This window comes from Pseudomonas sp. GV047 (assembly GCF_003058245.1).
In the GTDB taxonomy this organism is placed as follows: domain Bacteria; phylum Pseudomonadota; class Gammaproteobacteria; order Pseudomonadales; family Pseudomonadaceae; genus Aquipseudomonas; species Aquipseudomonas marginalis.
In genome coordinates, this window is sequence record NZ_QCWA01000009.1 from 172237 (window position 1) to 229198 (window position 56962).

Sequence of the window (56962 nt, forward strand, 5' to 3'; positions counted from 1 at the left end):
GCCATTCTAGTGAGGTCCTGGCTGAACGCCAGCGACATACGCGACCCGCACTGTCTTTTTTGCGCACGACGGCATGCGCCATTGAATCCCCTCTGCGCTGCACATAGACTCCGGCCATGCGTTTACGTCATATCGAAGTGATTCAGGCCATCCTGCAGACCGGACACCTCGGCACCGCCGCCGAATGGTTGCAACTTCCCGTGGGCGATGTAGACGCGGCCCTCAAGGAGGCCGAGCAGCAATTGGGCTTCATGCTGTTTGCCAGTGTGCGCGGGCGTTTGCAGGCGACACGGGAAACCCTGGAACTGCAGGCAGAAATGGCCCATGTGTACGAAGCCCTGGAACCGGTGCAACGCCTGGCCAGCCGCTTGAAACACCATCACGCCCCCACCCTGCGCGCCTTGTGCACGCCGCCCCTGGCCAATCAACTGCTGCCCCAGAGCATCGCGCTGCTGCGCCGGCGCTTCCAGGACACGCCGTGCAACCTGTCGAGCCAGCCAACCCGGGAAATCGTGCGCAGCCTGCTGCTGCACGAGGCCGAGGTGGGCCTGAGCCTGCATGACCCGGAACACCCGCAAATCCACAGCACGGTGCTGGCCCAAGGCAAATTGCAATTGCTGGCGCCCCACGGCTGGCTCAAGCCCAAGCAGAAGTACATTGCGCTGCAGGACCTGGCCGGGCAAGCGATGATCGGGCTCGAAGGACACGACCCGCTCAGCCGCCTGCTGGACGCCAAGCTGCAAGCCTTGCGCCCGCTGCCGGTGGTGCAGACGCGGGTGCAGACCTACCAGATGATGCGCAGCATGGTGGAAGCCGGCGAAGGCCTGGCGATTGTCGACCCGTTCACCGCCTTTGGCGCACGCGAGGCGGGCCTGGATACATGCCCGGTGTCGCCGCCGATCCTGGTCAGCCTGTATGCGCTGACACTCAAGGATGGCGTGACCTCGCCTGCGCTGAATGCGTTACTGGAGATCGTCACGCAAAAGGCCCAGGGCCTGCTGGAAAGTTAACGCCGCTCGGCATCGGTCTTGAACAACCGATACCAGAAAATCGCCACTTCACGGGTTTGCGGGTCGATGCCGCGATAGCGCAGGTGGTCGATCCCGCCCATCACGTAGCCGCAACGCTCATACAGTCGGCAGGCGCCCAGGTTGTTGTTCTGGGTCTCCAGCATCATGCCCGGCAGGTTTTTCTTGCGGCTCCAGAACTGCGCCACATCCAGCAGCGCCTTGGCCACCCCGTGCCGACGGGCAGGCAAGGCCACCGCCAGTTCGTCAACGTGGGCAAAGCCGTTCCAATTGGTGCTGACCACGATATGCCCGACCGCACGATCATCCAGGTAGGCCATGAAGATCGCACTGTCCGGCGCATCGCGAAAACTGGCGAATTCTTCCGGGTCGATGCCATAGCACTTGCGGTACGGCACGATGCGCTCCACGGGCCATTGATCGACCCGCCTGCCCATCTCCGGCACGCCATAGGCACTGACCTCAAAGCTGAAATCATTGCCCCACACGTAGGCGTCGAAGCCCTCGTCGGCGACCCGCACACTGAGCCCTGGATACTTCGGGTTCATTACAGCTTGCATAAACATCCTTAACCCTTGATGCAATCGACGGTGTAACAACGACCACTGCCGTCATCTTCGTGTTGTAGCCCGTGAACATCGGCAACAAAACCGGGGAAACTGCTATCGAACGTCCGGGCAAACGCCAGGTAGTCGATGATCGACCGGGTCGACTCGGTAAAGCGCTCGCCTGGCATGATCAACGGAATCCCCGGCGGATAAGGCACCAGCATCACGGCTGCAATGCGTCCTGGCAAGGCATCAATGGACACGGCCTCTACCTCGCCCCTTACCAATTGGTCGTAGGCGTCGGCGGGTTTCATCGCGATTTCCGGCAACACCGTGTACATGCGCTTGAGGTGCCTGGCGGTGGCGTTGCTGCGGTAACAGCCGTGCAATTGATCACACAGGTCGCGCAAACCCAGGCCCTGATAGCGAGCCGGGCCCTGGGCAAACACCGATGGCAAACAACTGGCGAGGCTGACATTCCCGTCGTAACTGCGCTTGAACTCAAGCAACTCGGTGAGCAAGGTACTCCATTTGCCCTTGGTGATGCCCATGGAAAACAACACGAGGAACGAATACAGCCCGGTCTTTTCCACCACCAGCCCACGCTCCCAGAGGAATTTGCTGACCACCGCGGCGGGAATCCCGCGCTCGCTCAAGGCGCCGCCGGCGGTGAGGCCGGGCATCACCAGGGTCACTTTGATCGGGTCCAGCAGCACGTAGTCTTCGGCCACGTCACCAAAGCCGTGCCAGTCATCCTGCGGCAGCAACAGCCAATCCGCGGTGGCGACGCGGTCGATGCCCGCCACCGACGGCGGCTGCCAGATGGAGAACCACCAATCTTCGGCGGCAATGTGTTGGCGCAGGTTAGCCAGGGCGCGGCGAAAACTCAGGGCCTCGTCGAACATTTCCTGCAGCAGCGAGCGCCCGGCCGGGCCCTCCATCATCGCCGAGGCGACGTCCAGGGAGGCGATGATGCTGTACTGCGGCGACGTGGAGATGTGCATCATGAAGGCTTCATTGAAACGGTCGCGGTCCAGTTGGCGCGCGCCGCCGTCCTGCACATGGATCATCGAGGCCTGGCTGAACGCCGCCAGCAGCTTGTGGGTGGAGTGGGTGGTGAACACCAGCGGGCTGTCCGGGGTACGGGAGGTGCCCATGCCGTAACGGCCGGCAAAGAACTCGTGGAACGCCGCGTAGGCATACCAGGCTTCGTCGAAGTGCAGCACCTCGACACTGTTGCCCAATTGCTGCTTGATCAGCTCGGCGTTGTAGCACAGGCCGTCGTAGGTGGAGTTGGTGACCACGGCCAGCTTCACCTTGGGGGGCCGGCCACGGGTCAAGGGGCTGGCGTCGATCTTGGCGCGGATCGATTCCGGGCTGAACTCGCTCAGGGGAATCGGACCGATGATGCCCAGTTCGTTGCGCTCCGGGCACAGGTACAGCGGGATGGCACCGGTCATGATGATCGAATGCAACACCGACTTGTGGCAGTTGCGGTCCACCAGCACCAGGTCATCGCGCCCGACCATGGAGTGCCAGACGATCTTGTTGGCGGTGGACGTGCCGTTGATCACGAAAAAGGTATGGTCGGCGCCGAAGTTGCGCGCGGCACGGGCTTCGGCTTCAGCCAGGGGCCCGGTGTGATCCAGCAGCGAGCCCAGTTCGGGCACCGAGACCGACAAGTCCGAACGCAGGGTGTTCTCCCCGAAGAACTGATGAAACGCCTGCCCCACCGGACTTTTGCGATAGGCCACGCCACCGCCATGGCCGGGGGTGTGCCAGGAATAGTTGGAGTCGGCGGTGTGTTGCACCAGCGCCTTGAAGAATGGCGGCAACAGGCCATCCAGGTAAGTGCGGGCAGCACGGGCCACCTGGCGGGCGAGAAACGGTACGGTGTCTTCGAACAGGTAGAGAATGCCGCGCAGCTGGTTGAGTTCGCTCATGGCATCGGCCGGGGCGTTTTCCAGGGTGACCTGCTCGCCCAGGGCAAAGATCGGCAGGTTCGGCGCCCGCAGGCGCGCCAGGCGGATCAGCTCGACCATGTTTTGCAGCAGGTGGGTATTCTCACCGGCGCCTTCGGCCGCGATCAGCATGCACGCCAGGCCGTGATGGGTCGACGCCACCAGCCGGCCTTCGGCGTAGTCCACGGCGGAAAAGATACTGAAGCCCTCTTGTTCCAACTCCCGGGCGATGCCGCGAACCCGGTCGCCGGCAACGGTGTCGGCCTTGATGTCGCGGTGCACGATAAGCACGGGGAACTTCAGGTCTTTGTACATGAGGGCGTGTAGTCCTGAGGGCTATGCACTCAAGGGTAGAAGCTCGGGGACGATGACGCGAATGAAGATTCTGAAAGCAACGGAGATCAACTGTGGGAGGGGGCTTGCTCCCGATGACGGTATGCCAGCTCATATTTGATTGGCTGATACACCGCTTCGGGGGCAAGCCCCCTCCCACATTTTGATCATACCTACGCAGGGCTATTGTTGTGTTAGCTGGGTCCACAACGCCGGCGCACCCGCCGACTTGGCGATAGCCTCCAACCGCTCCGCATGCTCGGCCAGATCCTGCTCGCTGGCGCGAATGATGGTGGTGGGCTTGCGATCGGCTGGCAGGCGGCGGATTTCCGAAGGGCGGTTGCCGGAGCCTTCCGCCGAGCCACTGCCGTCGGAGGCGTTGCCGGCCAGGGACAGGCTGGTCTGCCCGCCGGTCATGGTCAGGTAAACGTCGGCGAGAATCTCGGAGTCGAGCAAGGCGCCGTGGAGTTCACGGCCGGAGTTGTCGACGCCATAACGCTTGCACAAGGCATCGAGGCTGTTGCGCTGGCCCGGGTGACGCTCACGGGCCATCATCAGGGTGTCGAGGATCGAGCAGTGCTGGGAAATGTCCGCGCGATCCATCTGCCCCATCAGGGCAAATTCGTTATTGATGAAGCCGACGTCGAACGCCGCGTTATGGATGATCAACTGGGCGCCGTTGATGAACTCGAAGAACTCATCGGCCACTTCGGCGAAACGCGGCTTGCCCTTGAGGAACTCGTCGGTGATGCCGTGGACGCCGATGGCGCCTTCGTCACTGTCGCGGTCCGGTTGCAGGTAGACGTGAAAGTGACGACCGGTGAGGCGCCGACCCATGAGTTCGACACAGCCGATTTCAATGATCCGGTGGCCGTCGGTCACCGGCATGCCGGTGGTTTCGGTATCGAGTACAACAGATCGGATCGCCATCAGGGTTCAGCTCTCAACGGTGTGGTGTGCAGTGTGGTGTGAGTCAAGGAGCGCGATGTTAACACGTCGGCCAGCATCAGCTCTGCTTGTAGCCCCGCACTTCGTCCACACCTCTATTGGCAAGCTGGTCGGCGCGCTCGTTCCCCGGATGGCCGATGTGCCCACGCACCCATTTCCAGGTGATGTCATGGCGGTTGCATTGCTCATCGAGCAATTGCCACAGGTCGGCATTCTTGACCGGCTCCTTGGCCGCGGTCTTCCAGCCGCGCTTCTTCCAGTTGACCATCCACTCGTTGATACCTTTCATCACGTATTGCGAGTCGGTGACCAGCAGCACGTTGCAGCGGCGCTTGAGTTCTTCCAGGCCGCGAATGGCGCCCATCAGTTCCATGCGGTTGTTGGTGGTGTTGGCTTCGCCGCCCCACAACTCTTTCTCTACGCCCTTGCACACCAGCAAGGCGCCCCAGCCGCCGGGGCCGGGGTTGCCCTTGCAGGCGCCATCGGTGAAGAGTTCTACGCTATCGGTCATCGGTTACATCCATCAAGACGGGCAGGTCTGAAATCAAAAAAGTTCTACGGTTCGCTTTGCGTGCGGTTGACCTTGGCCATCGGCATCGGCACCAGTTTGCCCATGGGCTGGCGCAGCACCTGGCGCACCGGCCGCAGCCCGACCACGATCTTGCGCGCCACCAATAAATAGAAGCCGCCACCCGACAGTTGCCAGGCGCCCGCGCGACGTTCCCAACCGGCCAGGCGGCCTTGCCACTTGGCCGAGGCAAGCGGCGGACGATAGCACCCGAAGCGGCGTTTCTCCAGCGCGAAGCCCAGCAGGTTCAGCCAGTCCCCGACCCGTGATGGCGAGATGCAGCGCGCCTGGCGCAGGCCATCATGGGCGAACACATGGCGCAGGCCCCAGCTGCTCCAAGGGTTAATGCCGACAATCAGCAAATGGCCGCCAGGGCGCACGCTGCTCGCCGCTTCACGCAGCAGACCGTGGGGCGACAGGCAGAAATCCAGGCCATGCTGCAACACCACCACATCGGCGGCGTGCTCGCTCAATGGCCAGGCCTGTTCTTCGCAGACAATCTCCACCCCCGGCAACGGCGCGCCCAGGCGCACATTGCGTTGCACCTGGGGCGCGGCGGGCGGGGTCTGGGCCGACGGACCGTAATGCACCAGGTAGCCGCCAAAGAAACGACCCAACTCGTCTTCGAGCATGCGCCGCTCTTCATCCAGCAAAAATTGCCCGATGGGCCCGGACAGCCATTCACGGGCTGCGCCGATCAGGGCCAGCCACTCAGGATCGGCCTGGGCGAACGCTTTATCAGTCATTGCATTCTCCAACTCGCCTAGACGTTCTAAGATGCACCAATGTGTTCAGCTTGGCGAATCGAAGAATGATACAGATCAGTGCCCTGCCCGCCTTCACCGATAACTACATCTGGTTGCTGCAGGACCCGCAGACCCAACGTTGTGCCGTGGTCGATCCCGGCGATGCCGCGCCGGTACTGGCCTGGCTCGAGCAAAACCCGACGTGGACCCTCAGCGACATCCTGATTACCCACCATCACCACGACCATGTCGGCGGTGTCGAGCAACTCAAGCGGGTGACCGAAGCCAAGGTGTATGGTCCGGCCAACGAGACGATCCCGGCGCGGGACATCGCGCTGCAGGATAACGACCGCATCAACGTGCTGGGCTGGGACTTCGACGTCTATGCCGTGCCCGGCCACACCCTGGGCCATATCGCCTTCTACCACCAGGGCGTGCTGTTCTGTGGCGACACCCTGTTCGCCGCCGGTTGTGGCCGCCTGTTCGAAGGTACACCGGAACAGATGCACACCTCCCTCGAGCGCCTGGCCGCCCTGCCCGCCGACACCCTGGTGTACTGCACCCACGAATACACACAAAGTAACCTCAAGTTTGCCCAGGCGGTGGAACCGCAGAATGCCGACATCTCCGAACGGGTGGAAAACGTCCGTCAACTGCGGGCCCGCGGCGAGATGACACTGCCTTCCAACCTGGCCCTGGAAAAGCGCACCAACCCCTTCCTGCGTACCTCTGAAACATCCGTTAAACAAAAAGCGGACGAACGGAATGGCCGCGACAACCGCTCTGGGGCCGAGGTATTTGCTAGCTTGAGGGCGTGGAAAGATAAGTTCTAAAGGGACGCAATCTGATACGTAATTTCTGAATGGTTGACCGGAACCAAAGTGCTTTCTAGAATCGCCCGACATTTTTGCCCGGAACTTACTTCCAGCCAATGTCGTCATCTATTCGTAAATCCAACCATTCAGACGCATTGACCCGCCTGGCTCAAGCTGTGGCGGTGGCTGTGTCCGCCACGCTGGCGGGCTGCCAATCGACAAATTTCGCCGCACAATCCACCGTGCAACCCAAGCCCAACCTTGCCGCCAAGATCAAACAGAAACCCGTCATCTGGCTTTCAGAGAAACCTGCTCCAGAAGTGCCCCAGGACGTGTGGGAACGCATGCGCCGGGGCTTTCAATTGCAGGACAACGTGGGTGTCAACCCGCGCATCGAGCAACAGCGCCTGTGGTTCGCCAGCAACCCGTCCTTCCTGGAGAACGCCGGTGAACGCGGCAGCCTCTACATTCATTACATCGTCGAACGCCTTGAAGAACGCAACATGCCCCTGGAGCTGGCGCTGCTGCCGGTGATTGAAAGTGCCTACAACCCGATGGCGTATTCGCGCAGCGATGCCGTCGGCCTGTGGCAGTTCATCCCCTCCACCGGGCGCTACTTCAACCTGCGCCAGACCCGCGCCTACGACGGCCGCCGCGACATCACCGCCTCCACCACCGCCGCCCTGGACTACCTGACCCGTCTGCACGACATGTTCAACGGCGACTGGCTGCTGGCCCTGGCCGCCTATAACGCCGGCGAAGGCACGGTGAGCCGGGCCATCGAGCGCAACGAGAAGCTTGGCCTGCCCACCGACTACTGGAACCTGCCCCTGCCCCAGGAAACCAAGGACTATGTGCCCAAGTTCCTGGCGCTGTCCCAGGTGGTGCTGGCCCCCGAGGCCTATGGCGTCAACCTGAACCCGATTGCCAACACGCCGTACTTCGAAGTGGTCGAAGTCAAGCAAAGCATGGACCTGTCGCGGGTTGCCGCGCTGGCCGAGATCGACGAAGACGAACTGTTCCAGCTCAACCCGGCGCTCAAGCAACGCACCACCCTGGATGGCCCGCAACACCTGCTGGTGCCGAGCTCCAAGGCACAATTGCTCACCAGCACCCTTTCGACGATGAAGCCGGAAGAATTGCTGGCGATGCGCCCGAAAAAGCAGGTGTTCGACGAAGTCGAGACCGCCCGGGTGGCCGGCCGCACCCGCAGCTACAAGGTGCGCAGTGGCGACAACCTCACGCTGATCGCCAAGGCGAACAAGGTCGACGTGCATGACCTGCAGCGCTGGAACAAACTCAACGGCCAGGCCCTCAAGGTCGGCCAGACCCTGGTGATGCAGGACACCCGCAAGCTGGTGGCCAAGGCCGACAGCAAGAAGCCGGTGCAGTACAAGGTCAAGAAAGGCGACTCGCTGTACATCGTCGCCAAGCGCTTCAACGTCGAGATGCAACATCTCAAGCGTTGGAACCCCCGTACTGGCCAGGCGCTGAAGCCGGGGCAGATGCTTGTAGTGTCTGGGCCGCGCTAAGGTTTTAAGAACACTGCAGAACCAATGTGGGAGGGGGCTTGCCCCCGATAGCAGTTTATAAGCCACCAGATTCATTGGCTGATCCACCGATATCGGGGGCAAGCCCCCTCCCACACTGAATCTCCAGTGTTCCCAACTGGCTTTTTCCATCCGGAACAAGCTGTTACTGTACCGATCATAAAGCCCAAGCCGCCTGGATCGGATCCCTGACTTGAAGCGTCCCCTCCTTCTACTAATAAGTCTGGCCTTGAGCTTTGGTGCGAACGCGACAATAACCGAGAGCCACGGTTACACGCAGTTCGGCACGCTCAAGTACCCGGCCAAATTCACCCACTTCGATTGGGTAAACCCTGCAGCGCCGAAAGGCGGGACCTTGCGGGTCATGGCATTTGGCACCTTCGATACCCTCAACCCCTACACGTTCAAGGGTTCAAGCCCGGTTTCCACCCCCAACTTCCTGCAATACGGCGTCAATGAGCTGAACGAGCCGTTGATGGTCGGCACTGGTCAGTACGCGCCTTCCGGCGACGAGCCCACCTCCAGCTACGGGCTGATTGCCCAGTCGGTGGAATACAGCGAGGACCGCAGTTGGGTGGTGTTCAACCTGCGTCCGCAGGCGCGCTTCCACGATGGCAAGCCGATCACGGCCTATGACGTGGCATTTTCCTATCGCACCCTGCTGACCGAAGGCCACCCCCAGTACCGCACCAACCTGCAGGAAGTGGCGCGGGTGGACATCCTCAACCCTCACCGCATCCGCTTTGTGTTCAAGCGTGCCGGCAACCCGTTGCTGATCCTGCGCCTGGGCGAATTGCCGGTATTGCCTCAGCACTATTGGAAAAACCGCGACTTCAAGGCGACCACCTTCGAGCCGCCCCTGGGCAGCGGGCCGTACCGTATCAGCAAGGTCACCCCTGGACGCCAGCTGGTGTTCGAACGGGTCAAGGATTACTGGGGCAAGGACTTGCCGGTCAACCAGGGTTTCTATAACTACGACAAGGTCGAAGTGGAGTTCTACCGTGACAGCGATGTGGCCTTCGAAGCGTTCAAGGCCGGCGAGTTCGACATTTATATCGAGCACCAGGCCAAGAACTGGGCCAATGGCTACAACTTCCCGGCGGTGAACCGTGGCGAAGTGATCAAGGCGCAGATCGCCCACCAGATCCCGACCCAAAGCCAGGGCCTGTTCATGAACACCCGGCGCCCGACCTTCAGCCAGACCAAGGTGCGCGAAGCCCTGGGGTTGATGTTCGACTTCGAGTGGACCAACCGCACCCTGTTCAGCAGCGCCTACAAACGCACGCTCAGCTATTACCCCAACAGCGAATTCGCCGCTGCCGGGGTTCCAACCGGCCATGAATGGCTGATGCTCTCCCCCTACCGCGACCAGCTGCCGCCCAACCTGTTTACCCAAGCCTTCAGCCTGCCCCAGACCGACGGGCGCGGCATCCCCCGCGAAACCCTGCGCCGCGCCCTGGCGCTGCTGGGCGAAGCCGGCTGGAAGCTGTCGGGCCAACGCCTGCTCAACAAGGACGGGCAACCGCTGCGCTTCGAGATCCTGCTGGTCAACCCGAACCTGGAGCGCATCCTGCAGCCCTATGTCGAGAACCTGATCAGCATCGGCATCGACGCACGCCTGCGCACCGTCGACCGCGCCCAGTACAAGCAACGCCTGGATCAATTCGATTTCGACATGATCCTGATCACCCTCAACCAGACCTTGAGCCCCGGCCTCGAACAGTGGCAGTACTTCCACTCCAGCCAGGCTGCAATCAAGGGCAGCAAAAACTATGCGGGCATCGCCAACCCCGTTGTCGATCACCTGCTGGAACAACTGCTGGCGGCGCAGACCCGCGAAGAACAACTGGCCGCCGGCCGCGCCCTGGACCGGGTGCTGCTGTGGCAGCACTACAGCATTCCCAACTGGTACCTCAACTATCATCGCCTGGCGTACCGCAACCGGTTCGCCTTTGTCACCACGCCGCCCTACAGCCTGGGCCTGAGCGCGTGGTGGCTGAAAGCTTCGGAGAAAGCCCAATGATGTATTTGCGCAATGTACTGCTCGGCAGCCTGTTGCTGTGCACCACGGCCCACGCCGCGCCGCAACACGCGCTGACGCTGTACAACGAGCCGCCGAAATACCCCGCCGACTTCAAGCACTTCGACTACGTCAATCCGGATGCGCCCAAGGGCGGCACCTTCCGCGAGTCGAGCATGGGCGGCTTCGACAGCCTCAACCCGTTTATCAGCAAGGGCGTGCCGGCCGACAACATCAGCCTGATCTACGACACCCTGGCCATGCAGAGCCTGGACGAACCGATCACCGAATACGGCCTGGTCGCCGGCAAGATCGAAAAAGCCCCGGACAACAGCTGGGTGCGTTTCTACCTGCGGCCCGAAGCGCGCTTCCACGACGGCCACCCGATCCACGCCGAAGACGTGGTGTTCACCTTCCAGGAACTGATGAAGGAAGGCTCGCCGATCTACCGCACCTACTACGCCGATGTCGATGAAGTGGTCGCCGAAGACCCATTGCGGGTGCTGTTCAAGTTCAAGCGCACCAACAACCGCGAACTGCCGCTGATCCTCGGGCAACTGCCGGTACTGCCCAAGCATTGGTGGGCCACGCGGGACTTTGCCAAGGGCAACCTGGAGGTGCCCCTGGGCAGCGGGCCGTACAAGGTGGCCGAGGTCAAGGCCGGGCGCATGATCCGCTACGAGCGGGTCAAGGACTACTGGGCCAAGGACCTGCCGATCACCAAGGGTTTCTACAATTTCGACAACCGCATCACCGACTACTACCGCGACAGTACCGTGTCCCTGGAAGCGTTGAAGGCCGGGCAGTTCGACTACTGGCTGGAATTCAGCGCCAAGAACTGGGCCAACGCCTACAACATTCCGGCCGTGACCGAGGGCCGGCTGATCAAGGAAGAAATCCCCAACGGCAATCCTACCGGCATGCAAGGTTTTGTGTTCAATACGCGCAAGCCGATGTTCCAGGATGTGCGCGTGCGCAAGGCCATCAGCCTGTTGCTGGACTTCGAGTGGAGCAACAAACAGCTGTTCAACGGCGCCTACACCCGCACCCGCAGCTACTTCGAAAACTCCGAAATGGCCGCCACCGGCCTGCCCGGCCCGGATGAGCTGAAAATCCTCGAACCCCTGCGCGACAAGATCCCCGCCGAAGTCTTCACCCAGGCCTTCGAGCCGGCCAAAACCGACGGCAGCGGCATGATCCGCACCCAGCAACGCGAGGCCTACCAACTGCTGCAGGAGGCCGGCTGGCGCATCGTCGACGACAAGATGGTCGACACCACGGGCAAACCGGTGACCATCGAGTTCCTGCTGGCCCAGACCGAGTTCGAGCGCATCCTGCTGCCGTTCAAGCGCAACCTGGCGGACCTGGGCATCGACCTGGTGATCCGCCGGGTGGACGTTTCGCAGTTCGTCAACCGTGTGCGCTCGCGGGACTTCGACATGATGGTGGGCAGCTTCCCGCAATCCACCTCGCCGGGTAACGAACAACGGGAATTCTGGAAGTCTTCCAGTGCCGACAAACCCGGCAGCCGCAACTACATGGGCCTCAAGGACCCGGCGGTCGACCAGTTGGTGGAAGAACTGATCGACGCCGACTCGCGCAACAGCCTGATCGCCCATGCCAAGGCCCTGGACCGTGTGCTGCAGTTCGGTTACTACGTGATCCCCAATTGGCACATCAAGACCTTCCGCGTGGCGTATTGGGACCACCTCGGCCATCCGAAAACCCCGCCACGCTATGACGTGGGCACCGCCACCTGGTGGGCAAAACCCAACGTAAAACCTGCCGTCACCCTGGAAACGGCTACCGACACGAGCGCCGATGCGGCGAGCGGAGGCGATTAAATGCTGGCCTATATTGTTCGCCGCCTGTTGCTGATCATCCCGACGTTGTTCGGGATCCTGCTGATCAACTTCATTATTATCCAGGCCGCCCCCGGGGGGCCGGTGGAACAGATGATCGCCAAGCTCGAAGGCTTTGAAGGCGCCACCAGCCGCATTGCCGGCGGCGGTGCCGAAGTCTCGGTGGCCGGTTCCAGCAGCTACCGTGGCGCCCAGGGCCTGGACCCGGCGCTGATCAAGGAAATCGAAAAGATGTACGGCTTCGACAAGTCGGCGCCGGAACGCTTGTGGATCATGGTCAAGAACTACGCCCGGCTGGATTTCGGCGACAGCTTCTTCCGTGACGCCAAGGTCATCGACCTGATCAAGGAAAAGATGCCGGTATCGATCTCCCTGGGGTTATGGAGCACGCTGATCATGTACCTGGTGTCGATCCCCCTGGGGATCGCCAAGGCCACGCGACACGGCAGCCACTTCGATGTGTGGACCAGCTCGGCAATCATCGTCGGTTATGCGATCCCGGCGTTCCTGTTTGCGATCCTGCTGATCGTGGTGTTTGCCGGCGGCAGCTATTTCGACTGGTTCCCCTTGCGCGGGCTGACGTCCAACAACTTCGATGAGTTGAGCTGGGGCGGCAAGGTGCTCGACTATTTCTGGCACCTGGCGCTGCCGATCACCGCGCTGGTGATCGGCAACTTCGCGACCATGACCCTGCTGACCAAGAACAGCTTTCTCGACGAGATCAACAAGCAATACGTGATCACCGCCAAGGCCAAGGGCCTGACCAACCACCGCGTGCTCTACGGCCATGTGTTCCGTAACGCGATGCTGCTGGTGATCGCCGGCTTCCCGTCGGCGTTCATCGGGATTTTCTTCACCGGCTCGTTGCTGGTGGAAGTGATCTTCTCCCTCGACGGCCTGGGCCTGATGAGCTTTGAAGCGGCGATCAACCGCGACTATCCGGTGGTGTTCGGCACGCTGTTTATCTTCACCCTGCTGGGGCTGGTGGTGAAACTGATCGGCGACCTCACCTACACCCTGGTCGATCCGCGTATCGACTTCGCCAGCCGGGAGCATTGAGATGAATCTATCCCCCCTCAATCGCCGCCGGTTCGAGCGGTTCAAGGCCAACAAGCGTGGCTGGTGGTCGCTGTGGCTGTTCCTGATCCTGTTCGGGCTGAGCCTGGGCGCCGAGCTGATCGCCAACGATAAGCCCCTGGCGGTGCACTACGACGGCGACTGGTATTTCCCGGCGCTCAAGCGCTACCCGGAAACCACCTTCGGTGGTGAATTCCCCCTGGAAGCCAACTACAAGAGCCCGTATATCCAGGAACTGCTCAAGGCCAAGGACGCCTGGACCCTGTGGGCGCCGATCCCATTCAGCTACCAGAGCATCAACTACGACCTGAAGGTACCGGCCCCCGCGCCGCCTTCGCGCGTCAACCTGCTGGGTACCGATGACCAGGGCCGCGATGTGCTCGCGCGGGTGATCTATGGCTTCCGTGTGTCGGTGCTGTTTGCCCTCACCCTGACCGTGCTCAGTTCGATCATCGGCGTGATCGCCGGCGCCTTGCAGGGTTTCTATGGCGGCTGGGTCGACCTGGCCGGGCAGCGTTTCCTGGAAATCTGGTCCGGCTTGCCGGTGCTCTACCTGCTGATCATCCTCGCCAGCTTCGTGCAGCCGAACTTCTGGTGGCTGCTGGGGATCATGCTGCTGTTTTCCTGGATGAGCCTGGTGGACGTGGTGCGCGCCGAGTTCCTGCGCGGGCGTAACCTCGAATACGTGCGTGCGGCGCGGGCACTGGGGATGCAGAACGGCGCGATCATGTTCCGCCATATCCTGCCCAATGCCATGGTCTCGACCATGACCTTCATGCCATTTATCCTCACCGGCGCCATCGGCACCCTGACCGCCCTGGACTTCCTCGGCTTTGGCCTCCCGGCCGGTTCGCCGTCCCTGGGCGAACTGGTGGCCCAGGGCAAATCCAACCTGCAGGCACCGTGGCTGGGCATGAGCGCGTTTGCCGTGCTGGCGATCATGTTGAGTTTGCTGGTGTTTATCGGCGAGTCCGCTCGCGATGCCTTCGACCCGAGGAAATGAGATGAATCAGGACAATCTGATCGAAATCCGCGACCTCTCCGTCGAGTTCGTCACGGGCGCGCATCACCACCGTGTGGTCAACAACGTCAGCTTCGATATCAAGCGCGGCGAAACCCTGGCCCTGGTTGGCGAAAGCGGCTCCGGCAAATCGGTGACCGCCCACTCGATCCTGCGCCTGCTGCCCTACCCGCTGGCCCGGCATCCGTCCGGCACCATCACCTATTCCGGCCAGGACCTGCTGACCCTGAAGGAAAAGACCCTGCGGCATATTCGCGGCAACCGCATCGCGATGATCTTCCAGGAGCCGATGACGTCGTTGAATCCGCTGCACTGCATCGAGAAGCAGATCAACGAAGTGCTCGGCCTGCACAAGGGTCTGACCGGCAAGGTCGCGACCCGGCGCACCCTGGAACTGCTGGAACTGGTGGGCATCCCCGAGCCGCACAAACGGCTCAAGGCCCTGCCCCACGAACTGTCGGGCGGCCAGCGCCAGCGGGTGATGATCGCCATGGCCCTGGCCAATGAGCCAGAGTTGTTGATCGCGGATGAACCGACCACGGCCCTCGACGTCACCGTGCAGTTGAAGATCCTGGAGTTGCTCAAGGAGTTGCAGGCGCGTTTGGGCATGGCCTTGCTGTTGATCAGCCATGACTTGAACCTGGTGCGGCGCATTGCTCACCGCGTCTGCGTGATGCAGCAAGGCTGCATCGTCGAGCAGGCCGAGTGCGAGACGCTGTTCCAGTCGCCCCGACACCCTTACACCCAGGAACTGCTGGCGGCCGAGCCCAGCGGTGGCCCGGCCAGCAACGACGTCGGCCCGCCGTTGCTGGAAGTCGATGACCTGAAAGTCTGGTTCCCGATCAAGAAGGGCTTCTTGCGCAACACCGTCGATTACGTCAAGGCGGTGGACGGGATCAACTTCAGCCTGCCCCAGGGCCAGACCCTGGGCATCGTCGGCGAAAGCGGCTCGGGCAAATCCACCCTGGGCCTGGCGATCCTGCGCTTGATTGCCAGCAAGGGCGGGATTCGTTTCGAAGGCCAGCAGCTGGACACACTGACCCAGCAACAGGTACGCCCGTTGCGCCGGGAAATGCAGGTGGTGTTCCAGGACCCGTTCGGCAGCCTGAGCCCTCGCATGTGCGTCAGCGAGATCGTCGGCGAAGGCCTGCGCATCCACAGGATGGGCACGCCGGCCGAGCAGGAAGCGGCGATTATCGCGGCGCTCAAGGAGGTGGGCCTGGACCCTGAGTCCCGTCATCGCTACCCCCATGAGTTCTCCGGCGGCCAACGCCAACGCATCGCCATCGCCCGCGCACTGGTGCTCAAGCCGCGCCTGATCCTGCTGGACGAACCGACCTCGGCGCTGGATCGCACCGTGCAACGGCAAGTGGTGGAATTGCTGCGCAGCCTGCAGGCCAAGTACAACCTGACCTACCTGTTTATCAGCCATGACCTGGCGGTGGTGAAGGCGCTGAGTCACCAACTGATGGTGGTCAAGCAGGGGCAGGTGGTGGAGCAAGGCGATGCGCGAGCGATTTTCGCTGATCCGCAGCATGGGTATACGCGTCAACTGCTGGAAGCGGCCTTTCTGGTGCCCTGCCCGGAGCGCCTCTGAGCGATGAACACGCCCACCTCCTGCGTGGGCGTGCCTCGCCATTGGATCACCGTGGCCGCCTACTCGACCTACAGCAACTCAGGATGACGCAGGCTATCAAGCGCAGGTAAAAACCCCCGACCATGAAGTTCCGCTCAAGAGCGTTTTCTTGGGCAACCTTGAAACGGAACTTCATTCATGTACGAATTTGCCCCGCTGATTGCCGCTGCGGCGACCGAGCCACTGCCTGCCAGCCCCGTCTTGTTTGCCACCCAGGATGATCTGAAGCTGATCAACAGCCTGGTTGCACTGCTGTCACCCGCCGTACCGCACAATTGGACGCTGCTGGGGCCTCCCGCGTTGATCGCGGTCGACCGCAATTCCAGGCTTGGCCAATGGATGGTGCTGTTCGGCAAAGCTATCAACCAGAGCGTGTTCCTGGCATGGGCCGACGCGCAGCACCTGGAGTATCGAAGCATCAAGGTCATGGGATGCTCCCTGCACGCCAATGTCATTCACGAGGACCAAATGACACCCAGGGCCTTTCATCTTCATGACGACCCAGGCTGGCTGGAAGTGTCCGCGCCGATCCTGGGCATCTCCGAGATCATTGATCCCAACCAGCTGGGCGTGCCCTATATCGACTTGCCAAACGGGCACAGTACGTTTGAATTGCCACTCGAGTTGACGCTGGCGTTCTACGGCTACACGTTGCCCAAAAACCAGATCCAGGCGCGGATGATTGTCGATGAGCTGCAGGCCTACCATGCCTTTCCAACGATGGGTGACAATGGCCGCGCGCAGTCGGCGACACGCCATGAAATGCACGCCCAGCACCTGGATTTGCTGCAACTGGCCGATAACCTCGAGCAATGCATGGCCAGCGCGGCAGCCACGGATGAACCCCATGACAGCTACCTCGCTTACCGCCAGCGCCTCACGCTGAGGTCTGACTCTTTCGTAGCGCACACCTTGAAAGAAGCCGCGCAATTACTGCAGAGCGTGATCAATTCGATCGAGTTCACGCAGACGTTCCCGACTGCGCTGGGTCCCGATGAATACTTTATTTATTCCGGCGAGGATCATTCCCTGCGGGCCTCATCCGCGCAGATCCAGGGGACCAGTATCAGCCTGCGTACACACCTGGGCGGTGCGCCAGTGGCGGGTCGGCTGATTCGCCTGGCGCAATATGCGTCGTTGCTGGGAGAACAGGTGGCCTCCAATAACAGCCTGAGCCTGGCGCAGCTCATGCACTTCTACGCCATCGAGGTCCCCCTCCAGGCCAGCGAGGTGCACGCCCTGATCGCGCGCCTGCGCCAGTCATCCGTGCCTGGGCAGCCGTACTGCAGTGAAGCGGCCCAGGATGCGCAATGGCTCAAGCGCAAACAAAACAGCCTGAGCGCCCTGAATAACTTCAATCGGCTGCAGACAGAGCTGGAGCGAGTCAGCGCTGGCAAACAACCCGATGAAAAGGTTGAGCTCGACGATACGGTCGAGCTGGACACTGACTCGATGTTCTACCAGTTGCTGGAGGAGAGCGCCGAAAAACTGCTGATGATGATCAAGCACAGATCATTTGTCGCCATTTGCGTGAAACGCGGTATCGACGACGAAAAGGCGCTGGTACTGCTGACTGAAGAGGGGTACGTGGGCGCGGACGACAGGGACGGCAGGCGCAGAAACCTCACGGACGATATCGTCTCCAGTCCAGCGCTCAAGCGCTGTCTCACGCCCTTGCAGGAGCTGGCCAAACAATTGGGTGGCGAGCTGCGCAGTGATATGAAGGCCACCCTCAAGCAGTTGATGAAGTTCCTGCGCATGCCCGAAGTGAAGACAGCGGAGCAGGCCCGGCAGGCGGCGCACTACCTGAGGGCCGTCAGGGCTGCGACACCACGGCTGGGCAACTACTGGCAGGGCCTGGGCCAGCCGCAGCCGTCATTGCTGACCTTATCCAGCACACAACGCCGACAGGTATACGAAGCGCAGCAGGCATTTGCACAGGCGCAGGGAGCGCCCCTGTTCAAGTGGCTCGGCGAACCTTGTTGGGCGGGCAAGAGTGCCCCCAGGATCCGTGCCGAAGCGGACATGCTGCTGAACCAGATGGTGCAGAGCCCGCGCAGCCAGCTATTGGTCGAGCGCCTGGACACCCTCGTCATCTGGTCCGATGCAGCACTGCATGGCACAACGCCGCAACAGCGCCGGCAGACGCTGCTGCTCAGCGCGCTGATCCTGAGCCTGGACGAACAGGCCGGCACACAACGCAACCTGGTCGGCGGGCTGGCCATCGACACCGATTACTACTGGGGTGACAACTGCGCACTGGTGCGCAGCAATCTGGAAGCCCTCCTGCGCCAGACCCTTCTGGAGGGTGCACCATTGGCCGCGCATTTGCTGCTCAGTGGCAGCGCGCCACAATTGCTCGTGCGCAACATCCCCGAAACCTTGCCTTACCTGTGTAACCAGAACTGGGTCGTGTTCAAGCAGTTCGTCGATTTCATCGAGCTGAAAACCCCTGGCGCCAGCCGGTACATGACACTTGAGAACATCATGACCCTGGTCCATAACCCTGCCACGACGCTCAACCGGGAATTCTGGGCGCTGCCTCCTACGGTCGATCCCGTCCTCGACTGGGCGCGTGCCAATGGCGTGGTGGATGCGACGGACACGGACCTGCCCTTTAAAGGCGAGCTCGCCGTGCGCACCTATGAGAAACAGAAGCGCACACTCAACGATGCCTTCGGATCGCTGCACACCCCCTATCCGGATCAGAAGGAGGCGGCATTGAGGTACCTGCGTGAGGTCTATCCGGATAACGCTCACCTGGACAAAACCGTGTTCATGCCGGCGCCCTTCCTTCCGCCCGGTATTCGCTATCCGCAAGTCAGCACCCAGGATATTTCCTTTTCCCTGGCCGAACTGTATCTGGCCGGTGAGTTAAAGCACATGGAACGCTGGAGGGCGATTCAGCCACAGGTACGTGTCAACAGGTTTTCGCCGCCCTTGAGAACGCTCAAGGACCACAACGCTGATGAAAACTTCCACGCCGCGCTCGAATCCATCCGTGAGAGTTATATCGTGTACATTGCCTACCTGCTGGCCTGCCTGCCGCTGCCCAGGCGTGTCAGCCTGGAGCAGGGAAACATCGCACTGTACCTGCTGCGCAAACCGTCCCCCGCTGGCCGGGACACGATGATCACCGCACATTTTGGATGCCTGTTGCGTGTTCGCTACCAGCGGGATCGCTACCTGCTGCAACTGCTGCCCAGGCAGATGCTGGTCACGCAGCTGGCCAACCCGCCATCCGGCTTGCTGAATGACCCGGTCGCCCCAGGCCCTGTTCAGTTGCAGATCGATTGGAGTGCTTATCTCACCGGTTCCGAACCCGTGGCGGGCGCCAGTTCGCAGGTCCTGCTCCATCCCCTGGACACCACCCTCATAACGGATACCCAGGGTGACCCCGCCCCCATACCGAAGTCCTGGCAATCGGCACGACTCGAAGCGATTGCCAGGATGGTCGTTGACCAGTGCCTGCTCAGTAACCACCGGGATCTGAGTGAGTCCACGCAGAACCTCAACAATGTGGAAAAGGTCCTGCTGATCAACAAACGCCGAAACGAGCGTTTGCACAATCTGAAACCCTATTAAGTCATCGGCTACCCAAACGCCAGGGTCTGTGCAACGATCCGTTTCTGATCTTGACTGCCCTGGAGTCGCGCCCATGACACCGCCCGCCCCTTTCCCCGCCGCACCGCGCTTCTGGCGCGACGAGCGCCTGCCGTTCATCGAAGCGCGCACCATCGCCGACGGGCGCAAGGTCACTTACACCCGTCACGCCCATGAGCATTTCTCCATCGGCGCGATCACCACCGGGCGCAGCTATTACCATTACGGCGCCGATACATTCCAGATCAGCGCCGGCACCGTGGTGTTGATGAACCCCGGCGATGTGCATGCCTGCAACCCTATCCACGACCAGCCCTGGTCCTATCACATGCTCTACCTCGATACGCCCTGGCTGACCGAATTACAGTACCAACTGGGCTTCAGCACCGACCAGGGTTATCGCGCTTTCAATACGCCGTATACCCGTGACCCGCTGCTGTACAGCGGCTTGCTGGCGTTGTACCGGATGCTGGTGAACGAGCAGGCCGAATTGCTGCAAAAGCAGAGCGCACTGGTGAGCTACTTCACTGAAGTCCAGCAGCGCCTGAACCCTTCACCCACACCGGTGCGCGAGGTCAACCACAAGCTGGAGCGAGCCGCCGAGTACATCCGTGCGCACTGCACCGAGGCGTTGAAACTCGAAGACATCTGCCTGGCGGCCGAACTGTCGCCGTCCTACCTGATCCGCGCCTTCAAGCAGTACTACGGGCTGACGCCCCACGCGTTCCTGGTCAACCAGCGCATCCAGTTTGCCCGCACCCAGCTGCGCAAGGGCGAGTTGATCGCCGACGTAGCGCTCGCTGCGGGCTTTGCCGACCAGGCGCACTTCCAGCGCACCTTCAAGCAACATTTCGCCGCCACCCCCGGGCAATACCGCGAGGTGCTCAAGCCATCAGCAAATAACCCACACTGGCCACCAGCAACGCGGCCATCGAGCGGTTGAACAGGCGCACGCCGTGGGGATTGTCCAGGTAACGGCGTAGAAAGGTCCCGGCATAGGCCCAGCACGCCACCGACAGGTAGCAGATCACCAGGTAGAGACTGGCAAACAGCCAGACTTGCCGCCCATCGCCGTCGGCCACAAACAGGCCCATACCCGCCACACAGGCCAGCCAGGCCTTGGGGTTGAGCCATTGCATGATCGCGCCGTAGAGCATGGATGGCGCCGTCGCGCTGCCCTCCGCGTCGAGCTGGCCGTCGTCCACCGCCAGTTTCCAGGCCATGTACAGCAGGAACGCCACCCCGCCCCACTGGATCAACTGGGTCAGGATGGGCCAGCGCACCAGCACCTCGTGCAAACCCAGGCCGATCAGCACCAGCAGCAAGGTAAAGCCAACGGCGGCACCGAACACATGCTTCTGGCTGGCGACAAAACCGAAGCGCGCGCCTGAACTCAGGGCGACCACGTTGACCGGTCCCGGCGTGATGGACGTGGCCAGGGCGAAGGCGGCCATGGAAATGATCAAGCTCATTGCGGTTCCCTTTTCATGATGAGGCGTAAACAGGGTTCCACGGTATAAGGCCGGGTCAAATCGGTATTGAACAAAATCACCCTGGGGCGTGGACCACACAGTCTTCGACGCCACACACCCGCCCATCCTCAGCCAGGATCTGGACCTAGTGCAGTGGCTTGGGCAAAGGTGTGTGGATGCCGGCGTTCAACGCTGCGTGGGGATGCGAATTTCGCCATCCCGGCATTGGGTTTTCACACTGCGCGGGCAACCGGCGAAGGCCAGGTCCTTGGTCAGGCACACACGCACCTCCGACAGCACCTTGCCTTTGCAGATCACCGCCAGCCCATGGTTGCCCATGCGCGGGTTGCTTTCGCGAAACAGCGCCTCGATCTCGCGGGCCGGTAACGACGGCGGCGTGTTGAACGGTTGCAGTTGCGCAGGGATGGCAACCACGCCCAGCGCCGCATCGGTTTTCTCCAGGTATGCCAAGGGATCCAGCCCGCTGCAGGTGCCGTGCTTGGCCCATTCGTGGGTGAGCAGCGAGCGCGTCGGGAACAGCGCCGCGCCTTTGTCCATCTCTTCGCGGCTCAAGCGCGATTGCGGCGCGCAGGTCGCCGGCCACCCTCCCCGCGCGTATTGCGGCCACAAGCCGTGCAGCACAAAGCCGTAGCCCTTGCCCGAACACTGCTCGTTGTCCGGGTGCGTCAGGCAGAAGGTCGGCGACCATGACAGCGACAACACATAAAAATCAAATTCCCCAGGCGTCCCTTGGCTACGCGGGGCCGCCATCGCCGTTGTGGCAAGTGCCAGCCACAGGATCATCCAGTATTTCATTGAGCTATTCCTTGGAAAATCATCCCGGCAGATTGGGATTTCGTTGCAGGACCTTGTCCAGGATCCGATCGGTCTTCAACGCCTCGATGGCCAGCGACGGATGCTCGGCTTCGCCGCGAATATGCGCGTTCATGGCCACTACGTGGTGCCATTGGATATGCGGGTGGCATGGCACTTCCAGCACCTCGTTGGTCTCGCCCTCCAGGTGCAGCGGCTGGTCTTCGAAGACCGAGAACTGGATGCGCCCACGGCTGCCGATCAACTCGACCCGGTCCTCACGGCGGTCGGCGACGAAGTTCCAGCAGCCCATGCCCAACGCGCCCGAACTGAAGGTCCAGCAGGCCGTCACGGCGTCCTCGGCGGCATAGTGCCCGGCCTGTCGTGCCGTAAAGCCCGCGACCTCGACAATATCCCCGGCCAGGTACTGGAACAGGTCGAAACCGTGGCTGGCCAGATCGGCAAAGTAGCCACCACCGGCAATGCTCGGGTCGGTGCGCCAGTTGGCGGCGCTGGCGTCCTCGGCGGCCGGCGGTTTGCACAGGGTCCAGGTCAGCTGGCGTAACGTGCCGATGCGCCCGTCCTGCAGCCACGCGCGCACTTGCTGGAAGCGTGGCAGCGAGCGCCGGTAGTAGGAAACAAACAGGTGCAGCCCGGCGCGCTCGAAAGTGCGCTGCATCAGCGCGCCCTGTTCGGCGTTCAGCGCCATCGGCTTCTCGACGCAGCAATGCTTGCCGGCCGCCGCCACCATCAGGCTGTATTCCAGATGGCTGTCGGGCGGCGTGGCGATGTACACCGCGTCCACTTCGGGGTCGTTGATCAGTGCCTGGGCGTCGGTGTAGTAACGGGCAATCCCATGGCGCGATGCATAATCGCGCACCGCCTCCTCGCGCCGCCCCATCACGGCCACCAGCGCCGAACCTGGCGCTTTGTAGAAAGCGGGTCCACTCTTCAATTCAGTGACACTGCCACACCCGATCATGCCCCAACGTACGCTGCTCATCTGTTTTCCTCGTCCGTTTTCATCAATCGGGCAGTATCCACATCCCCACCGCGGCGCGCCATAACCACTTAGCATGACAATTGCATTACACTTTTATGACACTCATCCCGCTGCGGGGGCACAGACGATGAAAATACGCGCAACGGTCATTTGCGAACACGAGGGGCATATCCTCTTCGTGCGCAAGGCCAGGTCAAAATGGGCCTTGCCGGGCGGCAAGGTGGAACGGGACGAGCGCCCGGTCGGTGCGGCCGAACGGGAGCTGGAAGAAGAAACCGGATTGAACGTGGACGGGCTGCTGTACTTGCAGGAGCTGAAGGCCCGCGACACCGTGCACCATGTATTTGAAGCCTCGGTGGTGAATATCGCGGATGCGCGGCCGCTGAACGAGATCGTCGACTGCCAGTGGCACGCCTATGGCGCCGTGGACCAACTGGACACCACCGACGCCACGCGGCACATCGTCAAAGCCTTTCTCCGGCGTCTGTAATACAGCGCCCAACCTGCTATCCAGCCCCCTTCGTTAGACCAGGCCATTTGCTCTCTGCCGTTCGACAAAGGATCTGTCGAGCGGCAGCCGCTGTGTATGTCAAAGGCACCCACATGGCCTGGTGAAGGGCGGCAGGCGGAGGTATCAGTGGCGAGGGCGCTTCCCCTCACCGCTGGGGGCTAAGACTCAAAAACCGATCTGGGACGGGCCATTTCCTGCCACCGGTTCTTCTCCCGGGCGTTTCACCCGCGTTTGCTCTGCCATGTCCTCCGGTTGTACGCCGCCGAAATTGGTGATCGCATCCAAAGAGTTGGGTTGAGCAGCAGTCTGCGCGGGACCTACGATGTTAGAGCTATCGATCATCGTTCTTTACCTTCTTGCTCTACCCAACGGAATGTCGGGTTTCTCTGAGCTCTACCTTCGTGGCACTTTGAGATTTCCAGTTCCATCAGCCTGCTCACGACCGAGGTTCTTTGCCTGCCAACTTTGCTTGGGCCTTTGCCTGCCCGCGCCTGTACAAGGCCTCCACCAGCTGCTGCCGTTCATCCTGGGGCAAGGTATTGGCGAACTGCGCCAGGGTACCGTCCACCAACGCCCGCAGCGCCATATCGGCCTCCCGTGCCTTGGCCAGTTCCGCTAGCAACGCCTCACGATCCAGGCGCGGCGCTTCCAATTGCTTGATCACCCCCAGCCGCGCCTCACGCCCGGCCATGATCAGCGGCTGGCTGTCGTCGCGATTGCGGCGCAGCAGTTGGCGCAGTTCCCTGCGCCGCTCCGGCGGCAACTTGACCATCGCCTGGCGCAGGCCGTGCTGGTTGACCACCACTTCGGCAGGCCGGGCGTTGGCCATCCAATGGTAAAGACCGCCGCCCACCCCACCGATCAAAAATACGTTGAGCAGGATCGAGACAAACAACCACGGCTTCAGGGATCTGGTGGTCATTGTTCGGTTTCCTCGGCATTGACGCTGAAGACGACTTCCGCGTCGCCCTGATCAAAGACACTGGGCAGCACGTCGGAGGACAACATCGGCAGCGGCACGCTCATGGACGCCACCAGCATCCCAGTGACGATGCCGGCAATGCCCGCACCGACAAGGCCGGCGGGCGATAACCAGTTGGCATAGCGTGACCAGAATGAGCGTGGGGCGGATTGGCGTATCTGCCGGACCAACGCCGGGGCGGGGAAGGCCAGTTGATGGCTGTCCAACTGGCTGTCAAGCCAACGCGCCTGCTGCAAGGCTACACGGGCATGTACGTTGCCGTTGTCGAGCAACGCCTGGGCCGTTGCCCGTTCTGCCGCGGGCCAGCGACGCAGGTCCGCCCCATAGACGTCGGCCAGGTACACAAAGCGTTCGGGTGTCATGATTTTCCCCTTCCTGGGCGGGCAAGCCCGGGTGTATCGGCAAGTTGGCTGCGCAACTGGCGTCGGGCCCGCGACAGCAGGCTCTCCAGTGCCTCGACGCTGATATTCATCAGGGCCGCGGCGTCGATGTTCGACAGCTCCTGGTAGTACTGCAACACGATGGCTTCGCGCTGGCGTTCGGGCAAGGCCGCCAACGCGGCGGCCATGCGTGTACTGCGGTCCTGGGTCTCCAGCTGCTCTTCAGGCGATGGCGAGCTGTCTGCCACCTCCACCGCCGCCTCATCGCTCAGCGGGCGCTCCTTGCGTCGCCGCAAGCGGTCGTGGCACAGGTTCAGCGCGACCCGATGCAACCAGGTGTCGAAACGCGCCTCGCCACTGCGCCAGTGGGCGGCCTGGCGCCAGATGCGCAGGAAACTTTCCTGGGCCACGTCCTTGGCCTCGTCGGCGTCCCCCAGGATCCGACTGGCGAGCGCCAGCAAACGCGGGAGCTTGCGCATCACCATCTCGTTGACGGCGGCAGGTTCGTTATTGCCGATACGCGCCAGCAGCTCAACGTCCGGATCAGTGTCTTTCAATCGGGCAGTTCTCAGGGCCAAGGGTCAGGGTTCAGCGGATCCAATGCCCTTCGCGCCAGTACCAGTTCGGGCCATGGGCTTCCCAATGGCCAGGCTCCCAGCGCCCATGACGCATCACGGGCTGCCAGTGGCCCGGCACCCAGCCGTAACCGCGCCCTTCCCAACGCCAGTGGCCAGGGTCCCAGGCATAGCCGGGGCGCTCGGCCGGGATCATTTCCACACGTTGAGGCGGCGGCGCCTGCTGGAGGATGATGTCGGTCTGGGCAAACGTCGGGGTGCTGACAAACGCGGCGAGGGCCAGCGGAGCAAGCAAGGCAAAACGCAATGTGGCCTGGGGTCTCATGGCAACTCCTCCATGCAACCCGCGAAAGTGCAGGTTGCTGATGGGTTGAACGGCGCGTGCGCAAAAATCCGTCGCGGGCTGCGCAGATTTTTTCAGCAGGGTGCGAGACCAGTATTGCTCAGGGGTTGGCGGGGCTTGATGAAATGTCTGAAAGGATTGCGACGGATTTTCGCCGGTCGCCGCGTTGAAGGATTAACCCCGGCCAACCCAAGAGGAAACACCATGTACCGTCGACTTACCCTGCTGGTTGCCGCTGTGCTGATCGTCAGCCTCAGCGGCTGCGTGATCGTGCCGGAACACCGTCATTGCTGCTGGCGTTACTACGGCGCAGTGGACGCGCCCAGCCATGCTGTCATCGGCTAGCTGGCCGCCGCCATGCCCGTCACACGACCTCTCGTCTGCTGCCTCGGCAAGCGCTTGACTCCCACCGTCGATCACACGACGCTCTGGGCACTTAGCCATCATTCGAGCCGTCCACCATGAGCATTGCCCCTCCGAGCCAGCCCGACAGCGACGTATACCGGACACTGCTGGAATCGACCAAGGCCATCCCGTGGCGTATCGACTGGCAGAGCATGACCTTCAGCTATATCGGCCCGCAGATCGAAACGCTGTTGGGCTGGACCCCGCAAAGCTGGGTCAGCGTCGACGACTGGGTCTCGCGCATGCACCCCGATGACCGCGAATACGTGGTGAATTTCTGCGTGTCGCAATCCCGTGCCGGGGTAGACCATGAAGCGGATTACCGGGCCCTGACGGTGAACGGCGACTATGTATGGATCCGCGACGTGGTGCACGTGGTGCGCAAGGACGGTGAAGTCGAGGCGCTGATCGGCTTTATGTTCGATATCAGCGAACGCAAGAAGACCGAAGAACACCTGGTGCGCCTGCAAAAGCAACTCGAGGAATATTCCTACCAGGATGGCCTGACCGGCATCGCCAACCGACGCATGTTCGACACCGTGCTCGAGCGCGAATGGGCCAGCGCCCAGCGCAGCCAGTTGCCGCTGTCGTTGATCATCCTGGATATCGATTTTTTCAAGCAGTACAACGACCACTATGGCCACATCAAGGGCGACGAGTGCCTGCGCCAGGTCGCGCATACCCTGTCACTGGCCGCCAACCGGCCGCGGGACTTCATCGCCCGTATCGGCGGTGAGGAGTTTGTGTGGTTGCTGCCGGAAACCGACGCGGCATCGGCGAAACAGGTGGCACAGCGCTGCCTGCACCTGATCTGCCAGCAACAGATCGAACATGGCTTTTCAGCGGTGTCGAACCTGCTGACCCTGAGCCTGGGCGTAGGTACGCGCATCGTCAAACCCGACAGCCCGATGCTGGGTTTTGTCGAAGATGTCGACAAGTTGCTCTACCGGGCCAAACGCAATGGGCGGATGCGTGCGGAGTATGCAGAAGGTGAAGTTTGACCCCGGGGGTTAAATCCCAGGCAAAAAAAATCCCAAGTAGCTGATGGAAACTTGGGATTTAAAATGCATAAACCGTGGGAGGTGAACGCCCGGCTATAGTAACCAGTGTAAAAAGCTGTAACAAGAAAATTTTATATCCTTTCGTCGGATTAAAAGCATTGTAAGTCCTTCAATAACCACATGTTTTTTAAGGTAGAGAGACATATAAGTGCCACTTTTTGGTGCAACTACTGTCGATATTTCCACTTATAAAAAAGGGTTATTAGTTAAGGCGGCGTAACACTCTTCGACCCGCTCTCCTCCAATTGCTGGCAGGTATCGCGAAGTTCGAGACCCGCGGAGGTGGCCACACTGGCGACCCGCTCAACCTGCCGGCAAAGTGCCAAACGCTCGGCCGCTTCTTCGCGCTGGCGATCCTCCTTGGCGTTGAGTTGCATGAAATAGCCCCCGAGCAACATCGCGGCACACAGCACGCCAAGCGCAAAATAGCGCAGGCTGTTGGCTGAAGGGGGGGTTGCCGGGGTCACGGGCTTACCCTGCCCGGCTCTGTTTTGACAGCAAACCTGGAGCGCCTCGGGCAGCCCCGTCCCGGGACCGGCATCGCGGCGCGAATAAGCGTGTGCATACCTGTCTCCTCTACCAAGGGAGCAATTGTATGCAAATAGAAACATCGGTTTGTCGTGGTTTTGTAAAGCCTGCACTCGATTACTTGCGTGCCACTTTGTAACGCACGCAATCCTGGTAGAAACTCTGGCGAATCGCTTCGGGCTTGAGCCGTGAACGACTGTCATAGGTCTGTTCGGTGATGCCCATGGCCATCATGCGCATCCAGGATTTACTGAACTTGATGGTCTGGATCTTCTGCCGCGCGGCGTACAGCGACACCCCCGACAGCTTGAGCTCCTGGGCCCTGGCGGCCGTGCCGGCGCCCCAACTGCACATGTACTTGTCACCCTCGCGCAGCTCCCGTGCCTGCACGGCAGCCGCGCCGCCGGCCAGGGAGCAGGCGATCAGCATGATTCCAACAGTGCGCATTTGCTTCCTCACCTAACCACCTGAAAATAAAAGCGATTCTGGCGAGAATTTTGTTACAAAGGGGCCATTAAATTGCCTTATCGTCGTGCCATCACCATTGGTAGGTCGCACTCGCCTGGACCGTGCGCTGCGAGCCGTACCAGCACCACGAGTAGGAATAGCACGACGCGACGTACTCTTTGTTCGCCAGGTTGGTGGCGTTCAGGGCCAGGCGCAGGTTGTCCTTGAGGTTGGCGATGTTCGGAATGTCGTAGTGCACCGCCGCATCGAACAGGGTGTAGCCCGGCACCTTCAGGGTGTTGGCGGTATCGCCCCAGGACGAACCGACATACCGCGCACCCGCGCCGGCGCCGAAGCCCTTGAGGTTGCCATCATGGAAGGTGTAGTCGGCCCACGCCGACGCCGTGTGGCGCGGTACCGCATAGGTGGTGGTGCCCTCGGCGTTGATGGCCGGGCCTACGCCGATATCGCTGATGGGGGCGTAACGCACGGTGTTATTGGACTTGCTGATGCGGTTATCCAGGTAGGCATAGGCCGCCGTGATGTCCAGGTTGTCATTAAGGCTGGCCTTGCCTTCCAGTTCAAAACCACGGGATTGCACTTCGCCGTCCTGGCTCTGGCAGCGACCGCTGCCGCACAGGTGGGTGGGGTCCGGGTCGGTGGTGAGGACGTTGGTCTGGCGCAGGTCGAAGATCGCCGCTGTGATAAAGCTGGTGCTGCCCGGCGGCTGGTACTTGATACCGATTTCATACTGCTTGCCTTCGGTCGGTTTGAATACCGATCCGCCGTAACCGGTGCCCGACTGCGGGTTGAACGACTCCGCATAGCTGGCATAGGGCGCCAGGCCGTTATCGAAGAGATAGACCAGGCCAATACGCCCGGTAAAGGCCTTGCTGTCCAGGGAGGACTGGCTCTTGGCCCCGGTGCGCAAGGTCCTGGTGGTGCTGTCGGTGCTGGCCCAGTCATAACGACCGCCGAGCAACAACACCCATTTGTCCCACTTCATCTGCTCTTGCAGATAGACGCCGGTCTGTTCGCTGCGCGACGTACCGTCGGTGGTGTACGCCGGTACCGGCACGGCCGCGCCATAGACCGGGTTGAAAATATCCAGGGTCGGCCCGGCGGTATACGTCCCTGAGCCCAACAGGGTGTCGGTGCTGGTGTTCTGGTAGTCGAGCCCCATCAGCAGGGTGTGTTGCAGTGGGCCCGTGTCGAATTTGGCCTGCACCTGGTTATCGAGGGTGTAGGCATCCATGTCGACGTCACTGGCAATGGTGGAACGTCGAATGGTGCGGTAATCCGCCATCAGGTAGTTGCTGTAGAGGCTGCGATAACGCCCTTCGCTGCGCAGGTAACGCGCGTTCTGGCGCACCGTCCACACATCGTTGACGTGATGCTCGAAGGCCCAGCCAATGGAGTAGTACTCGCGATCGCTTTTCTCGAAGTTCTTTTCGCCGTCGTAGAAGTCCACGTCGATGCTGCGCCCGGTCGGGCTGTGCAATACCGAGCCCCAGGCCGGCACCGAACCGTAGGACGCGCCCTTGGGGTCCTTCTGGAAATGCCCGAGCAAGGTCAGCGAGGTGTCTTCGTCCGGCCGCCAGGTAAACGCGCTGGACAACGATTGGCGACGGGTTTCGGTGTGTTCGACCTGGCCATCGGCATCGTCGAACAGCCCCGCCACGCGGTAGGAATACACGCCTTGATCGTCAATCGGCCCGCTCAAATCGAAGGTGGTGCGCTTTTTGTTAAAGGTGCCGTATTCGACGCCCACTTCATGGAACGGCGTATCCAGCGGGCGCTTGCTGACCATATTGATCACCCCGCTCGGCGTGCCCTGCCCGTACAGCACCGACGCCGGGCCGCGCAGCACTTCGACGCGCTCCAGGTCGAAGGCATCCTTTTGCGGCAAGGCATCACGGCTCGACGGCATGCGCAGGCCGTCGAGGTAAGTGGCCGGGGCAAACCCACGGATGGTCAATTGGTCGAGACGCGACGCCGTGGCACCGCGGGTTTCCGGGATGACCGCGGCGCTGTAGCGCAGGATCTGGTTGAGGCTCTCGGCGTTCTGCGCACGCATCTGGTCTTTGGTGACGATGGAAATCGACTGCGGGGTTTCGATCAGCGCGGTATCGGTCTTGGTGCCCGACAAGCTGCGCGTAGCCACATAACCGGACACCGGCCCGGTAGGGCTTTCGGCCTGGTACGCGCCGCTGATGGTGGTGGCCTGCAGCTGCATGGCACCGCCGTTATCCGGGATGGCTTCCAGGCGGTAGCGGTCGGCCGAGAGCTTCAGCGCCTGCAGGCCGCTGCCGGCGAGCAACTGGGTCAGCGCCACGTCGGTGGCGTACTGCCCGCTCAAGTCGTTGCTGCGTTTGCCGCGTGCCAGGCTCGCATCAAACGCCAATACCAGGCCCGCCTGCTCGGCCAGGCTGTTGAGCGCCTGGCTCAAGTCACCGGCCGGAATCTGGAAGCTGCGTACAGCGCTGCGGCTTTCTTCGGCGAAGGCGGATTGGACGTTCAGCAACGGCACGGCGGCGAAAGCCAACGCCACTGACAGGGCCAGTGGGTGCAAGGGGCGAGCAAGGCGCGACATGGGAAATCCTGGGTAATAGAGGTTCTATTAACCATGACGGCCAGGTCGGGAAATCGGGCAAGGATGAGAGCAGTTTTTATTTGAGCGGCGTAGATCGGTGTGTTGTGTTTCCCTCATTAACCCCACGCCACCACCAACAACCCCACCCCCAACGCCAGGCACAACGGCGAATAGAACCACGTATCCCACCGCGCAAACCGTGACCCGCCGACTTTCTTGAAAAAACCCACCAACTCCGAATCCCCAATCGCGCGGGCAAACATCAGCAGGGCAATCGCGCTGATTCCCCATTGCAGCGCCGCATGGGAGACCGCCGAAAAGTACAGCCCGGCCCGCAGGCACACCAGCAGCGCAATGCCGACCAAGCCCATCGCCACCAGAAAGGTACCCAGCGCCGAGGGCCTGAATGCAAGGCGAGGCCCGCTGGCGAATTCGCCGGGCAGTTGGGGGATGGCGGCGAGGCTGCCGAGTTTGCCGCCGGCAGCCCAGTACAGGTGCACCATGCTGATGCAGGTAAAAATGCCGACGATCCAGCGTGCGATGACAAAGCTCATGGCGGGCGCTCCCAGAAAAGGTGCGAGACAGGATAGTCGCCCTGGGATTTTTTGCAGGCATTTCGTCGGCGGCTGATGGTAAAGTGCCGCCCCATGAAACTCGCCCGCGCCGACCGCTCGCTCATTGCCTGGATGCTCTATTGCTGCGTCCTGTTCAATGTGTTCGCCTGCAGTATCGGTCACGGGCAGATGGTGGGGATGCAGCTCAATGGCATCGGCGGGCAGTTCTGCACCGTCGACCCGCGTACCCAGGCGCCCAAGCCGTCCAACTCCAGCGATGAGAACCTGCCGACGCTGGCCAAGGCGTTCGGTTGCCCGCTGTGCTCAACCGGCGGCATGGGCCCGGCGCTCAGTTCGAGCCTGAATGTGGCGGTGTTGCCACAACCCCATGCGCCACCGCCGGCCGTCGTACTGGCCGCTGATATCCCTGCCCGCTTCACCTGGCCCACGGCTAACCCGCGCGCGCCGCCCGCCTTCGCCTGATCCCTTTGCTTTCCCATCTGCACTGACCACCGGTTCCACACGGAATGACGGACGGCCGTGCGTTGTTTTCAAGCCAAGTTTTTCAGGATTCAACCATGAAACATCTACCCCTGTTGGCGGGCCTGTTCGGCTGCCTGCCTGTCTGCGCCTGGGCCCTCGAACTGGCTCCGACCACCATTGATGGCGAATCAACTGCCGAACCCGGCCTCACCCTGGATCAATCCAGCGGCGTGGCGTCGCGGCTGGGACTGAGCGTGCGGGAAACCCCAGCGTCGGTTGCCATCGCCAATCGCAACGACATCGAACGCCATGGCGCCAAGACGTTCCGCGATGCCGCCAACACCCTGCCCGGCGTCAACGCCAGCGCGCCGCCGGGTTTTGGCGGTTTTGTCTCTTACCGTGGGTTTACCAGCAGCCAGATCACCCAGATGTTCAACGGTATCAATGTCGCCACCGGCCTGGCCCGCCCCGTGGATGCCTGGATCTATGACCGCGTGGAACTGGTGGGCGGCCCCTCCTCCCTGATCAACGGCGCCGGCTCCGTCGGCGGCTCGCTCAACTATGTGACGAAGCTGGCCACCCGTGAGGAGCAGGCCGCCGAAGGTCAGCTCACCTATGGCAGCTACGACACCACCGGCATGGCATTCGGCGTCAATCACGCGCTGACCGAGCCCGGCGCCGAAGTGCAGCATTACGCGCGCCTGGATGTGAGCCGCAACACCAACCACAGCTACATCGACCGCGACCAGCGTGAGGCCTGGAGCCTGGCGTTTTCCCTGCTCAGCGACCTCACCCCCGACCTGTCCCATACCCTGGCCCTGGAATACCAGGATGAACAGGAAGACAGCCCTTACTGGGGCACGCCGGTGCTCAACCCCAAGGCCGGCGAGCTGAAGATCGACAAACACAACCGTTTCAATAACTACAACGTCGCCGACGGCCGTTACGAGCAGCGCACGATCTGGGCGCGCTCGATCATCGACTACCGGATCAACGACAGCACGACGCTGAAAAATACGCTCTACCACCTCGACAGCCAGCGTGATTACCGCAACCTCGAAACCTACCAATACAACGCCGGCAACAGTGCGGTAAACCGCTCGACCGCCTACCAGGTGCGCCACCAGGGCGAACAGCACGGCAGCCAGTTCGAACTGCGCCATGACGACCGTCTGTTCGGCCTGTCGACCACCTGGTCCGGCGGTTTTGAGTACAAGGTCAACAGCACCACCAACACGCCGCTGAATGTGCCGGGTAACAGCACCGTGGACCCGAACGGCTTCAACCCCGGGCACTTCTACGACATCCCGCGTACCCGGGAGAATTTTGGCAAGGACAAGACCAATGAGGTCACCACCAAGGCGCTGTTCGTGGAAAACCGCCTGGGCCTTACCGAAAAACTCTCGCTGCTGAGCGGCCTGCGTTACGACGCCATCGACCTGGATGTGACCAACCACCGCGCGATCACGGCCACCAACCCACGGCACTTCAAGCGCCATTGGGAACCGGTGACCGGTCGCGTCGGCCTGACTTACCAGTTCATCCCATCGGCCAATGTCTACCTGCAATACAGCACCGCCGCCGAACAACCGAGTACAACCACCCAGGTGTTCGATGTGTCGACCGGCAAACAATGGGAGGTGGGCAGCAAGTTCGACTACCTGGACGGCCGTGGCTCGGCCACCGTTGCTGTCTATAAGATCGAACGCAAGGACTTTGCCGTAACCGACCCGCAGGACCCGACCACGAGCATCCCGGTCGGCGCGCAGTCATCGAAGGGCATCGAGCTGGCCAGTTCATTGCGCATCACGCCCAGGCTGCTGGCGGAAGGCAACGTCGCCTGGGTGGATGCCGAATACGATGAGTTCAACGAGAAAATAGCCAGTGGCGCGGTGGTGTCGCGCAAGGGTAATACACCGACCAACGTGCCCAGGCGCGTCGGCAACCTGTGGTTGACCTATGACTTTGCCGAGGATTGGCAAGGCGGCGTGGATGCGCGCTACGTCGCCGAGGTGTATGCGGACAATGCCAACACCCAGACGGTACCGGCCTACACGCTGTTCGGGACGTTCCTGCGCTACCAGGTGGATTCACACACCTCGGTGACCGGCCGGGTGCGCAACCTGACCAATGAGGTGTATGCCGAGTTTGCCCATGTGTCCCCGGCGTATTACCTGGGGGCGCCACGGACATTCGAGCTGGCGGTGCAAACCAGATTCTGAAGCGACACTGCAAACAACATGTGGGAGGGGGCAAGCCCTCTCCCACATTATTTTTGATCTTCGCTCGGCAATAAGCGCGTGCTTACTTCAAGCTGGCTTCGACCTTCTGCGCCACATCCTCGGTCAACCAGGCCTTCCACACCTCCGGATGCTCCTTGAGGAATGCCTGGGCCACCTCCCGAGGCGCGGTGTGATTCTCGCTCATGGTCGCGAGGGCTTGGTTCAGCGGCCCAATCGGCAACTCGACCTTCTCGAAAAACCCGGCAATCTGCGGATGCTCCTTCTGGAACGGCGTGGACACGCCAATACTCAGCTTGGATGCCAACGACCGAGTGGGCTTCGGGTCGGGGTTATCCGCATCCGTCAGGGTCTTCCAGGCCTCGGCATCGAACGGTGGCTCCTCCAGCTGGATCAGCTTGTAGCGCCCCATCAACGGCGTCGGTGACCAGTAGTAGAACAACACCGGTTTGCCGCGACGGATGGACGAGGCAATTTCGGCATCCAGGGCAGCTCCCGAACCGCTGCGAAAGTTCACGTAGCTGTCATCCAGGCCATAGGCCTTGAGCTTCTGTTTGTTGACCACTTCCGAGGTCCAGCCGATGGGACTGTTGAGGAAGCGCCCCTTGCCGGGAGACTCCGGGTCCTTGAACACGTCCTTGTAGCGCGCAAGGTCTTTCACGCTCTTGAGGTCCGGTGCCAGGGGCTTGATACCTTTGGACGGATCACCCTTGACCACGTATTCCGGCACCCACCACCCCTCGGTGGCCCCCTTGACCGTATCCCCCAGGCCCACCACTTTGCCTTCGGCCTCGGCCTTGACCCATACCGGGCTGCGGCCGGCCCACTCTTCACCGATGACCTGGATGTCGTTCTTGGCCAGGGCGGTTTCCAGGGTGATGGTGGTACCGGGCAAGGTGTCGGTGGGCAAGTCGTAGCCCTTCTCGACGATGACCCGCAGTATTTCGGTGATCAGGCTGCCGCTTTCCCAGTTCAGGTCGGCAAAGTGCACCGGCGCTGGCGCGGCCGAAACGGGCAGCGAAGCCACTGCCAGACCCAGGGTCGTCAGCGATGCAGCCAACAGCGTTCTCAATCCTTTCATGCCCTTGCACCTCGCGATGTCGCAGCAAACAACGAACGGCTTTGCTGTCTATGCGCGAAGCCTCTGAATAGTTAAGTCAACTCAACTGTAGTAGAGGTTCCGGGAGATAGGAGATGTTCGCAGTATTTACCGATTATTCACTGGCCTTGAACGTCACCAGCTCACCCTTGCGCCATTTGGCGGCCTTGCCGGTCACGGCCTTGAGGGTCTTGGTCAGGCCTTCCTGCAGTTGTTCATGGGCCGCAAACACCAGCATCACACTGTGGCCTTCCTTGAAGACGATGCCCTGGCCTTCGGGCGAGGACACAAAGGCATAGTCGCCCAAGCCATACACCGTCAACTTGATGTCGCGGAACTTGAGTTCGAACTTGCCACCTTCGCGACTGGGCAATACCGCAGCACGGAAGTGGTCGCCCACCTTGAGTTCCAGACGGGGTTTGTCATCCACAACCATTGCCGCTTCGGTATCGATTTCGGCGATGTAGATGCCTTCCGGCGTCTGCTCAGTGATGTAAACAAAACGGGATTGAAACTGCTTGACCAACTTTGCGCGCAAATCACCCAGCACGAACAACGCGTGCATATCCAGATTACTGACTGCCAAGGAAACGCCCCCACATCGAAAAGAGCACTGTCCGCCGGAGCGGGCAGCACAAAGAAACGGCCATCTCGGCACGATCACACAACACATTCATGGAAAACTGAAGAAGACCCCGTTGCTGCGCCCAAAGCCCCGGACAGGCATGCACGATGGGCCTTGCGCAGGAACATCAGGCATCGCAGGAGATCACAGGTTCAATAACCAGAGAATACCGGTCGACCCGCTTCAGAGAATAACACTATTAAAAACGCAGTTTCCGACAGCTCATACAAACAAAAACACCTCGGCGTGGAACCAGACGCCGACTGCCGACGACAATACTAAAACAGCAACACGGGTCAAAACCACCTGTAACGCCGCTGGTGGGTCAACAAGATCGATCGACAGGAGCTGACCATGCAACGACGCCAATACGACGCTATGTCTTCCCGCACTCGTTCATCATGTCAGGACGAACAGCAATACTACTGCTTACGCAGTCCCAACGGGTACCCCGATTCCGTTCTTTACCAGGTTGTACCCGCCGGAAGAAACTTCTTCCATATCCGCGAAGTCACCAGTGGCAGGATCAGAGGCTTTCGCAGCGACCACATCGAGGCCTGTGAACTGGCCAAGCGGCTGGAGGCCTCACTGCACGGCGGAATCGTTTCGTCACCCGGATGACTTTACTGCGCCGCCGCCCTTCAACAACTGCCATACTGGCCTGTCCATTGGAATTTGCTCCCTCACGGGCCAGGTTTCATCAGTGCTGTTGGTTACCTCGAAGGGAAGGCGATACGTGACGGAATTTGATATTGGCGAATTTTTCATCCATGGCGACGCAAGGGAAGTCGACGGGGAGTTTCAAGCAGTGATCGTGATGCGCGCCAAGCCGCCGTTGACCACCGTCACCACGCATCAGGTCGAAAAAGACCGGTGGTTCAAGACCTTCGATACCGCCGCCAGCGCCGGAAAAGAATCCGCCCAGGCACTCAAGGCTGCAGTGGATTCAGGGGCACTGACCTCCTGACAATCCGATCGAACTCTACCGCGCCACAAGCCTCCCATGCATAACGATCCCGAAACCCGCACGGAGACTGACATGGACGCGCCAATACCGACACTCGAAACGTTATTTGAACAACTGGGCCTGGACTCAACCCCCGAAGCCATCGACGCCTTCATTGTCGCGCACCCGCTGAGTGACGACGTCAAGTTGATCGACGCGCCGTTCTGGACGCCGCAACAGGCACAGTTCCTCAAGGAAGAACTGCGTGAAGACGCCGATTGGGCCATGGCGGTGGATGAGCTGAACCAGCGCCTGCATCAACCGCAGTAATCCACACAATACCGGCTGCCTGGGCGCAATAGCGCTTGCCAGGCAGCTGGTATTTCCCCGTCTCACAGACGACCACAATCCCTAGCGCGCAGCCTTCGCCCCCTCCGGCTTATACCCCAGGCGCAAGCCCCCCCAATGCCGCCCCCGGACCATGATCGGCACCGACAAGTCGTGCATCAACTCGCCGGTATCGCGGGTGTAGGTCTGCAATAGCACCGCTTGCTGGTGGCTGCCGCAGCGGATCCCGGTGCGGTCTTCGAACTTGCGCTTGGTGCGGTTCTGCACCGCGTCGACCTGGGCATCGCCGGTCAGTGCCTGGGAGAACGCCTTGTTGTGCGTCGGCACATAGCCCTGGGGCGTGCAGGCAATGGCAAATACCAAGCCTTCATGGCGTGGCAGCAGTGCTTCCTGGATGGCCGGCAGCACCTGGTCGGTGTAGCCATCGAACCGGCTGTGGTACTTGCTCGGGCTGGTGTTGGGGATCAAGGTGTAGCTGCGGTCGAACAAGTCATCCAGGCTGATGCGGTTCTGCTGTACATCGGCTTCGAATTGCGCGGCAATCCGGCTCGCGCCTTCGCGCGCCAGGTCGTAGATGCGTTGGTGATAGTCATCGAGCCCGACTTCCGCCAGGCGCTCGCTGATCGTTTCGGCCTGCCCTTCCATCTGCACAGCGGCCTCGGCCAACTGGCGGGTCTGCTGGTCGCTCACGATAAGATCGCTGCGCATTTGCTCCACGGCGTGGAACAGGCTGTCGAGTTGGGCGCGGTTGTTGTCGGTGCCCTGGGCGATTTCATTGACCTGGCCTTCCACACCCGCCGCCAGGCCGGCAATGTTCTCCAGGTGCTCGCCGGCGTGCTCCACCTGCTCGACCCCGGTGTGCAAGTCTGCCGAGAGCTGGCGAATCTGCTCAACCACCTGGGCAGTGCGTTGCTGGATATCCGCCACCATCACCCCGACTTCATCGGTGGCCGTGGCCGTGCGGCCCGCCAGCCCACGTACTTCATCCGCCACCACGGCGAACCCGCGACCGTGCTCACCGGCCCGCGCCGCTTCAATCGCGGCGTTGAGCGCCAACAGGTTGGTCTGGCTGGCGATGGACTGAATCACCAGGGTCACCCGCTGGATTTCTTCACTGCGTTGGCTCAGGGCTTCAATCAACTCTCGACTGGCATTGGCGCGCTGGCTGAGCTGATGCATACGAATGATCGACTGGGCCAGCACTTCACGGCCTTCAGTGCTGCGCTGATGGGCCTGGCTGGCCGCCAGCAGGGCCTCGCGACTGAGTTGAGAGGTGACCTTTTCGGTGCTGATCATCACTTCGGCACTGCTGACGATCTGCTTGGCCGCGCCCAATTGCGATTGCACTCGAGCCGCCAGTTGCTTGACCGAATAGGCGACGCCGGCAGCGGACAGTGCGTTGTGGCTGGTGGTATAGGACAGATCGCGGGTCAGCTCGCCAATGGCATCGGCAGTGACGGGCGGTGTCGTGCGGGAGGTGCGGTTCATAAGGCCTGGCAGCCAGATCACCAGCAAGGCAATGGGCAGGCAGAGGTAGATCGGCAGGCTGGCAAACGCCAGGCCCAGCAGTACCAGCACCAGGACGGCGCTCTGCAGGAGCGGCATCAACCAGCCGGGCAACCCGCGCACCACCGGTTGCGGTGGCACTGCTGTGCCCATCAGAGCTCCGTCTCCAGCCATTGTCGTTACCCCACTGTTTGTCATTTTTGTCCCTGCATTAAACGCCACTATCCAGCCATTATCCATGGGCCTTTAGTGGGGTAGCCTGCAGCAGATCAATAGACGGGGCGTAACGGGTCTTTCTCCGGGGAACCGCCCAGGCGATCCCCCAGCTTCAGCGCATCAGGCCTGGCGCTGGTGCTTGTCGATCTGCTCGTGGCGCTCTTGCGCTTCGATGCAGTACTTGGTGGTCGGGCTGATCAGCAGGCGCTTGAGGCCGATAGGCTCGCCGCTGTCATCGCACCAGCCGAAGGAATCTTCCTTGATGCGTTCCAGTGCACGCTCAAGCTGCGGCAGCATGCGCTGGTCGCGGTCGATGGCGTTGACCAGCCAGGTGCGCTCTTCTTCAACGGAAGCGGCGTCGGCAGGGTCGGCCGGGGTGTCCAGGCTTTCAATGGCGATGCGGTTCTGCTCAATGCGCTCGTGGTGTTCCACCTTCATGTCCTGCAGCAACTTCTCGAAAAAAGCGTGCTGTTCGGCATTCATGTAGTCATCCGCCGGCATGGCCAGCAACTTTTCCTTTGTCATTGATTTCTCTATAAAAAATACGTGCATTAAGGCGAATAAGGGAGCGTTCCGGTCGACCTCTGCAGGTCTCGGAAAGGCGCCATCCATTCCAAGCGCCACCCGGCACTCAATTTACGAGGGGCGGCAGTCTAAGGCCGACTTGAGGGCACAGCAACTGAAATGACAGGCATTTTTACCGATATAACCCCCAAAGGCACCAGGACGGGCTTGGCGAATGGTTATCGGAGTGCGTTTATAGCAGGAAAGTTCGTACAGCAGCTATAAGCCGCAGGCTGCAAGCGACAAGCTGTAGAGCTCATCGGACTTGCAGCTTGCAGCTTGAAGCTCAGCGCTTGAGCTTGCGCTTGTTGCGGTACTGGTCGATCACCACCGCCACCACAATGATCAGGCCCTTGATGATGTCCTGGATATACGCATCCACCCCGACAAAGGTAAACCCGCTGGCCATCACCCCAAGGATCAGTGCGCCGATCACGGTACCGGTGATACGCCCTACCCCGCCCGCCAGGCTGGTGCCGCCGATCACCGCGGCGGCAATCGCATCCAGCTCATAGGACATGCCCATGCCCGCCTGGCCGGTGGCGGCGCGTGCCGAAGCCACCACACCCGCCAGGCCTGCCAGGAGACCGGCAATGCTGTAGACGATGATCAGGTGCCGCTTGACGTTGATCCCCGAGGTCCGCGCCGCCTGCATATTGCCGCCGATGGCGTAGGTGTACTTGCCGTACTTGGTGTAGCGCAGGGCGATATGGAAGATCACCGCCACCACCAGGAAAATGATCACCGGCATCGCGCCATGACCGATGGCCGTGTACGAATCCGAGAGCATGCTCACCGGCTGGCCTTCGGTGTAGTAACGCGCCAGGCCACGAGCCGAGACCATCATGCCCAGGGTCGCGATAAACGGCGGGATACCGGTGACGGCGATGATGCTGCCGTTGATCGCCCCCGCCAGCAGCCCCACACCCAACCCCATCGCCACCGGAATCCACACCGGCAAGTCTGTCAGCGAAGGGAACACCGCCCGGGAAAAGTCGGAGGTTTGCGCCAAACTGGCGGCAATCATCGCCGACAGCGCCAGTACCGACCCCGAAGACAGGTCGATCCCCGTGGTGATGATCACCTGGGTCACCCCGATCGCCAGCAAGCCGATGATGGACACTTGCAGGATCATCAGCACCAGGCGCTGGGAGTTCATCAGGAAGCTCTGGTCCCGCACGATCCAGCCAAACAGCTCAAACACCAGGCCGATGCCGATCAGCACCAGGAAGATGCTCAGCTCGGTGGGCAAGCGCCGACGGTGCTTGACCGGGGCCGTGGCAGGCTTGTTGTCCGTTATTGCGTTCATAGCCAATCACCTTCTTATTCTATGGCGCGGGCCAACCGCAGGCCCGCGCAGCTGTTCGTCAGTGGACCGCGGTCATACCGGAGGCCAGCTGCATGACTTTTTCCTGGGTCGCATCGGCGCGGTCCAAGGTACCCATCAGTTCGCCTTCGTGCATCACCATCACCCGGTCGCTCATGCCCAGCACTTCAGGCAGCTCGGAGGAAATCATGATCACCGCCATGCCTTCGCTGGCGAGGAAGGCGATCAGGCGATAGATCTCGGCCTTGGCCCCCACGTCGATGCCCCGGGTCGGTTCATCGAGGATCAGCAAGCGTGGGTTGGTCATCAACCAGCGCGCCAGCAAGGCTTTCTGCTGGTTGCCGCCGGACAGGGTGTCGATGCACTGCTCCAGGGACGGCGTCTTCACCCGCAGTTTCTTGCACATGTCCTCGCACAGGGCGCGCAGGGCTTTCTGCTGGATAAACCCGTTGCCCGAATAATGCGGCAGCACGGCCATTTCCATGTTTTCCAGCACCGACAGGCAGGGGAACAGGCCACTGAGCTTGCGGTCCTCGGTCAACAGCGCAAAGCCTTTTTCGATGGCCATGTGCGGGTCGCTGATGCGCACCGCCTCGCCATCCAGGGTGATCTGCCCACCGCTGCTGGGGGTGATGCCGAAAATGGTTTCCGCCACATTGGTGCGCCCCGAGCCCATCAGCCCGGCGATGCCGAGGATCTCACCGGCATGCAGGTCGAACGACACGCCCTGGAACACCCCGTCCAGGCGCAGGTCGCGCACCGACAGCAGCAGCTCGCCAATGGGCGTCTCGCGCACCGGGAACAACTGGCTCAGCTCGCGACCTACCATCATCGAGATCAGGCTGTCGCTGTTCATGCTGTCGGCGCGTTGCAGGCCGATGAACTGGCCGTCGCGGAACACCGCCACTTCATCGGCAATGGCGAACACTTCGTTCATTTTGTGCGTGATGTAGACAATGCCTTTGCCCTGGGCCTTGAGGTCGGCAATGATCGAAAACAGGTGGGCCACTTCCTTCTCGGTAATGGCCGATGTCGGTTCATCCATGATCAGGATGTCGGAGTCGTAGGACACAGCCTTGGCAATCTCGACCATCTGCCGCTCGGCGATGCTCAGGTTGCCCACGTGCTCCTCGGGGTCCAGGTTGATGCGCAGGCGCGCCAGCAACTCGGCGGTGCAGCGATGCATTTCGCGGTGGTTGACCATGTGCAGGCTGTTGAGCTGCTCGCGGCCGATCCAGATATTCTCGGCGATGCTCATGTGCGGCATCAGGTTGAGTTCCTGGTGGATCATCGCGATCCCGGCTTTCTGCGCCGCCAGCGGCGTGTCAAACACGATGGGCTTGCCGCGCAGGCGGATTTCACCGGCGTCGGGCTGGTAGATGCCGGCGATGATCTTCATCAAGGTCGACTTGCCCGCACCGTTCTCGCCCATCAGCGCCAGCACCGTACCGGGGCGTACACGCAGTTGTACGTCGGCCAGGGCCACGACGCCGGGAAAGCCTTTGCTGATGTTGACGATTTCCAACAGGTAGGGTTCGTCCAGCGGCAACGGCTGGATCCCGGGAGGCTGCGAGACAGTGGCTTGAGCGAGCATAAGACGGTACTCCATCAGCAGGGCGGGCACGACCGCCCTGCCGGTTCATTGTTGTTATGTCAGGGCTACTTGAACGTGGCGACGTTTTCCGGGGTGATCAGCTGGAACGGGATGATCACGTTCTGCTCGACCGGTTCCTTCCTGGCCATCTTGCGCGCCGCTTCCACCGAACCCACTGCCTGACCCTTGGCGTCCTGGAACGCGGAGGCGGCCATGTCACCCTTGGTGATCGCATTCAAGCCATCCGGCGTACCGTCGACACCCGCGATCAGCACACTGCCCTTTTCCTTGCCGGCCGATTTCAGCGCCATGGACGCGCCGATGGCCATCTCATCGTTGTTGGCCAGCACCGCATTGAACTCGCGGCCCTGGGTCAGCCAATCGTTGACCAGGGTCATGCCCTTGTCCCGCAGCCAGATACCGGTCTGTTCCTGTTCGATCTTGATGTCCGGGTACTTGGCCAACACTTCCTTCACGCCCTTGGTGCGGTTGGTGGTGGAGTTGTTCGCCAGGTCGCCCAGCAGGATCACGATCTTGCCCTTGCCGCCGAGCTTCTCAGCGATGTATTGCATTTGCAGCTTGCCGGCCTCGACGTCATCGGAGGTCACGGCCACCACGTCCTTGGGCAAGTCCTTCTGGTCGGGACGGCGGTTGACGAACACCAGCGGGATGCCGGCCTTGGTCGCGGCATTGATGATGTTCTTGGTAGAGGCCGTGTCGACCGGGTTGACGATAATGGCGTCGACTTTCTGGCTGATGAAGTTCTCCACCTGGCTCAGCTGCTTGACCACATCGGCACGGGCGTCTTCGAACTGCAGCTGCACGCCGTCACCCTTGGGATAGGACTTGGCCTGCTTGTCCATGTCTTCGCGCAGGTAAGTGAGGAAGGTGTCATCGAAGGCGGACATGCTCACGCCGACCTTGATGTCGGCGGCACTGGCAACACCGCTGGCCAGCAGCATGGATAAAGCCAGCGCGGTAAAACGGATCGGGGTCTTCATGAACGGTCTGTCTCCACTTTCTTGTTGGTTTTTTGGACGTTGCGTTTATCAGAGCTCGGCAGGCACGCGTACGACCGGTGCGCCTGGAATGCAGCAGACCAGCGCGCCCTGGTTTTCGACGCACAGCACATTAAGGAAGGAGAAGTAGAACGGCCGGGCGCGGGGCAGGCCGCGGGGCGTGTGGGCAGGGCGTAAAACTCGCAGTACAGCGTTGAAGATTTTCATCTGACGGTACCTGGTTGTTTTTGATCTTGTTTTTGTTGAGTCGTGCGAATCGAGTCCGAACGTACTTTATGCAACCTGGAAAAGACTTTATTGGAAAATAATTTCCATATCAACCTGTTTTAGAATTTTATTCTATTTTTGTTGAAACCACCTGCTGGCGCTCGGCGCTGAGGCGTGCGGCGTCCAATATACGCGTGGTTTCCAGCGCATCATAAGCGTCCACGGGCAACGGGCCCTGCCCGTTTACCGCCGCTTGCAACTGGCGATAGAACTGGGTCCAGCAGCCCTTCTCCGACGGCACTCGCTCACGTTCCGGCCCCTGTTCGAACCAGCCCCAGCGGCGATGTTCTTCTGCGCCCCAGTGTTCGCCTTCGGTTTTCGGCGACTTGCCGGCCATCAGCGCCTCTTCCTGGCCATCCAGCCCGTCCACGGTGTAGCAACCCGAGGTGCCACTGACGCGAAAACGCGGGGCCTGGCTGTTCTGCAGGGCATTGCCCCACAAATGGGAAACCACCCCGTTAGCGTGGGTCAGGGAGACGAAGAAGCCGTGGTCGACAGTGGGGTATTCAGGGGTGAACTGTAACTGCGCAAAGACCCGGTCCACCGGACCGAACAGTTGCAGCGCCTGGTCCACCAGATGGCTGCCCAGATCGCGCAACCAGCCGCCGCCGCTGGCATTGCCCACGGCCTGCGGGCTGTAGCGCTCGACGCGGGATTCAAAACGGGTGATCTCGCCCAGGGCACCGGCGTCGATCAATTTGCGCAGGGTCAGGTAGTCCGAGTCCCAGCGCCGGTTCTGGTAGACGCTGAGCAACACCTCATGGCGCTCGGCAGCCGTGATCAGCGCCTGGGCCTGTTCGGCGTTGGCGGCAAAGGGTTTGTCGCTGACCACCGCCACGCCGTGCTCGATGGCTTCCAGCACCAGCGCCGGACGGCCCTTGAGGGTGGTGGAAATCACCAGGGCATCGACGCCGGCTTCGACGATCTGGCCGATGCTGTCAAAGGCCTGGACGCCGGGGTGGTCGGTTGCCAGTTGCTGGCGACGTTCGGGTGAGCGGGTGACGACACCGACAAACGTTGCGCCGGGCAAGGTCGCAATCAGCGGCGCATGAAAGAAGCGCCCTCCGTGGCCATAGCCGACAAGTCCGATTCTCATGATCAACTCCTGAATTGAATTGGAAACCAATCAACTGTGGGAGGGGGCAAGCCCCCTCCCACATTTTTGACAGAGTTCCTTCAGTGATTTAGCCGTAGAAGTGTGGGCGATCCGGCAGGCTGACCTTGACGATCTGCTCACTGCCCTGGGCCTCGATGCACGCATCCGCCGCCACCGCCGCCGCAAAGCCATCCCACGCCGACGGCCCACCGACCTGACCGGCGCGCACGCTATCGATGAAGGCCTGCAACTCCACGTCATAGGCCCCGATAAAACGGTCCTTCCAATCCATCAGGATCGCGTTCGACAGCTTGGCCCCACTGCGCAACTGCACCTGGGACGGCTCCGGCAGTTTGGCGATGCCGGTCTCCCCCACCACTTCGCACTGGATGTCGTAGCCGTACTGGCAGTTCACAAACACTTCCACATCGATACGGGTGCCCTTGGCGGTTTCCAGCAGCACGATCTGCGGGTCGCGCAGATGGGCCAGGGCCTTGCTGGTCTTGCGCGGGAACACCACCTGCACCGACACGTAGTCGTCGTTGAGCAGCCAGCGCAGGACATCCAGCTCGTGAATCAGGGTGTCGGTAATCGCCATGTCGGTCTTGTAGTTCTCGCCCACCGTCGGGTTGCGGTGCGCGCAGTGCAGCATCAACGGCTCGCCGATCTGGCCGCTGTCGATCACCGCCTTGAGGGCGCGATAACCTTCGTCATAGGGGCGCATAAAGCCCACTTGCACCAGGCGCTTGCCGTAGGCCACTTCGGCGTCGACGATCCTGCGGCAGCCTTCAGCCGTCACCGCCAGGGGCTTCTCACAGAACACTGGTTTGCCGGCGGCGATGGCGGCGAGCACGAATTCCTCGTGGCTCGGGCCCCAGGACGTGACCAGGATCGCCTCGACCTGCGGCGAGTTGATCAGCCCATGGCCATCCGCGTACACCTCGGCGTCCAGCTTCAACTCCGCGACCACCTTGGCGGCCTGCTCAAGGTTGATGTCGGTCACCGCCACCACCTGGCTGTTGAGCAGGGTCTGGCTGCAACGACGAATATGATCGCGGCCGATGGCGCCGGTACCGATTACACCAAGCTTCAAAGACATACAAACGCTCCTCTTGTTATTAGTACTGCCGGGCCTTGGCCAGGTGTTCATTGAGTTTTTTCGCCGCCGCGTTGGTGCGCTCGCTGGTGGACACCTGCGCCACCCCCACCCGCCACCACGACAGGTAGCCGTGGACCATGGTCTTGGGCAACACCTTGATGTCGATCAGGGTCGAGATGCTTTGCGTGCGCGCATCGGCCAGGGCCGCTTCCAGCTGCTCCACCGTGCTGACCTTGTAGGTCTTGCAGCCATAGGCCGCCGCACTCATGGCGAAATCCACCGGCACCAGGCCGCCGTCGAGCTTGCCGCTCTCGGGGTTGCGGTAGCGGAACTCGGTGCCGAAGCTGTCCATGCCGTTGCCGATCTGCAGGTTGTTGATGCAACCGAAGGCCATGTTGTCGAGCAGCACCACGTTGATCTTGCGGCGTTCCTGGATCGAGGTGGCCAGCTCCGAGTGCAGCATCATGTAGGAGCCATCGCCGACCAGGGCATAGACCTCCTTGGTCGGTTCGGCGAGCTTCACGCCGAGGGCGGCGTTGATCTCATAGCCCATGCACGAATAACCGTACTCGACGTGGTAGGTGTTGACGCCCTTGCTGCGCCAGGCACGCTGCAGGTCGCCGGGCAGGCTGCCGGCCGCGGCGACAATGATCGCGTCGTCGGCCAGGGTCTGGTTGAGGACGCCGAGCACCCGGCTCTGGGTCAGGCACGAGCCGGTCAGTTCGATAAATTCACGCAGCACGGCGCGGTCCAGGTGGTCGTCGACTTCCGGTACGAAATCATCGCCGTGGTACTCGACCTGATGCACACGGTCCACTTCGGCGTCCAGCTGCGCCTTGGCGTCGGCGATCTGCTCGCCCCAGCCGGAACGGTAATCACCAAGGGCATCGGCCAGCGCTTCGAGGGCGACCTTGGCGTCGGCCAGCACCTGCACGCCGTCGAGTTTCAAGGCGTCGCAGGGGCTGATATTGAGGTTGAGAAACTTCACCTCGGCATGCTTGAACAGCGACTTCGACGAGGTGGTGAAGTCGGTGTAACGGGTGCCGATGCCGATGATCAGGTCGGCCTCGGGCGCCAACAGGTTGGCGGCCAGGCAGCCGGTTTCGCCGATGCCGCCCACGTTCAGTGGATGGCTGGAGACCACCGCGCTCTTGCCCGCCTGGGTTTCGGCGAAAGGAATATCAAAGCGCTCGGCAAAGGCTTGCAAGGCAGCATTCGCACCAGAGTACTTCACGCCGCCACCGCAGATGATCAGCGGCTTGCGCTTGCCCCGGAAAGCCGCCACCCCATCGCTGGTCATCGCGGCGGTGGCCGGGCGGCGGTCGATACGGTGCACGCGTTTTTGCAGGAAGTAATCGGGGTAGTCCCAGGCCTCGGCCTGCACGTCCTGGGGCAGCGCCAGGGTCACCGCGCCGGTTTCGGCGGGGTCGGTGAGCACGCGCATGGCATGAATCGCCGCCGTCATCAGTTGCTCGGGGCGGTTGATGCGGTCCCAGTATTTGCTCACGGAGCGGAAGGCATCGTTGGTGCTGATGCTGAGGTCGTGGAACTGCTCGATCTGTTGCAGCACCGGGTCAGGCTGGCGGCTGGCGTAGACATCGCCGGGCAGCAACAGCAACGGGATACGGTTGGCGGTGGCGGTCGCCGCAGCGGTGAGCATATTCGCCGCACCTGGGCCAACGGAGGCGGTGCAGGCGTAGATCTTGCGACGCAGGTGCTGCTTGGCAAAACCGATGGCGGCATGGGCCATGCCCTGCTCGTTACGACCCTGATGCACCACCAGGTCGCCGCTGTCCTGCTCCAGGGCCTGGCCCAAGCCCAGCACGTTGCCGTGGCCGAAAATGGTGAACACGCCGGCGACGAACTTGCTCTGCACGCCATCGACTTCGATGTACTGGTTGTCCAAAAACTTTACCAGGGCCTGGGCCATGGTCAGTCGGGTGGTGGTCATGTCGCGCCCCTTATCGTTTCTGCAGGTGGGCGATGCTTGCCCCCAAGGCCTGCTGGATATCCGCCAGCTCGTGCACGCTTGTCGCAAACGGTTCGAACGACAGGTAGCCGCTGTAACCGCTGCTGAGCAAGGTGTCGATCTGCGCGGTATTGCCGAGGATATCGCCCTCGCCCACCAGCACGCGGTGGCCGTCGCGGATCGAATTGAGCGGCGCCTGGGCGTCTTCCACGCCGGAGATATGCACCAGCCCGGTCAGCTCCGGGAAGAACTCATGCTCGCTGGCCAGGTGGTGGTGGAAGGTGTCGTGCACCAGGCGGAATACATCCAGGCCGCCGATGGACTGGATCGCATCCACCGCCACGCGCTTGCGGCGCATGGCACATTCTTCAAAGCCCAGGGGCTCGATAAACCCGAGAATCCCGTACTCGCGCAGGATCGGCGCCAGCTGGCTCAACGCGGTGCGCAAACCGGCGGCGCGCTGGGCTTCGTTGCGGGTGTCGCCGGGTTCATTGAACGGGCACATCACCAAGCCTTGCGCACCACATTCGCGGGCATAGGTGGCGAGCGCTATCGCCTGGGCGCGGCGCTCGTCATTCCACACATCAAAGGGGTACAGCGCGTTGATCGACAGCACCGTGATGCCCTGGGCCGCGCACAATTCGCGCACGCGGCCGGCAGGAGTGCCGTATTCGATCTGGCGATCCTTGAGGTCGTTGCGAATCTCGATGGCATCGCATTTCAAGGCCACGGCCAGCTGGATGAAATCCGGCAGGGACAGGTTGGGCGCGACCATACGGTTGAGGGCAAAGCGTAGAGGCGACTTCATTGTTGTTCTCCGTCCAACACCGTTCAAAGGTCCAGCAGCCAACTGTGCTGCGGGTCGTTGTGGAAATGCCAGGCGCGTTTGGGGCCGGCCATCACGTTCAGGTAGTAAGACTCGTAGCCATACGGCACGCTGACCGGGTGATAGCCCTTGGGCACCACCACCAGGTCGCTGTTTTCCACGGCCATGGCCTGGTCGATGCTGCGGTCGTCGGTGTACACCCGCTGGAACACAAAGCCCTGGGGCGGGTTGATCTGGTGATAGTAGGTCTCTTCGAGAAAGCTCTGGTGCGGCAGGTCGTCGGTGTCGTGCTTGTGCGGCGGGTAGCTCGACGAATGCCCGGACGGCGTGCGCACCTCCACCACCAGCAGCGAATGGGCCGGGTCGGTATCCGGCAGGATGTCGCACACGTAACGGGTATTGGCGCCTTTGCCGCGGACGCTGCGCTTGCACTGTTCGGGGCGGATCAGGCGTGGCTCGAAACCCGGCGCACCCGGTGCGGCGCACACGGCAATCTGCACGTCGCTCAACGCGGTGACCTGGGCATCGGTACCCGGCGGCAGATAGGCGGCGAACGGCGATTTGTCCTCGAACACCGACTGGCGATCACCGAGGTTCTGCCAGTTGAAGCCCTCGCCTTCGATAGTCACCCGGCCGCTGAGCAGCACCAGGCACAGCTCTTTATCGCCGGCGGTGACCGGCAGGGTTTCACCCAGGCTCAAACGGTAGGCGGCAAAGCCTACGTATTCCAGGCGGCCCTCTTCCAGGGCGACCATGGTCTGCCCACGTTTATTGCTTTTTACCAGCAAGCTCATGGTTGGGTCCTCTCATCGAGAAGCGCACGCAATGTGTCATAGCCCTTTTTCGCATAGACGTAGCTGGGCGCCACGGCCGGGTCCTGCTCGGCTTCCACCACCAGCCAGCCCGCGTATTTCGCGGCCAGCAGCACATCGAGCAACTCGGCAAAATCGATATCGCCGTCACCGGGCACGGTGAAGGTGCCGTTGACGATGCAATCGGGGAAGCTCCACATCTGGTTGCGCGCCAGTTGCACCACGGCTTTGCGCACGTCCTTGAAATGCACGTGGCAGACGCGGTCGATATGCTTGCGCAACACCTCGATGGGTTCGCCGCCGCCCATGTAGCAGTGGCCCGAATCGAACAGCAGGCCGACTTCCGGCCCGGTACGGCCCATCAACTGATCGATGTCTTCAGGCGATTCGACGTACGCCCCCATATGGTGGTGGTAGGCCAGGCGCACGCCCTGGGACAGGGTAAAACGCGCCAGCTCGGTAAGTTTGTCGGCGTAGTCCTGCCAGGCCTGTTCACTGTGGAACCGAGGACGTTCGATCAGGCGAATGCGCGAGCCCTGGATCGAATCGGCCACCTCGCCGTACACCAGCACCTTGGCGCCGTTTTGTTTCAGCAGTTCGACGTGACCGGCGATGGCCTCGATTTCTTCGGCCACCGAGCGACGGGCCAGGCGACTGGAGTACCAGCCGGAGACCAGCGCCAGGTCATAGGGGCGCAGGACGTCGCCGACGCCCTTGGCGTCCTTGGGGAATTTGCCGTTGAGCTCGAAACCTTCGTAGCCGATTTCCTTGCCTTCGCTCAGGGCGGTGCTCAGCGGGGTTTCACCGCCGAGGGCCGGAAGGTCGTCGTTGCTCCAGGAGATCGGGTTGATGCCAATTCGGATTGCGGGCATGGCTGCACCTTTATTATTTTCAGGTATCACTGAGATCTGCTTTCTGCTTTCTGTGGGAGTGGGCTTGCCCCCGATAGCGAAGTGTCAGGCAACACTGTTGTAACTGCACCACCGCCATCGGGGGCGAGTCGAATCGTCGCACCGCCCCTCCCACATTAGATTGCATTGCACATTTAGGACTGGGTTCAGCCTCGGGCACTGCGCCAGGCGTTGATCAACTGCTCAAAGGTCGCCTGGACCTGCTGGATCAACGTCTCGTCATCGATCTCCCCCGCCATCCACAAACGGCTCGGTTCCTGGAAGATCGTGCGGCCCACGGCAAACCCACGGCAGGTGCTGCTCTGGCTGGCTTGCTGGAAGCCGGCGGCCAGGCATTCGGCCGAGGCATTCAGGCCCAGCAACACCACGCCACGGCAGTACGGGTCGCGTTCCTGGATCAGTTCGTCGAGCTTTTTCCAGTCCTCGGCCGACTGTGCCTCGATCTTCCACCACGCCGGGTAGATGCCCAGGTTGTACAGGCGCTTGAGGCTGCGGTAGAGCACGTCCGGGTAAGTGGACGGATGATCCTTGGGCGGGATGACCTCCAGCAGCAGTTCATGGCCGCTGGTCACCGACGCCTCGTACACCGCCTTGAGCTGCGCTTCCTGTTCCAGGCGCAACAGGGGCTCGTCGTCGGGGTGGTATTGCACCAGGCACTTGATGATCTGTTCCTGGGGCCAGGCAATCAGGTTGCTGCCGATCGAGCGGCCATGTTCGAACGCCAGGGGCCGCGAGTTCTGCACTTCCACCGGACGCGCGATCCACCAGCCGCGCCCGCTGGCGGCATTGAGCGCGTCCTGGCCGAAGCGCTGGTCGGCCAACAGGCCCACATCGGCCTCGACGCCCTGCTCGGCGAGCTTTTTCTCCACGCGTTCGATGGCCTGGATAAACAGCTGCTTGATCTCGCTGATGCGGGTCAGGTCCTGGCCGCCGCGTTGCGCCAGGTCCACCAGTTGCCAGCGGTGATCGAAGGCAAAGATGAACAGCTGCTTCCAGGCCTTGCGCGGCACGGTGACGCGGTGCAGGCGTTGCAGGGTCGCGTCCTGGTCAGGCCGGGTGATCGGCACCGGGCTGTTGAACAGGTAATCCAGTTCGGCCGGGGTCGGCATGGCCGGCGCACAGGCGTGGCGCGAGACCACGAGACCGCCGCAGGCATTGGCCAACTGGCTGCAACGCTCATCGCTGGCGTCATTGATCCAACCGCTGAGGAAGCCCGACATAAAGGCATCGCCGGCGCCCAGCACGTTAAGCACTTCAACCCGCACGCCAGGGTAGATGGCGCCCTCTTCCAGGCGCGCCGGAATCGCGCCGTGGATCACCGTGCAGCCTTGCGGGCCGAGCTTGACCACCAGGGTCGCCGGGGTCAGGTCACGCACGGTGCGCAGGGCGGTGAGCAGATCTTCGCTGCCGCCGGCGATCAGGAATTCTTCTTCGGTGCCGACGATCAGGTCGAAACGCGGCAGGATTTTCTGCACATGCTGGCTGACGTTCTGGTCGGCGACAAACCGGGTTTCACCGTCAGCCTTACCCGCCAGGCCCCACAACACGGGGCGGTAGTCGATATCCAGCACGCGCTTGACGTTGTGCTTGGCCGCATAGTCCAGGGCCTGGATGCTGGCCTTGTACACGCCGTCGGTGGAGAAATGCGTGCCGGTGATCAGCAAGGCCTTGCTCGAGGCGATAAAGGCTTCGTTGACGTCTTCGGCGCGCAGGGCCATGTCGGCGCAGTTTTCGCGGTAGAACACCAGCGGGAAGGTTTCGCGGTCCTTGAGGCCCAGCAGCACCATGGCGGTGAGGCGTTCCGGGTCGACCTTGATGCCGCTGACATCGCAGCCTTCGCGGGCCAGGGATTCCACCAGGAAACGGCCCATATGGTCGTCCCCCACCCGGCTCAACATCGCCGACTTGAGCCCCAGCCGGGCAGTGCCGAACGCGATATTGGCGGAGGAACCGCCGAGGTATTTGGCGAAGCTGGACACGTCCTCAAGCCGCGCACCTACTTGCTGTGCGTAGAGGTCGACGCCCAGGCGCCCGAGGCAAATCAGATCCAATTGACGCCCACTGGCAAAACGAGTCTGGCCCATGCTGGCTCCTGTTATTTTTATCAGCCTGCGTTGTGCCGCCGTGGCGACGGCAAACGCTCTTGGTGGGAGCAGACTAGAACGTCCGGCGGCAGCAATCAATATTTATTCCATAATTATTTTTAGTGGAATATTTTTTCCAATACGTCAGCATAGGCGCACGCCAGCCGCCGTGCATCGTTTCAGCAGGCCACGCGGGCCGTGATGCCGGGGTATTTTTTTGCGCCTACCCTGTAGACTTGCGCCACCCATCAGCGCATCAGAAGAACACGCCAGAAGGATTGCCCATGTCCCGCACCGATCCCGAGACCACCCTGGAAGACACCATCGCCAGCCCTCCGATCAACGCCGAACGCCTGTTGCAGCTGATCACCGACGAATACGAAAGCCTGCCGCGCCAGCTCAAGCGCATCGCCAGCTACATGAGCCAGCAGAGCGACCGGATCATGGTCGACCGCATCAGCGACATCGCCCGCGAATGCGAAGTGCACCCTTCGGCGATCGTGCGGTTTTCCCAGCGTTTCGGCTTCAGTGGGTTCAGTGAGATGCAGGCGCTGTTTCGCGAGGCCTACACCCACAAGACCACACCGGTGCAGAACTACCAGCAGCGCATCCGCAGCATGATCGCCAACAAGTCGCAGAAAGCCAGCGGCGGCGACCTGGCCCGCGAGTGCGTCAATGCAACCCTGTCGGGTATCGAGCGCCTGGGGCTGGAGCTGGATGACGTGGCTTTCGACAAGGCCGTGGACCTGGTGGTCAACGCCGACAACATCTACGTGGTCGGCGTGCGCCGTTCATTCGCGGTGGCCGATTACCTGGTCTACAACCTGCAGCACACCAACAAGCGTATCCACCTGATCTCCGGCCTGGGCGGCAGCTATCGCGAGCAGATGCGCAGCGTGCGTGCCAATGACCTGGTGATCGCCATCAGCTTCACGCCCTACGGCAAAGAGACCCAGCACTGCCTGCGGATCGCCCAGCACCATCAGGCCAAGACCCTGATCATCACCGACAGCAACCTGTCGCCCCTGGCCAAGCGGGCCAACGCGGTGCTGCTGGTGAATGAAGGCTCGTCGTTTGCCTTCCGTTCGTTGAGCGCCACCTTGTGCCTGTGCCAGGCGTTGTTTATTGCCGTGGCGTACCGGCTGGAGTTGAAGGTGGATGAGATTCACGAGCAGGTCGGGTTTGATGACTGACCGGCAGTAATTGGGCTAGCGCACGCCCATGAAAGCGGATCTGCGCCAGGGTCAACGCGGTGTAGCCGATGATGACCGCCGGCGGCAGGATCGCCTCGACGCAGAACGTGCCCAAGGGCTGTAACGTCAACCCGACGGCAGCAGCACGGGAACAGAACTCGCCCTCCTCGACACCGCTCGGCAACCACAATACAAAGTGCAGGCCAGCCTGTTGCCCACTGATCGTACAGTGCGCTCCAAGGCAGTCGAGCAACACATCGCGCCGCGCCTGATAGGCCTGGCGCGAAGCCCGCAAGTGACGCACGAAAGCGCCGCTGCCGAGAAACTCCAGCAACCCCGACTGATCGCTGGCGCCCACCGACTGCCCGGTGAGTTGCAGGGTGCGCAGCAAGGCCGCGCGCAGTGCCTTGGGCACCACCATGAAGCCGACGCGCAAACCGGGGAACAGGTTTTTGTTGAAGCTGCCGCAGTAGATCACGCGGTCATGGGCGTCCAGGGATTTGAGCGCCGCCAGCGGTGCGCTGTGGTAGTTGTATTCGCTGTCGTAGTCGTCTTCCACCACCCAGGCTTCGGCGCGGGCAGCCCAGTCCAGCAGCGCCAGGCGTCGCGACACCGACAGGGTCATGCCCAGCGGTGCCTGGTGGGCCGGGGTGACGTAGGCCAGGCGCGCCGTGTCGGGGAGTTGCGCGGTATCCAGCCCTTCGGCCGTAACCGCAATCGCCCGGACCTCTGCCCCCGCCAGCCCGAACAGGCGGCGCGCGGGTGGATAGCCGGGGTCTTCGACGCAGGCGGTGTCACCGGGCTTGAGCAGCGTGCGCGCGATCAGGTCAAGGGCGTGGCGAATGCCGCTGGTGACGATCACTTCATCCGCCTCGCAGTGCATGCCGCGATAGCTGCGCAGGTAGTCGGCGATCTGTGCGCGCAGTTCCGGCAGCCCGGCGGGATGGCCCGCTTCCAGCGCCCCCGGCCCTGCCGATAGCAGTCCCCGGGAAATACAGCGGGCCCAGGCCTTCAGATCAAACAGGCTGGCGTCCGGGCGCCGAGCGACAAAAGGCACATGGCTCTGCACCCCGGACTCGGGGCGATCAACCGCCACTTCGCGACGCGGCATGGCACGCGGTGCAGGTGCCGCAATGAATTGCTCGGGGATCACCGCACACACCCGCGTACCGGAGCCGGCCACGCGCTGCACATAGCCCTCGCCGTGCAGGCGGTCGAATGCCGCCTCCAGGGTGCCACGGGATAACTGCCAGCGTTCGGCGAGGCTGCGGGTGGATGGCAAGCGACTGCCCGCCGGCAGCTGTCGGTTCAGGATCGCTGCACGCAGGGCCTCGTAGGCCCCTTGCTGCTTTCCCCTGTCCAAGCTGTCGGGGCGCGGCAGGTCCAGGGCGGAAGGGGTTTTTCCTCGGCTCATAGTGGTCCAATCATTTTTGCCACAAGCGGCCCTGAGGATTAAACCACAAAGCCGCTAGAGTCCGGGCTCTACTCCTTGCACAGAAGCCTCCCATGACGCAACGCGCCCTCTCCCCGTGGTTCTGGCTGATACTGCTGACCGTGCTGATCGGCCTGCCACGTATCACCCTGGACATGCACCTGCCTGCCCTGCCCGCCATGGCCGACTACTTCCAGACCAGCGACAGCCAGTTGCAACTGACCCTCACGCTGTACACCTTCGGTTCAGCGATCTCCCTGCTGATCAGCGGCCCGTTGACCGACCGTTTCGGCCGCCGTCCCGTATTGCTGGCGGGACTGTTTCTGTACGTGCTGGCTACCGTGGCCTGCGCCCTGGCCGACAGCATCGGTGTGCTGATCATCGCCCGCCTGTTCCAGGCCCTGGGCGGATGCTGCACCACGGTGATCGGTCGGGTGATCGTGCGCGATTATTTCGACCGCGATGAACAGGCACGCCTGCTCGGCCTGATTTCCATGGCCATGGCCGTGTCCCCGATGGCCGCTCCGGTGCTGGGCAGCCTGATGTTGCCCTTCATCGACTGGCGCGGCCTGTTTGTACTGCTCGGTGTGATCGGTGCAGTGCTCTACCTGGTGGTGTATCGCCGCCTGCCCGAAACCCGCCCGGCCGATGTCGCTGCCGCGCCGCCGGGCAACCTGCTGCGCCTCTACGGCCAGTTACTGCGCGACCGCTATTTCCTGCGCTATTCCCTGGCGATCGGCTGTGTGTACAGCACCTATTTCCCGTTTATCAGTGAGTCGTCGGCGCTGCTGCAGCGGGGTTTTCACCTGTCGGCCACGGCCTATGCACTGGTGTTCGCGGCCACCATCAGCGGCTACATGCTCGGCGCAAACCTGTTCCGCAGGCTGGTGCGGCGTTTCGAGCCGGACCGTTTGATCCATGCCGCTATCGGCTTGAACGTGCTGGGCAGTGTGATACTTGCAGCGGCCACCACCGCCATGCCGGGGCAATGGCTGGCGATCGTGCTGCCGATGGTGGTGATCATGGTGTCGGTGGGGATGGTGATTCCGGCGTGCCAACTGTCGGTGTTGCAGCCGTACGGTGCGATTGCGGGAACCGCATCGGGGTTGTTCTTCTTTACCCAGATGTTCCTCACTGCCGTGAGCAGTTGGGCCACCGGGCTGCTGTCCGACGGTACGTCGCAGCCGCTGGTGATCATGACCGCCGTTGCCAGCGCACTGTTGGCAGCAACCTGGCTGACACTCCACAAACCCAAATGTGGGAAGGAACTTGTCCCCTCCCACATCAGGCCGAGCTGAGCTCGGGATCAGTGCATGAAAATTGCGATCAGGATGATCACCGGGATCGGCACGCCGAGGAACCACAGAAGTAATGAGCGCATGGTGTTCTCCTTGAATTAACGAACGTAGGTTTCGGTTTCGACGTACACCACGGCATCGCGGCGACGGCCACCAAAGGTTGCAGCGAAACTGGCAAAGAAAGCGCCGATCAACAGGGCGACAAAGGTCCACAGCGAGGTATAGGCGGCGACTTTCGCGGCCGTTTCTGCAGCTTGCTTGGCCTTGAGCTTGGCGTCTTCCACCGCTTTACGCGCATCGCCGTAGACTTTGTCGATACGCGCTTCGGCATCGGCCTGGCTGAGGTTGGTGCGCTGGCTGATCAACTGGGCCAGGTAGGCACGGTCTTCAGCGGCGAGTTGGCCGTCATTGCTCAGGGTGCGGGTGAAAATGCGCGCAACCACGCCATGGGCAGCGTCATCACTGACGGCAACCGGGCGATCATCACGAAACAGGCTGTCGACGTAGTAGTCAAAATCGCCACCGTTGGCGCCTTTGGCTGCGCTGCCTGCGGCCTGGGTGATACCGCTGGCCGCACCGGCTGCCACGCTGGCACCGGCTTTCACGCCGCCGGTGACGACACTGC

54 protein-coding genes (1 of these 54 cut by a window edge) are annotated in these 56962 nt (G+C 61.8%); 20 read left to right on the forward strand and 34 right to left on the reverse strand.

Translation table 11 applies throughout. The features are described 5' to 3' along the window. Positions 1-116: 116 nt before the first annotated feature. Complete coding sequence (locus C8K58_RS22665; RefSeq protein WP_098479714.1) at positions 117-1010, forward strand: LysR substrate-binding domain-containing protein; 894 nt, start codon at positions 117-119, stop codon at positions 1008-1010. Here C8K58_RS22665 and C8K58_RS22670 read toward each other — a convergent pair. From C8K58_RS22670 to C8K58_RS22690, 5 genes are all read right to left on the reverse strand, one after another. Further along, entirely contained in the window at positions 1007-1576 is a 570-nt protein-coding gene (locus C8K58_RS22670) for a GNAT family N-acetyltransferase (protein WP_027606492.1), read from the reverse strand. The genes C8K58_RS22665 and C8K58_RS22670 overlap by 4 nt on opposite strands. A 20-nt stretch (positions 1577-1596) precedes the next feature. Further along, complete coding sequence (locus C8K58_RS22675) at positions 1597-3852, reverse strand: Orn/Lys/Arg decarboxylase N-terminal domain-containing protein (protein WP_098479715.1); 2256 nt, start codon at positions 3850-3852, stop codon at positions 1597-1599. A 201-nt stretch (positions 3853-4053) separates the two neighbouring features. Next, positions 4054-4794 carry a DNA polymerase III subunit epsilon gene (gene dnaQ / locus C8K58_RS22680; protein ID WP_166655325.1) on the reverse strand — a complete coding sequence of 247 codons (741 nt, stop codon included), beginning with the start codon at positions 4792-4794 and terminating at the stop codon, positions 4054-4056. Between the two features lie 82 nt (positions 4795-4876). After that, on the reverse strand, positions 4877-5329 hold the full coding sequence (gene rnhA / locus C8K58_RS22685) for a ribonuclease HI (protein WP_003173571.1): 453 nt from the start codon (positions 5327-5329) through the stop codon (positions 4877-4879). A 44-nt stretch (positions 5330-5373) separates the two neighbouring features. After that, positions 5374-6132: a class I SAM-dependent methyltransferase gene (locus C8K58_RS22690; protein ID WP_098479716.1), complete on the reverse strand. Its 759-nt coding sequence runs from the start codon at positions 6130-6132 to the stop codon at positions 5374-5376. 65 nt (positions 6133-6197) lie between these two features. Here C8K58_RS22690 and gloB point away from each other — a divergent pair, with 65 nt between their 5' ends. From gloB to C8K58_RS22735, 9 genes are all read left to right on the forward strand, one after another. Continuing rightward, positions 6198-6965 (forward strand): hydroxyacylglutathione hydrolase, encoded by a 768-nt coding sequence (gloB, locus tag C8K58_RS22695; protein WP_098479717.1) that lies wholly within the window; start codon positions 6198-6200, stop codon positions 6963-6965. A 98-nt stretch (positions 6966-7063) separates the two neighbouring features. Continuing rightward, positions 7064-8479 (forward strand): lytic transglycosylase domain-containing protein, encoded by a 1416-nt coding sequence (locus C8K58_RS22700; RefSeq protein WP_092357791.1) that lies wholly within the window; start codon positions 7064-7066, stop codon positions 8477-8479. Positions 8480-8690: 211 nt separating this feature from the next. After that, positions 8691-10520 carry an extracellular solute-binding protein gene (locus C8K58_RS22705; RefSeq protein WP_108574349.1) on the forward strand — a complete coding sequence of 610 codons (1830 nt, stop codon included), beginning with the start codon at positions 8691-8693 and terminating at the stop codon, positions 10518-10520. Further along, entirely contained in the window at positions 10517-12361 is a 1845-nt protein-coding gene (locus C8K58_RS22710; RefSeq protein ID WP_108574350.1) for an extracellular solute-binding protein, read from the forward strand. The genes C8K58_RS22705 and C8K58_RS22710 overlap by 4 nt, the downstream gene beginning before the upstream one ends. Further along, a complete protein-coding gene (locus C8K58_RS22715; protein ID WP_027606500.1) occupies positions 12362-13438 on the forward strand; it encodes a microcin C ABC transporter permease YejB in 1077 nt (358 codons plus the stop codon). 1 nt (position 13439) lies between these two features. After that, positions 13440-14459 (forward strand): ABC transporter permease, encoded by a 1020-nt coding sequence (locus tag C8K58_RS22720; RefSeq protein WP_027606501.1) that lies wholly within the window; start codon positions 13440-13442, stop codon positions 14457-14459. A 1-nt stretch (position 14460) separates the two neighbouring features. Then, entirely contained in the window at positions 14461-16074 is a 1614-nt protein-coding gene (locus C8K58_RS22725) for an ABC transporter ATP-binding protein (RefSeq protein WP_027606502.1), read from the forward strand. 177 nt (positions 16075-16251) lie between these two features. Then, entirely contained in the window at positions 16252-19698 is a 3447-nt protein-coding gene (locus C8K58_RS22730; RefSeq protein WP_108574351.1) for a hypothetical protein, read from the forward strand. A 73-nt stretch (positions 19699-19771) separates the two neighbouring features. Then, the gene (locus C8K58_RS22735) at positions 19772-20659 is read left to right on the forward strand and encodes an AraC family transcriptional regulator (protein WP_108574352.1); all 888 of its coding nucleotides are present in this window, start codon (positions 19772-19774) and stop codon (positions 20657-20659) included. Here the strand turns inward: C8K58_RS22735 and C8K58_RS22740 are convergent. From C8K58_RS22740 to C8K58_RS22750, 3 genes are all read right to left on the reverse strand, one after another. Then, the gene (locus tag C8K58_RS22740) at positions 20601-21188 is read right to left on the reverse strand and encodes a LysE family translocator (protein WP_027606505.1); all 588 of its coding nucleotides are present in this window, start codon (positions 21186-21188) and stop codon (positions 20601-20603) included. The two genes, C8K58_RS22735 and C8K58_RS22740, sit on opposite strands and share 59 nt — an antisense overlap. Positions 21189-21374: 186 nt before the next feature. Next, positions 21375-22004 (reverse strand): ribonuclease T2, encoded by a 630-nt coding sequence (locus tag C8K58_RS22745; protein ID WP_092357782.1) that lies wholly within the window; start codon positions 22002-22004, stop codon positions 21375-21377. Positions 22005-22023: 19 nt separating this feature from the next. Further along, entirely contained in the window at positions 22024-23004 is a 981-nt protein-coding gene (locus C8K58_RS22750; RefSeq protein WP_108574353.1) for a Gfo/Idh/MocA family protein, read from the reverse strand. A 127-nt stretch (positions 23005-23131) separates the two neighbouring features. Here C8K58_RS22750 and C8K58_RS22755 point away from each other — a divergent pair, with 127 nt between their 5' ends. After that, the gene (locus tag C8K58_RS22755) at positions 23132-23494 is read left to right on the forward strand and encodes an NUDIX hydrolase (protein WP_027606508.1); all 363 of its coding nucleotides are present in this window, start codon (positions 23132-23134) and stop codon (positions 23492-23494) included. A gap of 186 nt (positions 23495-23680) precedes the next feature. Here the strand turns inward: C8K58_RS22755 and C8K58_RS32450 are convergent, their stop codons facing one another. The 5 genes from C8K58_RS32450 to C8K58_RS22775 all read right to left on the reverse strand — a co-directional run bounded on the left by C8K58_RS32450 (position 23681) and on the right by C8K58_RS22775 (position 25777). After that, a complete protein-coding gene (locus C8K58_RS32450) occupies positions 23681-23857 on the reverse strand; it encodes a hypothetical protein (protein WP_155954379.1) in 177 nt (58 codons plus the stop codon). 94 nt (positions 23858-23951) lie between these two features. Then, positions 23952-24437, reverse strand: coding sequence for a periplasmic heavy metal sensor (locus tag C8K58_RS22760; protein WP_108574354.1), 486 nt, complete (start codon positions 24435-24437; stop codon positions 23952-23954). Then, a complete protein-coding gene (locus C8K58_RS22765) occupies positions 24434-24859 on the reverse strand; it encodes a hypothetical protein (RefSeq protein WP_108574355.1) in 426 nt (141 codons plus the stop codon). The genes C8K58_RS22760 and C8K58_RS22765 overlap by 4 nt, the downstream gene beginning before the upstream one ends. After that, positions 24856-25434 carry an RNA polymerase sigma factor gene (locus C8K58_RS22770; protein WP_027606511.1) on the reverse strand — a complete coding sequence of 193 codons (579 nt, stop codon included), beginning with the start codon at positions 25432-25434 and terminating at the stop codon, positions 24856-24858. Before C8K58_RS22770 ends, C8K58_RS22765 begins: the two co-directional genes overlap by 4 nt. A 31-nt stretch (positions 25435-25465) precedes the next feature. Beyond that, complete coding sequence (locus C8K58_RS22775; protein WP_027606512.1) at positions 25466-25777, reverse strand: YXWGXW repeat-containing protein; 312 nt, start codon at positions 25775-25777, stop codon at positions 25466-25468. Positions 25778-25999: 222 nt separating this feature from the next. Between C8K58_RS22775 and C8K58_RS32545 the strand changes: the two genes are divergently transcribed. Further along, positions 26000-26140 (forward strand): hypothetical protein, encoded by a 141-nt coding sequence (locus tag C8K58_RS32545; protein WP_166655323.1) that lies wholly within the window; start codon positions 26000-26002, stop codon positions 26138-26140. A gap of 116 nt (positions 26141-26256) precedes the next feature. Next, positions 26257-27201, forward strand: a complete 945-nt coding sequence (locus tag C8K58_RS22780) for a GGDEF domain-containing protein (protein ID WP_027606513.1) — start codon at positions 26257-26259, stop codon at positions 27199-27201. Positions 27202-27467: 266 nt separating this feature from the next. Here C8K58_RS22780 and C8K58_RS22785 read toward each other — a convergent pair whose 3' ends face one another. The 4 genes from C8K58_RS22785 to C8K58_RS22800 form a co-directional block, all read right to left on the reverse strand. Then, positions 27468-27728, reverse strand: a complete 261-nt coding sequence (locus C8K58_RS22785; RefSeq protein WP_108574368.1) for a hypothetical protein — start codon at positions 27726-27728, stop codon at positions 27468-27470. 178 nt (positions 27729-27906) lie between these two features. Beyond that, entirely contained in the window at positions 27907-28236 is a 330-nt protein-coding gene (locus tag C8K58_RS22790) for a hypothetical protein (RefSeq protein WP_065941186.1), read from the reverse strand. 91 nt (positions 28237-28327) lie between these two features. Next, positions 28328-30829 carry a TonB-dependent siderophore receptor gene (locus C8K58_RS22795; RefSeq protein ID WP_108574356.1) on the reverse strand — a complete coding sequence of 834 codons (2502 nt, stop codon included), beginning with the start codon at positions 30827-30829 and terminating at the stop codon, positions 28328-28330. Between the two features lie 116 nt (positions 30830-30945). Then, positions 30946-31383: a DUF3995 domain-containing protein gene (locus tag C8K58_RS22800; protein WP_027606517.1), complete on the reverse strand. Its 438-nt coding sequence runs from the start codon at positions 31381-31383 to the stop codon at positions 30946-30948. Between the two features lie 93 nt (positions 31384-31476). On the opposite strand from C8K58_RS22800, the gene C8K58_RS22805 reads away from it, so the two are divergent. Together C8K58_RS22805 and C8K58_RS22810 are read left to right on the forward strand one after the other, a co-directional pair. Beyond that, the gene (locus C8K58_RS22805) at positions 31477-31866 is read left to right on the forward strand and encodes a DUF2946 domain-containing protein (RefSeq protein WP_027606518.1); all 390 of its coding nucleotides are present in this window, start codon (positions 31477-31479) and stop codon (positions 31864-31866) included. A gap of 95 nt (positions 31867-31961) precedes the next feature. Then, positions 31962-34088: a TonB-dependent siderophore receptor gene (locus C8K58_RS22810; RefSeq protein WP_027606519.1), complete on the forward strand. Its 2127-nt coding sequence runs from the start codon at positions 31962-31964 to the stop codon at positions 34086-34088. Positions 34089-34170: 82 nt separating this feature from the next. On the opposite strand, the gene C8K58_RS22815 is transcribed toward C8K58_RS22810, so the two are convergent. Both C8K58_RS22815 and C8K58_RS22820 read right to left on the reverse strand, forming a co-directional pair. After that, on the reverse strand, positions 34171-35187 hold the full coding sequence (locus C8K58_RS22815; protein WP_027606520.1) for an ABC transporter substrate-binding protein: 1017 nt from the start codon (positions 35185-35187) through the stop codon (positions 34171-34173). A gap of 133 nt (positions 35188-35320) precedes the next feature. Continuing rightward, entirely contained in the window at positions 35321-35770 is a 450-nt protein-coding gene (locus C8K58_RS22820; RefSeq protein ID WP_051429370.1) for a hypothetical protein, read from the reverse strand. 414 nt (positions 35771-36184) lie between these two features. On the opposite strand from C8K58_RS22820, the gene C8K58_RS22825 reads away from it, so the two are divergent. The 3 genes from C8K58_RS22825 to C8K58_RS22835 all read left to right on the forward strand — a co-directional run bounded on the left by C8K58_RS22825 (position 36185) and on the right by C8K58_RS22835 (position 37106). Beyond that, positions 36185-36451, forward strand: coding sequence for a hypothetical protein (locus tag C8K58_RS22825; protein WP_081744443.1), 267 nt, complete (start codon positions 36185-36187; stop codon positions 36449-36451). A 115-nt stretch (positions 36452-36566) separates the two neighbouring features. Beyond that, complete coding sequence (locus tag C8K58_RS22830; protein WP_027606522.1) at positions 36567-36797, forward strand: hypothetical protein; 231 nt, start codon at positions 36567-36569, stop codon at positions 36795-36797. Between the two features lie 72 nt (positions 36798-36869). After that, entirely contained in the window at positions 36870-37106 is a 237-nt protein-coding gene (locus tag C8K58_RS22835) for a DUF2789 domain-containing protein (protein WP_027606523.1), read from the forward strand. An 81-nt stretch (positions 37107-37187) separates the two neighbouring features. Here C8K58_RS22835 and C8K58_RS22840 read toward each other — a convergent pair whose 3' ends face one another. The 13 genes from C8K58_RS22840 to iolC all read right to left on the reverse strand — a co-directional run bounded on the left by C8K58_RS22840 (position 37188) and on the right by iolC (position 52414). Beyond that, complete coding sequence (locus C8K58_RS22840) at positions 37188-38870, reverse strand: methyl-accepting chemotaxis protein (protein ID WP_371263380.1); 1683 nt, start codon at positions 38868-38870, stop codon at positions 37188-37190. 96 nt (positions 38871-38966) lie between these two features. Beyond that, on the reverse strand, positions 38967-39371 hold the full coding sequence (locus tag C8K58_RS22845; protein ID WP_003191666.1) for a TraR/DksA C4-type zinc finger protein: 405 nt from the start codon (positions 39369-39371) through the stop codon (positions 38967-38969). A gap of 325 nt (positions 39372-39696) precedes the next feature. Further along, on the reverse strand, positions 39697-40719 hold the full coding sequence (locus C8K58_RS22850; protein WP_024076018.1) for an ABC transporter permease: 1023 nt from the start codon (positions 40717-40719) through the stop codon (positions 39697-39699). A gap of 58 nt (positions 40720-40777) precedes the next feature. Then, positions 40778-42331 carry a sugar ABC transporter ATP-binding protein gene (locus tag C8K58_RS22855; protein WP_027606525.1) on the reverse strand — a complete coding sequence of 518 codons (1554 nt, stop codon included), beginning with the start codon at positions 42329-42331 and terminating at the stop codon, positions 40778-40780. A 65-nt stretch (positions 42332-42396) separates the two neighbouring features. Then, positions 42397-43332 (reverse strand): sugar ABC transporter substrate-binding protein, encoded by a 936-nt coding sequence (locus C8K58_RS22860; RefSeq protein WP_027606526.1) that lies wholly within the window; start codon positions 43330-43332, stop codon positions 42397-42399. Between the two features lie 48 nt (positions 43333-43380). Continuing rightward, positions 43381-43557 carry a hypothetical protein gene (locus tag C8K58_RS32550; protein ID WP_162844258.1) on the reverse strand — a complete coding sequence of 59 codons (177 nt, stop codon included), beginning with the start codon at positions 43555-43557 and terminating at the stop codon, positions 43381-43383. A 127-nt stretch (positions 43558-43684) separates the two neighbouring features. Next, positions 43685-44713, reverse strand: coding sequence for a Gfo/Idh/MocA family oxidoreductase (locus C8K58_RS22865; protein ID WP_027606527.1), 1029 nt, complete (start codon positions 44711-44713; stop codon positions 43685-43687). Between the two features lie 88 nt (positions 44714-44801). After that, a complete protein-coding gene (locus C8K58_RS22870) occupies positions 44802-45812 on the reverse strand; it encodes a Gfo/Idh/MocA family protein (RefSeq protein ID WP_027606528.1) in 1011 nt (336 codons plus the stop codon). A gap of 19 nt (positions 45813-45831) precedes the next feature. Beyond that, positions 45832-47763 carry a 3D-(3,5/4)-trihydroxycyclohexane-1,2-dione acylhydrolase (decyclizing) gene (gene iolD / locus C8K58_RS22875; protein ID WP_027606529.1) on the reverse strand — a complete coding sequence of 644 codons (1932 nt, stop codon included), beginning with the start codon at positions 47761-47763 and terminating at the stop codon, positions 45832-45834. A gap of 10 nt (positions 47764-47773) precedes the next feature. After that, on the reverse strand, positions 47774-48589 hold the full coding sequence (locus C8K58_RS22880; protein WP_065941173.1) for a TIM barrel protein: 816 nt from the start codon (positions 48587-48589) through the stop codon (positions 47774-47776). Between the two features lie 23 nt (positions 48590-48612). Further along, a complete protein-coding gene (gene iolB / locus C8K58_RS22885) occupies positions 48613-49401 on the reverse strand; it encodes a 5-deoxy-glucuronate isomerase (protein ID WP_027606531.1) in 789 nt (262 codons plus the stop codon). Next, positions 49398-50291: a myo-inosose-2 dehydratase gene (gene iolE, locus C8K58_RS22890; protein ID WP_065941171.1), complete on the reverse strand. Its 894-nt coding sequence runs from the start codon at positions 50289-50291 to the stop codon at positions 49398-49400. The genes iolB and iolE overlap by 4 nt, the downstream gene beginning before the upstream one ends. 185 nt (positions 50292-50476) lie before the next feature. Next, a complete protein-coding gene (iolC, locus tag C8K58_RS22895) occupies positions 50477-52414 on the reverse strand; it encodes a 5-dehydro-2-deoxygluconokinase (RefSeq protein ID WP_098479731.1) in 1938 nt (645 codons plus the stop codon). Positions 52415-52698: 284 nt separating this feature from the next. Here iolC and C8K58_RS22900 point away from each other — a divergent pair, with 284 nt between their 5' ends. Beyond that, complete coding sequence (locus C8K58_RS22900) at positions 52699-53607, forward strand: MurR/RpiR family transcriptional regulator (protein ID WP_010211026.1); 909 nt, start codon at positions 52699-52701, stop codon at positions 53605-53607. Here the strand turns inward: C8K58_RS22900 and C8K58_RS22905 are convergent. After that, positions 53537-55021, reverse strand: a complete 1485-nt coding sequence (locus C8K58_RS22905) for a PLP-dependent aminotransferase family protein (protein ID WP_098479732.1) — start codon at positions 55019-55021, stop codon at positions 53537-53539. The two genes, C8K58_RS22900 and C8K58_RS22905, sit on opposite strands and share 71 nt — an antisense overlap. A gap of 92 nt (positions 55022-55113) precedes the next feature. Here C8K58_RS22905 and C8K58_RS22910 point away from each other — a divergent pair, with 92 nt between their 5' ends. Next, entirely contained in the window at positions 55114-56337 is a 1224-nt protein-coding gene (locus C8K58_RS22910) for a multidrug effflux MFS transporter (protein WP_043293615.1), read from the forward strand. 98 nt (positions 56338-56435) lie between these two features. On the opposite strand, the gene C8K58_RS22915 is transcribed toward C8K58_RS22910, so the two are convergent. Then, positions 56436-56962: the 3' portion of a hypothetical protein gene (locus C8K58_RS22915; RefSeq protein ID WP_098479734.1), read on the reverse strand. It continues 379 nt past the right edge of the window; 527 of the gene's 906 nt are visible here — the last part of the coding sequence; its start codon lies off the right edge, out of view; its stop codon occupies positions 56436-56438.

Excerpts from the sequence above, each read along its gene's own strand:
- C8K58_RS22745 (WP_092357782.1), bottom strand. The coding sequence starts at position 22,004 with ATGAAATACTGGATGATCCTGTGGCTGGCACTTGCCACAACGGCGATG.
- C8K58_RS22720 (WP_027606501.1), top strand. The coding sequence starts at position 13,440 with ATGAATCTATCCCCCCTCAATCGCCGCCGGTTCGAGCGGTTCAAGGCC.
- C8K58_RS22810 (WP_027606519.1), top strand. The coding sequence starts at position 31,962 with ATGAAACATCTACCCCTGTTGGCGGGCCTGTTCGGCTGCCTGCCTGTC.
- C8K58_RS32450 (WP_155954379.1), bottom strand. The coding sequence starts at position 23,857 with ATGATCGATAGCTCTAACATCGTAGGTCCCGCGCAGACTGCTGCTCAA.
- C8K58_RS22855 (WP_027606525.1), bottom strand. The coding sequence starts at position 42,331 with ATGCTCGCTCAAGCCACTGTCTCGCAGCCTCCCGGGATCCAGCCGTTG.
- C8K58_RS22780 (WP_027606513.1), top strand. The coding sequence starts at position 26,257 with ATGAGCATTGCCCCTCCGAGCCAGCCCGACAGCGACGTATACCGGACA.
- iolD (WP_027606529.1), bottom strand. The coding sequence starts at position 47,763 with ATGACCACCACCCGACTGACCATGGCCCAGGCCCTGGTAAAGTTTTTG.
- C8K58_RS22815 (WP_027606520.1), bottom strand. The coding sequence starts at position 35,187 with ATGAAAGGATTGAGAACGCTGTTGGCTGCATCGCTGACGACCCTGGGT.
- C8K58_RS22870 (WP_027606528.1), bottom strand. The coding sequence starts at position 45,812 with ATGTCTTTGAAGCTTGGTGTAATCGGTACCGGCGCCATCGGCCGCGAT.
- C8K58_RS22670 (WP_027606492.1), bottom strand. The coding sequence starts at position 1,576 with ATGAACCCGAAGTATCCAGGGCTCAGTGTGCGGGTCGCCGACGAGGGC.
- gloB (WP_098479717.1), top strand. The coding sequence starts at position 6,198 with ATGATACAGATCAGTGCCCTGCCCGCCTTCACCGATAACTACATCTGG.
- C8K58_RS22740 (WP_027606505.1), bottom strand. The coding sequence starts at position 21,188 with ATGAGCTTGATCATTTCCATGGCCGCCTTCGCCCTGGCCACGTCCATC.
- C8K58_RS22905 (WP_098479732.1), bottom strand. The coding sequence starts at position 55,021 with ATGAGCCGAGGAAAAACCCCTTCCGCCCTGGACCTGCCGCGCCCCGAC.
- C8K58_RS22735 (WP_108574352.1), top strand. The coding sequence starts at position 19,772 with ATGACACCGCCCGCCCCTTTCCCCGCCGCACCGCGCTTCTGGCGCGAC.
- C8K58_RS22725 (WP_027606502.1), top strand. The coding sequence starts at position 14,461 with ATGAATCAGGACAATCTGATCGAAATCCGCGACCTCTCCGTCGAGTTC.
- C8K58_RS22820 (WP_051429370.1), bottom strand. The coding sequence starts at position 35,770 with ATGCACGCGTTGTTCGTGCTGGGTGATTTGCGCGCAAAGTTGGTCAAG.
- C8K58_RS22880 (WP_065941173.1), bottom strand. The coding sequence starts at position 48,589 with ATGAAGTCGCCTCTACGCTTTGCCCTCAACCGTATGGTCGCGCCCAAC.
- C8K58_RS22900 (WP_010211026.1), top strand. The coding sequence starts at position 52,699 with ATGTCCCGCACCGATCCCGAGACCACCCTGGAAGACACCATCGCCAGC.
- C8K58_RS22710 (WP_108574350.1), top strand. The coding sequence starts at position 10,517 with ATGATGTATTTGCGCAATGTACTGCTCGGCAGCCTGTTGCTGTGCACC.
- iolC (WP_098479731.1), bottom strand. The coding sequence starts at position 52,414 with ATGGGCCAGACTCGTTTTGCCAGTGGGCGTCAATTGGATCTGATTTGC.
- C8K58_RS32545 (WP_166655323.1), top strand. The coding sequence starts at position 26,000 with ATGTACCGTCGACTTACCCTGCTGGTTGCCGCTGTGCTGATCGTCAGC.
- C8K58_RS22910 (WP_043293615.1), top strand. The coding sequence starts at position 55,114 with ATGACGCAACGCGCCCTCTCCCCGTGGTTCTGGCTGATACTGCTGACC.
- C8K58_RS32550 (WP_162844258.1), bottom strand. The coding sequence starts at position 43,557 with ATGAAAATCTTCAACGCTGTACTGCGAGTTTTACGCCCTGCCCACACG.
- C8K58_RS22840 (WP_371263380.1), bottom strand. The coding sequence starts at position 38,870 with ATGGATAATGGCTGGATAGTGGCGTTTAATGCAGGGACAAAAATGACA.
- C8K58_RS22690 (WP_098479716.1), bottom strand. The coding sequence starts at position 6,132 with ATGACTGATAAAGCGTTCGCCCAGGCCGATCCTGAGTGGCTGGCCCTG.
- C8K58_RS22825 (WP_081744443.1), top strand. The coding sequence starts at position 36,185 with ATGCAACGACGCCAATACGACGCTATGTCTTCCCGCACTCGTTCATCA.
- C8K58_RS22800 (WP_027606517.1), bottom strand. The coding sequence starts at position 31,383 with ATGAGCTTTGTCATCGCACGCTGGATCGTCGGCATTTTTACCTGCATC.
- C8K58_RS22790 (WP_065941186.1), bottom strand. The coding sequence starts at position 28,236 with ATGCGCACTGTTGGAATCATGCTGATCGCCTGCTCCCTGGCCGGCGGC.
- C8K58_RS22795 (WP_108574356.1), bottom strand. The coding sequence starts at position 30,829 with ATGTCGCGCCTTGCTCGCCCCTTGCACCCACTGGCCCTGTCAGTGGCG.
- C8K58_RS22845 (WP_003191666.1), bottom strand. The coding sequence starts at position 39,371 with ATGACAAAGGAAAAGTTGCTGGCCATGCCGGCGGATGACTACATGAAT.
- C8K58_RS22675 (WP_098479715.1), bottom strand. The coding sequence starts at position 3,852 with ATGTACAAAGACCTGAAGTTCCCCGTGCTTATCGTGCACCGCGACATC.
- C8K58_RS22730 (WP_108574351.1), top strand. The coding sequence starts at position 16,252 with ATGTACGAATTTGCCCCGCTGATTGCCGCTGCGGCGACCGAGCCACTG.
- C8K58_RS22750 (WP_108574353.1), bottom strand. The coding sequence starts at position 23,004 with ATGAGCAGCGTACGTTGGGGCATGATCGGGTGTGGCAGTGTCACTGAA.
- C8K58_RS22765 (WP_108574355.1), bottom strand. The coding sequence starts at position 24,859 with ATGACACCCGAACGCTTTGTGTACCTGGCCGACGTCTATGGGGCGGAC.
- C8K58_RS22835 (WP_027606523.1), top strand. The coding sequence starts at position 36,870 with ATGGACGCGCCAATACCGACACTCGAAACGTTATTTGAACAACTGGGC.
- C8K58_RS22755 (WP_027606508.1), top strand. The coding sequence starts at position 23,132 with ATGAAAATACGCGCAACGGTCATTTGCGAACACGAGGGGCATATCCTC.
- C8K58_RS22665 (WP_098479714.1), top strand. The coding sequence starts at position 117 with ATGCGTTTACGTCATATCGAAGTGATTCAGGCCATCCTGCAGACCGGA.
- iolE (WP_065941171.1), bottom strand. The coding sequence starts at position 50,291 with ATGCCCGCAATCCGAATTGGCATCAACCCGATCTCCTGGAGCAACGAC.
- C8K58_RS22850 (WP_024076018.1), bottom strand. The coding sequence starts at position 40,719 with ATGAACGCAATAACGGACAACAAGCCTGCCACGGCCCCGGTCAAGCAC.
- C8K58_RS22715 (WP_027606500.1), top strand. The coding sequence starts at position 12,362 with ATGCTGGCCTATATTGTTCGCCGCCTGTTGCTGATCATCCCGACGTTG.
- iolB (WP_027606531.1), bottom strand. The coding sequence starts at position 49,401 with ATGAGCTTGCTGGTAAAAAGCAATAAACGTGGGCAGACCATGGTCGCC.
- C8K58_RS22865 (WP_027606527.1), bottom strand. The coding sequence starts at position 44,713 with ATGAGAATCGGACTTGTCGGCTATGGCCACGGAGGGCGCTTCTTTCAT.
- rnhA (WP_003173571.1), bottom strand. The coding sequence starts at position 5,329 with ATGACCGATAGCGTAGAACTCTTCACCGATGGCGCCTGCAAGGGCAAC.
- C8K58_RS22775 (WP_027606512.1), bottom strand. The coding sequence starts at position 25,777 with ATGAGACCCCAGGCCACATTGCGTTTTGCCTTGCTTGCTCCGCTGGCC.
- C8K58_RS22700 (WP_092357791.1), top strand. The coding sequence starts at position 7,064 with ATGTCGTCATCTATTCGTAAATCCAACCATTCAGACGCATTGACCCGC.
- C8K58_RS22760 (WP_108574354.1), bottom strand. The coding sequence starts at position 24,437 with ATGACCACCAGATCCCTGAAGCCGTGGTTGTTTGTCTCGATCCTGCTC.
- C8K58_RS22805 (WP_027606518.1), top strand. The coding sequence starts at position 31,477 with ATGAAACTCGCCCGCGCCGACCGCTCGCTCATTGCCTGGATGCTCTAT.
- C8K58_RS22860 (WP_027606526.1), bottom strand. The coding sequence starts at position 43,332 with ATGAAGACCCCGATCCGTTTTACCGCGCTGGCTTTATCCATGCTGCTG.